Here is a 51,824-nt window from a genome sequence, read left to right as displayed (position 1 = left end):
AGGGGTAACGGGTTATCCCGTGACCCTGGTGAAGCCCAAGGGCTGAGAATTAGATACAAATTCATGAAAATTCAATGAAGCCCAAACCCCTTATCTTATTGATTACTTAATTGTTTCTATTTTAATAATAACCGCAGCATATATTTTGCTAGGATAGTTAATTCCTTGATTTATGTCATTAAATATTGAGATTGATTGCAAAATATATTTCGATGGTATACTATTCATAAATAAAAGTAGCAATAAAATATTACATTCTATCCTAATTTTTGAACAAAGAGTATGTTAGATTATTAACTTTGTTTTTCAATTATTAAATGGTGAAGCGCTTGGAAATAAATTCAAAGAAAAACGTCGTTATAAAAATAGAAATTCCTGAAGAAGATTACAAAATACTATCAAAAATAGCTAAGGCAAAGGGATATTCTTTACCAAATGATTACATAAGGGAACTAATTATTTCATCTGTTGAAAAAGGTAACGCAGAACAAGCCCAAATTAATAAGGAATTAATAGAAACCATATCAAAAAGGATAGAAAGGCTTATGCAGGATTTGTTAAACCCTTTTACTCAAAAAATAGATGATTTATCATCAAGGATAGCAGACCTAGTGGAAAGCATAGAAGAGACTAAAGTAGAAAAGCCACAGCAGTTACAACAAAAAGAGGAAGCTAAGTCTAAAAAGAAAACAGCTATAGACATATTAAAAGAGCAAGGAGTTATTTTCTCAGATGAAGTACAATGGCTAAGGAATCCTGACGCATATTTTAAAAAATTAGAAAGCAGTGGAGCTATAGTTCTTTATTTTGATGATGAAAGAATCGCTTTAGATAAAGATTATTGGGATAGGTTTAAGTCTAAATTAATGACTATTGCTATAAGAGATGCTAAAGAAGTTGAAGATCTTCTTGCATCGGATTTTGGTGAAAACGGAGGTAAACTATTCAACAAGTTAGTCAAAAAAGGAATGGTTTTTTACGATGAGGATATGAAGTCTTGGAGCTTAAGCAGTAGTTCATAAATACATCACATAGAAATCTATTAAGTTAAACTTAAAAATTTTATAGTTTTAAACATAAATGGGCATTAAAATTGAGAATAAGAGAACTCATAGATTTTATGGGAGATTTGACCATAAAAACAGGATATCCTGTCCCAGTTCCTGATGGATTTTCATATAAATGGGCATTAAAATATAATTTTAATAGAGAAGGTAAGGTAGTTCTTTATACAGGTGCTTTATATCAGCTTATACCTTACATAGAATCTCTATCATTATATTTAATGGCCATGGAAAAAAGCGATGAAGGTGGATATATAGCATTGAAATTTGCAAGAAGTATTCCAAGAGATATAATAAATAAACTGGCTCAACCGGATAAAAGGTTAATTTCTTGGTCATACAATGTACTAACTTCTATTGCTAACCTTTTGTTAAAAAGCAAAATAAATTTTTCATATCTTTATGAAAATGATATATATAGTGGTGTATTGCTTTATGACATGGGAGATGAAGAGAAATTTAAAATTCATATAAATAAAGTTTTTAAATTGTTAAAACAATCCAAAGCGGAAAAAATAATAACAGTAGATCCGCATACTACATATATATTGAAAAATGTTTATCCTAAATATATTGATGGATTTGATTTAGAGGTAAATAGTTATTTAGAATTAATAGAAATTAACGATGAAAGTAAATTGAACAAAGATCCTGTTGTGATACATGATTCTTGCATATATGCAAGGGGACTTTCTTTAATTGATGCTCCTAGAAAGCTTTTATCTAAGAAGGGATATGAAATTAAAGAGCCAAGAAGAAATAAGAGTATAACATATTGCTGTGGGGGTCCTATAGAAGCTATATTTCCTTCTTTAAGCAAAGCAATTGCAAAAAATAGAATGGAAGAATTAAGCATGGTTTCAAATAAAGTTATTACTATGTGCCCTATATGTTATATAAATTTAAGCAAAGTATCTAACAATTATAATACAGAAGTTCATGATATTTCAGAAATGCTATGAGGTGTTATCTTTGGATTATCTTGAAAATATAATAGTTGACATTTCTGAAACTTTAAAAAATAAGGATTTTAGAGAAGCATTAGAAAGTAGTGTACCTATGTCAGAAAAAAGGGTTTTAGATTTTTTAAATCTACATAAAGATATTCCAAAGCTTGCAAAAGAAGTTGAAGAAATTAAAAATAAGGTGTTATCAAATATAGATTATTATATAGAAATGACTATGGAATCATTAAAGTCTATAAATGGTAATCCTCATTATGCAGAAACTAAGGATGATGCCTTAGACATATTAGATAAAATTATAGGGGAAAGAAATAAGATAATCCTATCTAAGAGTATGGTCGCTGAAGAGGTAGGAATTAGAGAGCATTTGGAAGAAGTTGGAAAAGAAGTGTGGGAAACTGATTTAGGGCAATTACTAATTCAATTAGAGAAAGGTAAGCCAATGCACGCAATAGCGCCTGCAATTCATATGACAGTTAAAGATGTAATCAATTTAGTTAAAAATAAACTTAATATCGAATTAAAGGGTAATGAAACTCCTCAACAAATAGTTGCCAAAATTAGACCATTTCTAAGAGAAAAATTTGTAAATGCAGATGTAGGAATAAGCGGTGCAAATGCTATATCAGCTGATTCAGGGTCTATTTTTTTGATAGAAAACGAGGGCAATATAAGGCTTGTGACCACTTTGCCTCCATTGCATATAGCTATTGCTGGGATTGAAAAAATTGTTCCAACATTAATAGATGCATTTAAGGTTGTGTTAGTCCAGTCTTCATATGCAGGACTTTACCCGCCAACATATGTCAGCATGGTATCCGGTCCTAGTTCGACAGGTGATATAGGCCATAGAAGAGTTTATGGTGCTCATGGCCCTCCCGAGATGCATTTAATTCTTTTAAATAATGGAAGAAAAGAAGCTATAAAAAGCGATATATTAAGGGACCAACTTAGGTGTATTAGATGCGGTAATTGTCAAATATTTTGTCCAGTTTGGGATATCACAGCTAATAAATGGGGAGGTAAAGTTTATGGGGGACCTATGGGGGTAGGATGGACAGCAATAACTGAAGGTATAAAGAAAGGTGCGGAGCTCTCGGAGCTTTGCTTAGGCTGTATGAGATGCGATGTAGCTTGTCCTGTAGAGATACCGCTATCAAGTTTAATACATAGATTAAAGAATATCTATGTTAAATCCAAATAATTATTAGCTTTAAGAATTGAATAGGTAGTTTTCTATTTCATCTGCCTTTTTTTGTGCTTCCAATACTGCTTCCATTATTGATCTTTTGAGCCCATTTCCTTGCAATACCATAATACCTCTTATTGTGGTCCCAGCTGGAGTTATTACTAGATCCCTTATATAATGTGGAGACCAACCTTTTTCAAGCAGAGTTTTTGCTGTTCCTTGCATCGTATATAACACAGCTTTATAAGCCAAATCCCTAGGTAGGCCAGAAGCAATACCTCCTAAAGCTAATGCATCTATAATCTCTGCCAAAAATGCTGGAGCGCTTCCGCTTAACGCAGTCAAGGCATTCATGTATTTTTCGTCTACCCATTCATAATAACCTATTGAAGAAAATATTTCTTCTACTAGTTTTTTTGATGCAGCATCTATATTAGAATTTGTCGATAATACCGTAAAACTTGATGAAGTCTCAGAATTTATGTTAGGCATAGCTCTAACTATTTTTGCTCCAGTCAACTTTTTAGATAGCCATTTTATTGGAGCTGCAGCAACAACTGATATTATTAACTTCTCCTTTACAAATGGGGAAATCTCATCTGCTAAATTTATTAGCTGAGAAGGTTTTATAGCTAAAATAATTACATCAGAGTTTTTTACAGCATATATGTTGTCTCTTGTTGCATCAATTCCCATTTTTTTAATCTTGTTTAATGATTCATCGCTTCTCGCGGTTGCTATTATTTTCCAATCCTTTCCGGATCCTATTAAAGACCTTATAATAGATGACCCTATAACCCCTGCGCCTAAAATAGCTAGTGATCTATCAACCAAATTTGATTCCCACAATTTTTTAAAATTCAAAGCTTTTAAATTTTTCACAAATTATTTTCGTTATCATAAATTTTATAATCTTCACTTTCTGTTAATACTTCTTGAATTTTTCCATAAAGCAGCCTTAAACTTAGTTCGTTAAAAATAGATATTGGTAATATATGCCCGAAATATCCAGACGCATACAAAGCTTTTGCTAAACTTAATGATAAATCTAAAGTATAACCGTCTATATCTTTTGATTCCCTTAAAAGGGATTCTAAATAACCATCTTCATGTAATCTTGGTATTATTTCATCGATTAATTCTTTATCAAGCAGATCTGATTTACTAACAACATTTATCTGAGGTTTTCTGAATCTTGTATTTACTGAACTTGCAAGGGTTAATATGGAGACTATGTTAGCTGGGTTATCAAAAAATATGGAATCCATTAAAAAAATAACAACTGATTTCTCATTATAAATAATAGAGTTTAAAACTAGTGGACCACCAACTCTATACGCAAATAGCTCTAATTGTCCTGGAGTATCTATTATTGTAAAATCTGGATTTATTTTATCTATTTCCTCCCTTATTTTATCGGAATAATTTATTAGAGAATCTACGGCACTTATAAGAGAACCATTAGGTCCTAAACCCTTATCAAAAAAGTCTTCAATTTTTACGTAGTCTCTTACATCTACATCAGCATCATATGGCAACTTTTCTGCAGCTGGATCAAAATTTACTATGGCGACATTTGCTCCTGTGTTTTCCATAGTAGATTTTAGCTCCCCTGCTAGCGTGCTTTTTCCTGCACCGGCAGTGCCCAACAATATTATAAACATTGTTTCACCCAAAGGGGGACCTCCTGCGCACACATGACCCCGTGACGCGGGGCTAATTCACGCAGGCAATTGGTCCCCTGTGATAAGTTTTCATCAACTGTCTTATATTATTATTAATTTCTGCTATAGACTTAATTAATTTTATCTTAATGCATCATAGCAATTTCTTTATTAGTATATTGTCTATTGGAAAAATATTCTATATTGGTTAAAACAAAATAATATCCTAATTGAAATTAGGGATAGATTTTTATTTAATTCAAATTACGTATAGAGAAGGAGAGAAAAGGGTGCTAATCATGGCGATTGATAGTATATCTAAAATTACTTTAATTGAAGTATTACAAAACATGGCGCAAGACATTCAAAATATATCAGCAACATTGTTAACAAGAATGCATGAAAATACAAAAAGTGAATATATAGAAAAATTTTATAGACAAGACCTAATGTCTGCAAAAGATAGGATTTCTAGAAATAAAGATAGAATATTTGATTACCTAGCGAGCGGTAGATTAGAGTTAGTCTCTTATAAAGAATTTTATATAAATTCTTCTCTTCAAATGGAATGCGCAATTAGTAAATTAGAGGCAGGTATTTATAGATTTTTGCTTTCATACAGTATTGATAAAAGCGATGATAGTGAAGCATATAAAACAATAGAAGGATTAGTTGGAGAAATATATAGTTCCTCACAATCATTAGTTGATCTTTTAAGATCAATATCAACTGGAACTAAAGGTAACTCAGAGAAAAGAAAGATCATAGAAGAAAGGTTTAATAAAATAAGTGAATCAGAAGGAAGAGGCGATATTATCTATAGGGAGGGCTTAGCGAGGGTTTTAGTAAAATATTCAGACAAGCCTTCTAGGCTCATATCATTTAAAGAAACAATTGAATACCTAGAAGATTGTATAGATTGCCTATATAATGCATCAGTTTATATAAAACTTATAGGGTTTAGTGGGCTAGCATAATGCCAATTAAGGCTTATTTTATTAATAATGTTGTGCTGATAAACGATATTGAAGAGTCGAGAAAGGTTTATTTTTCAGGATATTTTGGGAAGCCTATAAATGCTGAAAAAGTCAAGGAAGAAACTGATATTAGTTCTCCTTTAATTTTAAATGCGTTTGAAGCTCTTTATTTGATGGAGAAGGGAATAATAGATTTATATTATGATGATAAAAAAGTGGAAAGCGTAGAGGAAGCTAAGAAAATTCTGAACATAATTGATAGAAGAGAAAGGCAATATATAATTTATAGAGATTTAAGAAATAAAAACTTAAAAGTAAGATCGGGGCTTAAATATGGTTCAGATTTTGTTGCATATAGATTAGGACCAGGATTGGAGCATGCACCATTTATAATACATTATCATGATATAGATGAAAAATTTGACCCAATAGAGTTAGTAAGAGCTGGAAGACTAAGTCACAGTGTTAAGAAGGACTTTATAATATCTTCTCTTAAAGATAGCAATAAAACATTATACATAATATTTAAATGGTTTAAACCGTAATATATAATAGGGTAAACCGGAAAGTCTAGTCATAAATATATGAGGTGTATGTATTGGTATCAAATATATCAGGCCCATCAAGGCAAGGGCATGACCAAAGAGATCAAAATAGAAACGATATTAATTCACAGCAAAACAGGGAAATTAAGCCTAGACCAATTGGGGATAAATGCAATCCTCTTTGCCCATTTTTCAAATGCGGTCAAAAAGCATTAAGGTTTTCAACAGATCATTATAGAGGTAGGCCTATAAAGGTAGCAATGTGTGCTTGGATAGGGGATAAATGCATAGGTGCATCTTGCAGATATGCATATTGTGAAAAGAAGGCGATGTTACCCGACGGTAGATGCGGATTTGCTGTTGAAAATCAGCCAAAGAAAATGAAGTCATTCGAAGAAGAGTTGAGCGAAGAAAATGATATAGATTTGCCTCAAGGGTTTAAGAGTCTTCCAAAGAAGAAGATTTAGGGTCCCATCTTCTATAAAAATTGTTTTGTATATTCAATACATCTAAAATTTTTCCTATCATAAAGTTTATCATGTCATCGATATTACTTTTATTAGAATAAAAACCCGGAGACAAAGGCATTATTATACCGCCGTATCTAGATATTTTTAATAAATTTGTTAGCTCTGCGGTTCCTAAAGGGGTTTCTCTGAAAGCAATTATTAGAGGTCTCTTTAACCTAAGATGAGCTAATGCTGCCCTTGATACCAAATTCATAGGGATACCGTTAGCAATTAATCCAACCGTTTTCATACTAGCTGGACATATTATCATGCATTTTGATATATTGCTTGAACTGGCAAGAGGTGAATTAAAGTTGTCTTCATCATAAATTTCACCAAATTTTCTCAAAATTTTTATGAAATCCTCTTCGCTAATACCTTCTTCTGCTTTCGCAACTTCTATTGAGCCTTTAGAATAAATTATCCCTTTTATATTAATATTCAGTTTATTAATAGCATCAAGTAACTTTATCCCATATATAATCCCGCTCGCGCCTGTTAACGCAACGCTAATATTATCACAGCCCATTAAGTACAACTCCATTTGTGTTTTTATTGTTCCTTTTAAATATATATTTAGGGGGATTAAAAAATGGATAAGTATGAGGGTATAAGTTATTCTAATGTAGGTGTAAAGGTTAGATTAAGCAGAATTTTAAAAAATAATAGAGTGGTTATATTTGCTTTTGATCATGGGTTGGAACATGGACCTAGCGATTTTCAAGAGGACAGATATTTAGCAAAAACAATTTTGGAAAAGGTTACAAGGGCTGGAGTAGATGCTATTATGCTCTTACCTGGTATGGCAAGGCTAACACATGATATATGGGCTAATAGGGTATCATTAATTGTGAAGCTAACAGGTAAAAGTGATATAAGGCCACCAGATAAGCATTATTTGCAATCAGTTTTAGGTACAGTTGAAGGAGCGATATCTTTAGGTGCAGATGCTGTTGCAGCAACAGTTTATTGGGGCAGCGATTATGAGAATGAAATGATATCTAGCTGGTATGAAATAAAAGAGAGCGCTAACTATTATGGAATGCCATTATTGCAGCTTGCATATCCAAGAGGTTCTACAATAAAGAATAGGTATGATCCCCAAATTGTTATGTATGGTGCAAGAGCTGCAGCAGAAACTGGTGCGGATCTTATAAAAACTTATTATACTGGAAATAAAGAGACTTTCTCAAAAGTCGTTGAAATGGCTCAAGGAATTCCAGTAGTGATGAGTGGAGGGGCTGTGAGAGAAAAGCCTATAGAATTTCTAGAGGATGTCTACAATGTTATATTAGCAGGAGGCAGCGGAGTAGCTGTAGGAAGAAATGTATTTAGAAGCAATAACATAGAGGGCATGGTAAAAGCAGTAATGAAAGTAGTTCATGATAATAAAACCCCAGAAGAAGCAGTTAAAGAATTAGAAAAATAATTTATTAATTATTTGAATAACGTGTTTTTAAATGTTTAATAATAGCTATTTAAAAGGGGAAAAATATGTCAAATTCAAAAACGATAGATGTAACATCGGTAGGCCATGCATTAATGGATTTAAGATTTATAGTAGAAAAATTTGCTAGTCCCGATGAAGAGGCAGATATATTAGAGCAGTCAACAGGACCGGGCGGTTCTGCTGTTAATGTAGCTTTAAATGTGAGAAAATTAGGTGGAAATTCTGCAATATTAACTAAAGTAGGTTTAGATACTTTTGGTAGATCAATAGTTGAAGATTTGATGAAATCTAAGGTAGATATCTCAGGACTTAAGATATGCTTTGGAGAAACAGGTTTTTCTATAGTCATGATAGATCAATCAGGGAACATTTCAATATATGGCTTTAAAGGGTGTGCTGAAAAACTAGAACCAAAAGAAATTGACAATGAGGTCATATCAAAGTCAAAAATTATACACATAGCAAGCTTAAGACCTGATACCTCTATTAAGGCAGCAATTGCCGCTAAGGAAAATGAATCATTAGTTTCATGGGATCCAGGAAGAAGACTTAGTATGAGGGGACTTAAGGATTTAAGAGGTTTGATAAAGCTAGTTGATATAATAATGTTGAATGAACAGGAATGCAAGAACTTAACAGGAATTGATAATCCTGAAAAATGCAGCCAAACTCTTAAAACTATCGGGCCTGAGAATGTTATAGTTAAAATGGGTCCTAAAGGAATATATGCAAATACAAATGACTTTGTAGGTTATATGCCTGCATTTAAAGTAAAAGAGATAAGAGATTCAACTGGTAGCGGTGATGCCTTTGCAGCAGCATATTTGTTAAGTTTAACTAAAGGCATGAAAACAGTCGAATCATTAGAATTTGCTCAGGCTGTGGCTGCTTTAAAGGTTACTAAGTTAGGTGCAAATGCAATACCTACTCAAGAGGAAGTCATGGATTTTATTAAAAAGCAAAAAGAGTTAAATGAAAAGGATCAAACAGGTACAAATTCATAAGTTAAATAACCTTCAGGCTCTCTTTTAACTATTTCAAGCTTTACTTTCATTCCTATCCTCAGTTTTTTGGGATCCGTTTCTCTAACCCATGCTAATACTTGAACTCCATTTGAAAGTTTAGCTATTCCTACAGTATAATCATTATAGTGTGAAAAGCTAAATGGTTTTGTAGTAATTATAGTATAGGTTGTTAATTCTCCGTCTTTTGGTAGTTCAATCCACTCAACATTACTATCTAATGAAGATGGGCAATCAACTTGTGGAGGAAATAGTATTTCCCCTGTTTTAACGCATTTTGTAGCAAGTAATTTTCCTTCGGATAGAGATTCAAAGAACTTTCTTGTTTTTTCAACACTTATCATGAACTTAAGTGTTAATTCTCTTTGATCATACCAAATCGCTACATTAGTCTTTGGATCAACTATCATAGGCAATCCTATACTTGATTTCATTGTATTTGCAAAAGATTCCATTTGCTTTAAGGCTTCAATAGCTTCTTCTCTTTGTGATTTAGGCATAATCTTTCACCTCAATCTTTAGGCTTATCTAAGCCCAATATGGTTACATACGCATAATGGCCTGTTCCACCAACATTATGAGCGATTGCTCTTCCATTCTTTATTGTTGCCTGTCTGCCTTTATCGGCTTTATTTAGCAATTGCTTAGATAGCTCTGCTACCATACTAACGCCAGTAGCTCCTATTGGATGCCCTTTTGCCTTTAAGCCGCCGCTAAGGTTAACAGGTATTAGACCTCCTATGTAAGTTTGCCCTTCCTTAACTAGTTTATATCCTTCTCCTCTTTTTACAAATCCTAGATCTTCATATGCCATTATTTCTGCAATTGTAAAACAGTCATGAACTTCTGCTACATCAAAGAATTTTGCTGTATTTTCGCTTTCTAAGCCAGCCTTTTTATAAGCCATTTTTGCAGCTATATTTGCAGCCTCTAATCCTGTGAAGTCATTTCTCTTCGATAAGTTTGCACTCCCTGATGCTGCTCCAACAGAATGTATCCAAACAGGGGAGTCAGTTAATTTCTTAGCAACCTCCTCACTTGCTAATATAACAGCAGCACTTCCATCTGTTATTGGCGAGGCATCAAAGAGTTTAAGGGGCCATGCAATGTATCTGCTGTTCATACAAGTCGGTAAGTCTATCTTTCTTTGGAATTGAGCCTTTGGATTAAAGCTTGCATAATAATGATTCTTTATGGCAACCTGGCATAAATCTTCTTCTGTAGCACCATATTTTGACATATAAGCTGTTGCATATAACGCATAATATCCAGGGAATGTAAGGCCAAAGTTTTCAAATTCCCAGAAATAATTCCCAGCTCTACCAATAAACTCAACTACTGTAGGAGTAAGACTTTCATTCATTTTCTCTACTCCTACTGCCATAGCTATATCTACTTGACCTGATGATACTGCATTGTAAGCGTTGTATACGGCAGAACTTCCGCTTGCACAAGCAGCCTCAACTCTATACAAAGGCTTCCCAGTAAGACCTGCGTATTCTGAAACAACTACAGCTGGTAAGGGCTCCCCGCTCCAACCTCCAACATTTGAAACAGAAACGTACTCAATATCTTTGGCTTCTAAATTAGCGCTTTCAAAAGCTTGTTTTATTGACTCCCAAGCAAGCTCCGCTATATTTACATCATTTCTAACACCAAATTTTGAATGGCCTATACCTACAACTGCTACCTTTCTTCCCACTTTATACACCTCTGTATAAAATAATTAAATGAGCGTTTATATTCTTCATGTTGCTATGTTTAATATTAATCTAAATGAGTTGTTTATAATCTTTTATATTAATTTTTATTTTAAATATTTTATTAACTATATGGCAATAAATGATGTCGATATAGTTATATAAAATGAAATCTTATTTTGCTAAACAAAAATAAACTCAATTAATAGGGATATATAAATATGCTAAATGATTTGTTATGAATTAATACATTAAGATAACATTAATTAATCTTATAAATAAAAATAAAAAATGGGTGAAAAAATGTCTCTAGATGAAATGAAGGATGCATTAGAAAGAATTTATGAGAAGGCCTCTGAGAAGGTACCAGAAATTAAATCTTGGAATAAGGTTTATCAGTTCATTATAGAAGGTGATGGAGAATTTTATGTAGAAATCTCAGGAGGGAAAATAAAAATTTCAAGCGGTAGGCATCAAAATCCAATAGCAACCCTTTCAGCAAAGCCAGAAGTCATGAAAAAAATAATAAGTGGAGAACTTGACTCTATGAAGGCTTTTATGACCAGGCAGTTGAAAATTACAGGAAACGTTTTAGATACAGTAAATTTAAAAAAATTAATTGATACAGGTCTAGGAAAAGAGTAAACCTAAATTTTTTATATTGCTTCTATCTACTCTAAATTTTATAAAACTAGGTTGAACTCTTTTTATTATTGAATTATAAATATTAATTGAATTCATTATACCAGAATTGTAGCCATCTATTAGTAAAAAATGTGCTGGTTTACCTTCTTCTATCAACCTTGGTTCAAGGCCAACAGATTTATAGCCATTAATATATAGTGATTTCATTAATTCCTTAGCTACTTCCTCTCCTCTGATTCTTTTTAGCCTTAAAATTAAAAGAAGCTGGTATGTTTCTCTAAAAACATCTGGCAGGAACCAAGAAGCATTATCGCTCCCTACTGCAAACTTCACATTATATTTTAAAGATAGTTCTATAGGGGGGAATTTCATCCCATGCCACATGTTGCTAGAAGGACAAAATATTAAGTAAATGTTTTTATATGATAATTTTTCGAAATCATCCTCATTTAAATAAAGGCCATGTATTAATGCATTGAAATCTGATTTAATTGCAATCTCAAAGTCATTGCTTTTTCTCGTTTCTTCATCTTCCGCTACATGAGTCATAGAAGGCTTGAATTTCTTTGATAGATCTATAACATAATCTTCTTTATAGTCAACAGGACTTGATATTCCAAGACCATCACAATTATTTGGAAATTCAGGGCCAGGTCTTCCTAATACGATTACATCCATATCCTTTACATATTTTAATGCCTCCTTTGATGCTTTGCATCCTATACCTCCTCCTTCTCTAAAGTCCACTAGTAATCCTATTCCCATATTATAGGCTGTATTATAAAATGAAGATATACCCTCTATTAGTTTTTCGTAACTTAAAGAATTCAAAAGCTTATGTTTTAAGCCATTAGGAAATGCTACCAATTCATGAAGCCCTTCTTTAACTCCATATTCTGGAAAGTTGTTATCTCCGCTGTGTACATGTGCATTAGCCGGTTGAGGAATCGCTATTAGGTTTCCGTTACCAACATAATTATTGCAATTATTGGATTTTCCTATGGATTCAATAATTCCATCTTCGTTTATATTGATACACACATTGTTTATTACATCTAGGTTTTCACCAACAATGGCTAATCCTGATTTAATTTGCATATTGATCCCTAATTTTATGCTCAATTATAATAATTTAAATCTGTTGATTTGAATTTAAAAAGTGAAAAAGATAAAATAAGTATAGAAGCAAGTTAGGGGGAAAAGAATGTCATTTTACGTTGAACAAAGGTGGAAATCAACACTGTTAAATCAAGCATATATAATAGTATATTCAATTTTAGCTGCAATAATAGGAGTTAATTATATGTTGTTTATATTAGTGATAGTGTTTGTTATAATAAGCATGTTTTTACAAAGTTATTTAAGTGGAAGCCCGATAGGGAAAAATACTAAAGCCAATGAGGTACTACAAGGTAAAAGACTTTATCATGAGCCTGAAACAAGAAGCATACAAGTTAAAGATAAGCAGGTTATGCTTGACTTTCAAGAACAATCACGTTTCACTATGTATACAACAATAGGCATGTTCATAGGATTAATATACTTCTTTGTGTTATTTAAATATGTGCCCGATTTATCAAGGTTTTTAGGAAACTATATAGCTGATTATAGGATAGATTTATTCCTAGGTTTCTTAATATACTTCGAAGGTTATTTCGCTATTAACATGCTTAATACCATGTGGGCTGTAAGCAGGATAAAGAAACTACCTATGGTTAATGTTCCATCACAATATACTGTTACAGATAAAGGCATTGTAATAAAAGGTATGTTAACAACAAAAGGGATAGCTTTTCCATTACCAAATGAAACTAATGTGAATCTTAATGAAGAAAGAAGGTTTGTAGAAATAGTAAAAGAAGGCAAAAGAACAATAACTAAGTTAAGGTTCTATTCTAAGAATCCAAAGAGATTATATGAAATAATAAAGAAGTATGGCAAAATGGAACAAACGAATTAATGGAATATATAAGCTTTAATATATTCTTCCCTACAAATAAAACATGAGAATGGTAAAAGGTGTATAAGATGCCAGGAGAAAATAAAGCAGTTAGTCCCATGAAGTATTTAAGAGATGCCATAGATACTCAGGTTTATGTTAGGCTAAAAGATGGAAGCGAGTTTGTAGGCACGCTAAAGATGACAGATTCTACTATGAATCTGATATTAGATGATTCTATAGAAGTTAAAGATGGAAAACAAGTAATTGCCAAAATAGGAAAAATACTCATAAGGGGAAGTATGGTTCAATACATAAGCTTCACTCCAGAGGTTGCCGCAGGAGAAGCATTAAGCAAATAAAAGAATTACCAATTGCTATGAATTAAATAATTCAAAACTATCTTTCAAAAACGGAAAGGTTTTATATCTGTTACTATATATTAATAAAAAGATAAGGTGTGAGAGTTGCCAATTAGAACTGTGCTATTAGGTGCTGGACCAGGCGCAGCATACTTTGCTGCTGGAATTGAAAGGTTAAAGATGGGTGAAATAGATAATTATGGTATCCCCTTTGGAAACTTATTTAAGTCTTATAGGCCTGAAGATATACAAATAGTTGGCGTTTTTGAGGTAGATAATAAAAAAATTGGACTTGATATGCATTCTGTAACAAGCAAATTATTAAACGAAAACAATGTTCCTAATTCATTAAAAGACATTGAGATTCTAAGGGGGTTACATTGCAAGAGCCTAGCAGGTTTGCCTATAGATGCTACTGGACTTGATGACATAATAGGGGATCCTAATATTGCTATAAAAGAGTTTATTTCTTTGCTTGATAAGCTTAAACCAGATGTAATCGTTAATATAATTACTACAGAAAAACAAGTCCAAGTAAATAATGAATCTGAATTTATAAGACTAGCGAGTAGTTGTAATGGAGGAGCTTCATTGACTTATGCATATGCAGCAGCTGAATATAGCAGGCTATATAACAAGGTTTCATTCATTAATTTAACACCTCCTTTATTAGCTAATTCGCCTGGTATAGTATCTTATTATGAAAAAGTTGGAGGCCTAATATTTGGAGACGATGCCGCAACAGGCGCAACACCTCTTACCGCAGATTTATTGGAGCATATGGCTGAAAGGAATAGAAAGGTTTCGTCTGTTGTTCAATTTAATATAGGGGGTAATATGGATTTCTTAAGCTTAACAGAACCTGAAAGGAATAAATCTAAAGAAAATACGAAAGGGAGCATAGTGAATGATATACTTGGTTACGATGCTCCTCATTACATTAAGCCAACAGGTTTCTTAGAGCCCTTAGGGGATAAGAAGTTTATAGCAATGCACATAGAATATAAAAGCTTTGGAGGATATACAGACGAAATAGTCGTTACTGGAAGAATAAATGATAAAGCAAATCTCGGAGGAGTTATGGCATCAGTTATTCCAATAACTAAAGCTTTGATAGATAGAGGTTATAAAGGAACAAGCCCATCAGTAAACAGATTCTTTATGAAAAAGCCGGGTCCTCTTGGGACGAGGAATGTATCAAGAATAATTGCATATAATGAATTAATAAAAGAATTAAAATCTTGGGACATAATTTAATATTAAGCAGAAAACTTAATATAAATTTTAAATACATAAAACTTTATATTACTCTAGAATCTATTAATTTTAATTTGTAAAAGTGATGAAAAATGATAACATTAGATCAATATATGTTATCTATAGTTTCTGGTGTTATTGTTGGTTTTTCTCTTGGCTTAATTGGCGGTGGAGGTTCGATACTTGCTGTTCCTCTTTTGCTTTACTTTGTGGGATTAAGCAATATGCCTAATGCAGCACATATAGCGTTGGGAACAACCGCTTTAGCTGTTGGTTTAAATGCTTTTGCAAATTCTTATATGCATTTGAGAAAAAGGAATGTAGCTGTAAAAATAGGTGGAGTTTTTGCGGGAGTGGGGGTTATTGGATCCTTAATAGGAACTTATTTAGGTCATATAACCCCAGGTAGCAGCCTTTTGCTTTATTTTGCAATAGCTATGATAATATTAGGATTTTATGTGGGATTTGGAAGAAATGCAGTAAAAGCAGGGACTCATGAAGAAATACCAAGAATTAATGAATCTGTTAGCAAATGTAAAAAACTAACATCAAGATCATTAATATTAGTTGGTTTATTTGGTTTTGTTGTAGGTCTTGTTAGCGGATATTTTGGTATAGGAGGAGGATTTCTAATAGTCCCAGCGCTTATGTTTTCAGCTTCTTTATGCATATCAAGGGCAATAGGAACTTCATTAATAAGTGTTGGAACCTTTGGATTAGCAAGTGGTTTATTATATTTACATTATGGTGATACAATAGTTTCAATATCTTTGTTATATTTGATAGGAGGCTTACTAGGAGGTTACATTGGAACTTCTTTAGCAGTAAAAGCTCCCAAAAATACTTTGCAAAAAGCCTATGGTGTAATTATAGTTGTTGTAGGAATATATATGATTTTCAAGGTTTTGCATTTAGGTTTATAAATTATTGTGAAAAATTATAATGATTTTTCTTAGCTTTAATTTTTATAATCTTTAATTATTAATTATTACTTATGTGATAGATATGAAAAGCAGGGCTGCAATATTAAAAGAGTTTCAAAAACCCTTTTCTATAGAAGAGATCAATATTGAACCAAAAGAGAATGAGGTTATTGTAAATATAAAAGCTGTTGGGATATGTGGGAGAGACCTAGTTATATGGAAAGGAGGCTTTAAGAATTTAAAGCCACCGTTGATATTAGGTCATGAGATATTTGGAGAATATAAGGGTAAAAGTGTTGCAGTTTTTCCAGCAAAAGTAGGAAAGAGTTGTTTAGAATTAATGGAAGGGAAAGAGAATCTTTGCAACGATTATTCTATAATAGGTGAAAAAGATTTTGGTGGGTATAGCGAATTAATAGCTGTACCATATTGGAATTTAATAGAATTACCTAATAATGATTACGAAAAATATGCTGCGGCTTCTTGTGGAGTTGCAACAATAATTCATGCGAATAATTTAGCTCACTTAGATAAGGGATCTAAGGTATTAGTCACAGGGGCTAACGGGGGTGTAGGTATACATGCTATTCAATATCTATCTGATTTTTATGAGGTTTATGCCTATGTTAGAAACGAAGAAAAGGCAAAAATATTAAAGGATCTAAATGTTATACCTGTTACATCCTTTGATTTTTATAAGAGAAGTGGAAAAGTAGATGCAGTGTTTGAAATTGTTGGTAGTTTAACTATAAATGAAAGCATGCTTTCTCTGAAAAAACAAGGTAAACTTATTTTAATAGGTAACATATCTGGTGAAACTATAAACTTAATGAGACCAGCATTTATTGTAATGAATGAAATTAGTATTATTGGCTCAGCTGCTTATACAAAGAAGGAATATCAAGAAGCTATAGATGTTATAGGTAGAGGAAAAATAAAGCCATTTTATAAAACATATAGTTTAAATGAAATAAATAATGCATATAATGATATGATAACTGGAAAATTGATTGGAAGGGCTGTATTAAAAATTTAAATCTAACTCTTAAAATATTATAGGGGGTTAAATTGAATAATGTCATAATAATAACAGGCGGAAATAGAGGTATAGGAAAAGCTATAGCAAAGAGATTTTCTAAAGAAGGTTATGAAGTTATAATTACTTTTAATAGCAACCAAGAAAGAGCTGAAGAGACAATAAAAGAACTAAAATCAATTGGAGCTGCCAATGCACATAGTTTTAGAGTTGATGTTTCCAATGAAGAAAGTGTTAGAAATTTTGCAGAAAACGTTAATTCTATAGTAGATCACGTAAATGTTTTGGTAAACAATGCTGGTGTAATTAGTTATACGCCTTTTGAACAGATGACACTTGATGAATGGAATAAAATTATATCCATTGATTTGACTGGGGTATTTTTAGTTACAAGAGATTTGTTAAATTTATTAAAAAAATCTGAATGGGCTTCAATAGTTAATATATCAAGTATCGCAGGTCAGACTGGAAGCGTTTATGGAGGGGTATCTTATTCGGCTGCTAAAGCAGGTGTTATAGGGTTTACTAAAAGGCTCTCTAACGAATTAGCAAAATACGGAATAAGAGTTAATGCTGTTGCTCCAAGCTTTGTTGATACCGATATGGTCGCTGATGTATTAAAAGATGAAAACAGGAAAAAAAGTATTATAGATTTACATCCTTTAAAAATTATTTTGAAGCCAGAAGATGTTGCAGAATCAGTCTTTTTCCTTTCAGACCCAAAGCTTTCTAGGGGAATAACTGGACATATATTAAGCATTAATGCAGGAAGATATACATGAGGTAATTATTTTGCTCGGAAAATTAAGAAAGTACGTTAACGAGATATTACCAAAGACTATTGGAAAATATTTATCAAAAATAGGTTTAACGCCTAATGGAGCTACATTGATAGGCTTTATATTTGCAATAATTGCCCCAATATTGGCGTACTATAGGCTTTATATTACAATTCCTATAATGATTATACTTTCAGGGCTTATGGATGTAGTGGACGGAGCTATTGCAAGGGCTACTAATAAAACAACAAAATTTGGGGCATATTTAGATTCTTTGACTGATAGGATCTCTGATATGCTCTTCTTTTTGGCATTAATTTTTGCCGGCATTAATCCTTACTTATCCATAATTGCTTTAGGATTTTCCGAAGTTGTAAGCTATGCAAGATCAAAAGGTGAATTATTGGGGATTAAGATGGAAGGAGTAGGATTATTGGAAAGAAGTGAAAGGTTAATTCTTTTGTTTATAGCATCAATATTTGCTGTTTTTAATTTAAAGTTAATAGCTAATATAATAGTATTGGTAATAGCAATACTTGGGGCAATAACTATTTATCAAAGGTCATCGAAGGTCAAAAAAGGATTAGAAAATCATTGATTTGATAGTTTAATGTAAAATTGAACATCTAAAAGAAATCATTGTTTTTAGAGATTAGAATTATATAGTAAAATACAGATTTTTAATGTAATAATTAGGAATTTCATAATCTTCTAATTTTTTATTTAAGGTACAAGTTTATCTAACTAAAATTATTAAATGGATTAATTGTATCAGTTTTTTCTATTAAACCGTTTTCATCAAAAACTAATTTACCTCCAATAAAAGCGCTTTTAACAAATCCATAATTTTCTTCTAAGAAATGGCCATAGTAAGGAGCTTTGCTAAATGTATTGGTAAATCTCCACACTTTATCTTTATCAATAGCTATTATATTCCCTCTATATCCTTTTTCTATTAGCCCATAATTCTTTAGGTTCAAAATTATTGAAGGTGAATAAGACATATAGTAAAAGAAACCTTGTATGCTAATTAAATTATATTTTACAAGCCTAAATATAATCCACGGCCAAGTACCTAGCCAAGGAATACCTGAAGGGCATGTTTTAAAGTTTTCTTTTTCTTTTAAAGAATGTGGAGCGTGATCGCTACATAATGCATCAACATATCCATCTAAGAACAATTTTAACAAATTCTGTCTAGTAGTCTCATCTCTAAGGGGCGGATTTACTCTATAATAACATCCTTGATTATGGCTATTATAAAAAAGATGATGAGGTGTTACATCTACAGTATAGCCAAATTTTTTTGCCTCAAATACAGTCGAAGGGCAACTAGCGTGAGTAACATGTATTTTTGCACGATTATTTACTTTATGTAAATAATGTACTGAAGCGCTTTCTAAATTACAACCTCTTAATATACCTCTTGAAATGTTTTCTTCATCGTTAATTCTTTCAGCCTCGGGCATTTCAGGATGTAGTATAATAAGTTTATTCAAATTTAAAACTTCTTTGATTATTTCTATTTTACTTCCTAAATCTTCTGGGTATATCTTAAAGCCTGCAATAGGTAACTTTAATATTTCTTCTATATCACTTGTGTTTTTTGGAATAGATGAATAAACACTATAATCAGTATAGCTTTTTTCTTTTAAAGAATTAAGTTTTAATTTTATAGATTTTGGATTATCAAGTCTTGGCCTTGTATTTGGCATGTCAACCACTAGAGTAATTCCGGATTGAAGGGCAGATTTTGTTCCACTTTCTTCGTCTTCTTTATAAGAAAGATCTAAGCCTCTTAAGTGAACGTGGAGATCTATTAAACCTGGGCCAATAATGTATTTATTAAAATTAAATGATTTTTCAGATTTTGGTATCTTTGATACAGATTCTATAAAACCTTTTTCATTAATATTAACACATCCATCTCCTAAAAAGCCTCTGCTGTCATATAGCATTCCACAAATTGAGCTTATTAGGCTCATTGAGATTCGCCAATAAGCTCCTTAATTACATCATCCTCAGTTAATATTGATCCACAATAATCACATTGAAGTTTGATCTTATCTTTACTTAGCAAAGTGAAGCTACTTGTTATTGGCTCATTAGACTTTCTTGTTATGCATGTCGGGTTATTACATTTTAGTGTACCTTTTATTTTATTAGGTATCTCTACTTTGTATTTCTTAATAACTTCATAATCTTTTATTATGTTTATAGTTGCATTTGGAGAAATTAAACTAATTTTTTCTAGGTCTTCTGAGTTCGGATAGTAATCTTCAAGCTTTACTATATCCTTTTTACCCATAGTAGTACTGGGCACATTCATAACAATAGCTATTCTATATCCTTCGTTGCCTTTTATGTTTAAAATTTTTAATACAACTAAGGCCCGACCAGAATTAATATGGTCAATAACTGTCCCATTTTCTATTTTACTTACAAGGAGTTTTTCATCTTTGCGCGTATCCACATTTAATCACCTCCCAAAACCAAAGATAATAAAGCCATTCTTAGTGGAACTCCTAGACTTGCTTGCAAGAAATATGCTTGATAGTTTGTATTATCAACATCTGGGCTTAGCTCATCAACTCTTGGCAATGGATGCAAAACTTTAGCAGTTTTCTTAGCATGTGTTTCAAGTATTTTTTTATTTATTTTATAACTACCTTTAACTTTCTCATACTCTTGGAGATCTGGGAACCTTTCTTTTTGAATCCTAGTTACGTAAATTATATCTGCTTCAGAAATAGCTTCAATGTTTTCTTCTTCTCTAATCTTTAATCCATGATCTACAGCAAACAGTTTAATTTCTTCCCTCAGCTTAAGCTGTTGAGGTGATATTAATATGATTTCTTTAGGTTTAAACATAGATAATCCATAGATTAGACTAGAAACAGTTCTTGAATACTTTAAATCACCTATTAAAGCAAATGTGAGTCCATCTATTTCGCCGAATAGTGTTTTTGTAGTATATAGATCAAGCATGGCCTGAGTAGGATGATGGGATTTGCCATCTCCACCATTAATAACTGGATTTTGAGCTATACCTGATGCGAACAATGCTGCCCCTTCAAATTTATGCCTTAAAACTATAGCATCTACATAAGAATCAATCATTTTAATTGTATCTGCAAATGTTTCTCCTTTAGCAACACTAGTCCCTTCTTCTCCAGTAAAACCTACTGTATCTGCTCCAAGTCTTTTTGCGGCAGTTTCAAAACTCATACGAGTTCTTGTAGATGGTTCAAAGAATGCAATACCAATTATTTTATTGCTTAATGTTTTCTTAACACTTTTATCTTTTAATTGCTCTCTCATTTCATCAGCTTTTGAAAAAAGCAGTTCAATATCTTCCCTACTAAAATCTAAAATATTCACCACGTCTTTATTATACCAACCCATATTAATCACCATAAAGCTCAAAAATTATGCTATTATAAATACCCACATCAATTAATTTCTGATTAAGCAAACTATTTAAAATATCTTTTAAAGAAAATAAATAATGTAAATCGACTCCTTCCTTTTTTAAATTTTCAATTGCTCCTTCGCCCCTATCAACTATAACTAAGGAAGATTTAACAATACCTTTTTGCATTTTAATTGTGTTTATGGAATTTATTATGCTGCCTCCTGTAGTTGAAACGTCATCAACTATTAAAACGTATTTATTGCTCACATCGGCCCCTTCTACTTTACTATCAGTTCCATGGCCTTTAGGTTGTCTTATGTACGCCATTGGTATCGAGTTTAGATATGCAATTATTGAAGCCCAAGGAATTCCACCTGTTGCAACTCCAGCAATAACATCTAGTTTTTCATGTTTACTTAATTCATTGACCTTTTGACTTAATAGATTACCTATCATTTTAAACCCATCAGCATTTCCAAGCAATTTTCTCATATCAATATATATTGAGCTACTTTTTCCACTTGCTAACAAAAATTTTCCAACTTTTATAGATCCGGTATCATATAAAACCTTAGAAAATATATCAATATTTTTTATTTCTTGCACTCATACATCCCCCTTTTCTGTTCATATATTAGAACTTTTGTAGCTTCTTTTGGATCTGGAGAATTCATAATTGATCTGCCTATTATTTCATAATCTGCACCATAGCAAAGTGCTGATCCTGGTCTAGCTCCTTGAACCCCTACACCGGGAGAAAGAATCTTTATTTCATTTCCAAGTTCTCTTCTAAATACTTTTATAATTTCAGGTCTAGTTGCTGGCAGAACAATTCCCCATGGATTTATGTCTTTTATTAGTTTTATTATATTACCTATTTCCTTATCATAAATTTCTTCAGATCCTTTATGACTCATAGAACCGACTAGTATTAATTTCATATTATTTTCATCAAGATAATTTTTTAATTTATCTAATGCGCCATTTTTGCCAATAAATGAGTGAGCAATTACAGCGTCTGCATAGTTTTTAAAAAGTTCTACCGTCTCTACCATAACTTCTCCAATATCTGCTAACTTTAAATCTATAATTAAGTTATTCCTGCATATTTTCCTTATGTTAGACAAAAGGTTAAGATCGTGTTTTAATAATAATGGCATTCCTAGCTTTACTCCTGCAACCATATTGCAAATATTATTTAAAATACTTATTATATCTTTTCCATCTTCAGTATTTGATCTGTCTATTGCAACAACTAAAGTCAAATGAACCCACTTTATTAATAACTATTTTATCAGTTTAAAAGTTTAAATGTTAGTAAACCAATTTAAAAAAGATTCGTGCAATCTACTTAAATTGGAACCTGAAGGATCTATAAGGCCATTAACGCTTAATATTCCATCAAGTAAGTTATTAGGTAAATGATCAAAAAGCCTATATGAAAGCTCTCCGTATCCTTGTATTAGATATGATCTTGCTATGGCAATATCCTGATCGCATTTCATAATAGGGTTAATTTTGAAGGGTTCAAAAACAGCTATAACCGGTTTTCCATAATAACCTGCTATTATACTTGCATTTTTAGTCCCAACTTTATTAAATAAGCATCCATCAATAGTTATTGTATCCGCTCCAATTAATACAAAACTTGACTTTTCAATAGCATTGCTTATAGATGCATCTGGATATAATTCAACATCTATACCCAAGCTTTTTATTTGTGTTGCAAAAATAGCTCCTTCTCCTCCTGGATAAGATTCAGCAACCAAAACTTTGTTTATTTTATCTTTGTTCTCCTTGATAACATTATAAACGTTGCTGCTATTGCTAAGAGTAAAGACATTAGCGCTTTCTCTAAACAATTCATTACTATATCTAACTATAGAATTTCTTGATAAATTCATATATTCCAAGAATTTTTGTGCAGCAAGATATAATTCTTTTTTTAAATCGCATGAATTTTTAAGTATTAATGATAAATTATATAGGCTTCCCATAGCTGGATTAGCATTAACAATAACTTTTGATATTTCGTTTATATCATTACATGAAACTGCTTTTGCTTTACCTAATTCGTAGACTGCTTTAGCCATAGCTTCAGCGCTCCAAGAAGCTCCTCTAACTTTTTCTCTTGAGACTTCATTCGCTATTTCGATAATTTTCTCCACGTACTCACACCTGCATATATTTAGTAATAAGAAAGATTTATTAATGAGTAATAACTGGATAGGGTATCCAGGGGTGAAAGTGTGAAAACGAGTAATTTGATCATAGCAATTTTGATAATAGTAATCATTGGGTTTGGAGCGCTTGGACTATCTATGGCTTTATTGTATAATGAAATGCAAAAAGAGATAAATAATTTAAATTCTACACTTGCAATTTATAACAACAAGACGCAAGAAACATTTAATGAAAAATTAGCTAGTTTGGCAGTTGAAGTCGGATCTTTAAAAAATAATGTGAATAATATTAATTCGAGCATAAATAGCGAAGTTTTATACTTAGAACAGAAAATTAATTCTCTTGCAGTTCAAAATAACTTTCCTGTTACTATATTGGATGCAACAAATACAACCGTTACAATACCAACATATCCAACTAGGATAGTTTCGTTGGATCCTGCTACTACAGAAATATTATTAGCAATAAATGCTACTAATCAAATAGTTGGCGTAGATAATGATAGTCTTTATTATTTACCTCCCCAATATGAAAATGAATTAACTAGTTTGTATAACAGCGGCAAAATAATTAATATAGGAAGTACATATTCAGAACCAAATATAGAACAAATATTGTCTGCTAGGCCCGATTTAGTTATAGGGACATATGAATGGGAATTTTCTTCAGTTTCTAATATATTAAAAAATTATGGAATACCTGTAATATTATTGCCATCTTATAATTCCTTAGGTGATCTTTATAATGCAATTATCATGGCAGGAAGAGCTACAGGTAATGTCAAACAAGCTGTTAGTTTAGTAGAATCTATGTCGTCAAATATATCTTATTTTAGATATTTGGCAAACAATGTTACGCCTCAAAATGTTTCATACTTGTTATGGATAAATCCTACTTATGTTGCAGGGGGAAATACCTTTCAAAATGATATGATTATGCTATCTGGAAATAATAATGTGTTTTCAAATCTATCTGGTTGGCCGGTTATAAGTCCTGAAGAATTATTAAATGCTAATCCAAGTGTAATTATAATTGATAGTAATGGAGGTTTAATAAATGAAACGGATCTGATTAATTGGCTTCAGAGCTCAATAGGTAATGCTTATATGAATATTTCTGCAATTAAATACAATAGGGTTTATTTAATAAATGGATATTATTCTGATTATTTAAATGAGCCTGGACCATTAGTTGTATATGGAGTCAAATTATTTATGATGATAACACATCCAAGCTTATTTAACATTACAAGTGTTCCCACTAATATTTCTCCAACGAGTTTTCCAATAAACAAATAGGCGAACTTAATGAAAATATCTGTTAATAACATTATTTCAATAATTTTAGTTTTTTTATTGCCTATTTCTTTTTTGATATCTTTATCAACTGGTCCTTATTCAAAAGTAGGTTTTGATCAGGTCATTCAAGCAATTTTTGGAATTAAACTTCAATCAACTTATAGAGATATATTAAATTATAGGCTAACGAGAACATTAGCTGCATTGCTTTTAGGTATAGGATTATCTTCGTCAGGATTAACTCTACAATACACTTTGAAAAATCCGTTAGCAGATCCATATTTATTAGGAATTAGCTCTGGAGCAATTTTTGGAGTAACTATAGCAGCATACTTTGGATATTATTCATATTATCAACTCTATTTTGTTGCATTGATAGGTTCACTAGGAAGTCTTGGTTTCGTCCTACTAATATCTGCGATTTTTAGATCTTCTTCAACAACTATAATTATAGCTGGAATTTCCTTATCTTATTTGTTGAGCGGTTTAACAACGATCTATATGATAAAATTAGGTCCAAGAATACCAAGCGTTTTATTTTGGCTTTTCGGTAGCGTATCTTTTACTACACTTAATACGTTAGAAAGAAGTTCTGTATTAGTTATAATTTCATTGATAATTATGTTTTATAACTGGAAAGCTATAAACACTTTAATGCTAGGTGAAGATTTATCAAGAAGTTTAGGTGTTAAAGTATCTTACATTAGAATAATATCAGTAATAGCTGCTTCTTTATCAACAGCAGCACTAGTTGCAATGGCAGGTCCTGTGGGCTTTATTGGATTAGCAGCGCCTTGGATGGCAAGACTTATCGTTGGTAGTAACTTTGGGAAAGCGTTAGTTATGAGCCTTTTAACTGGCTCTCTTTTAGCTATTTTTAGCGATATATTGGCAAGGCTTGTTATTTATCCAAGTGAAGCACCTTTAACGGCTATAACTAGCATTTTTGGGGCACCTGTTTTAATCTATCTTGCATTAAAATATAGAGGTAGACTCTAATGGAAAGTATTTATGTAAACAATATCTCATACTTCATAAAAGATAAGGAAGTTATTAAGGATATAAATTTTAGCTTAAATGAAGGAGAAATACTAGCAATATTAGGCCCTAATGGAGTTGGTAAAACTACCTTGCTTAAAATAATGGCCGGCTTAATAAAACCAACTTATGGAAGTGTGTTGTTATATGGTAAACCGCCTGAAGAATCGAGAAATATCATTTCATATTTACCAGCTAATCCAAATATAGATCCATATGCTAACGTGGAAGATATACTTTTGGCACAGCTTTATGGTAATGATAAAAAGTTCTTCATTAGCAAAGATGATATAAATAAAGTTAGGAAATGGTATTTTAACTTTTTCGATAAAAACTATTTGAAAACTCCTTTTAGTAATTTAAGTAGTGGAGAACAGAGGTTGGTTTTGCTTTCAGGCTGTTTTGCAAGGGATCCTAAGATAATTTTGTTAGACGAGCCTGTGGCTTTTCTTGATATAACTAATCAGGCAAAAATACTTACATTTATAAAAGATATATCAGTAAAAATGAAAATAACAGTTGTATTTACAATGCACGAAATATATTATGCTAACGTTTCCAATAAGATTTTGTTATTAAAAAATGGTCAAGTTAAATCGTATGGTGATCCAACGAGCGTATTAAAGAAGGAAATAATAGAGGATGTATATAAAATTAAGTTAAAGGAAGTCTCTTTAGACGATAAGAAGATGTTCTTCCCAAACATTTTCTAAAACTGATTCTAATCAGAAAAAGTTTATATTAAAACTTAAAATCTAGTATGAATAAGATATATAAATGAGGCGATATAGTATGGTATCATATAAGAGATATGAGCTTCCTCCATTGCCTTATTCGTATGATGCGTTAGAGCCAGTATTAAGTAAGGACATATTAACATTCCATCATGATAAGCATCATTTAGCTTATGTTAATGGAGCAAATGCTGCTATAGAAAAACTAGAGAAATACCTAAATGGTCAAGAAACTACTTTAGATGTAAGAGCAGTATCAAGAGATTTTGAATTTAACTATGGAGGCCATGTACTTCACACGCTATATTGGTTAAATATGGCTCCTACAGGTAAAGGTGGTGGAACTCCAGGAGGTCAAATAGCTGATGCAATTAATAAGAACTTTGGGTCATTCGAAAAATTCAAGAAGGTTTTTGGCGATGCTGCTAAGTTAGTTGAAGGAGTTGGATGGGCTATATTAGCTTTAGATCCTGTTACGGGAGATCTTAAAATAACACAGGTAGAGAAACATAATAGCGTAATAACAATGAATTTAGTTCCATTGCTTGCCTGTGATGTATTTGAACACGCATATTACCTACAGTATAAAAACGATAGAGGAAGTTATGTAGATAAATGGTGGGATGTAGTAAATTGGGATGATGTAGAGAAAAGGTATCAAAAAGCATTAACATTACCTAAACTAATATTATAAATCCTTTTATTTTTCTTTTATAGTTATATTTATTGGTGCTCTCAATGAAAGTTATTGTTACAGCTTCAACAAAAGGAATTGGGTATGGTATTTCTAAAGTTTTATTGCAATATAATAATGAAGTGGTAATTTCAGGCCATAATGGAGAAAATTTAACGAAAGCCCTAAATAACTTGAAAAATTATGGTAAGGTTTATGGAATAATTGCAGATCTTAGGAATCTAAATGATGTTAAAAATTTAGTCGATAGATCAGTAAACATACTAAAAGGGTTAGATGCGTTAGTTTATGTGGCCCCACCACCAAAACCCGGTAATTTTGAAAGCACTCAACTAGATGCATGGGACGAAGCTGTTAGATCATTACTTTTAAGTGCTATATGGATAACTAAATTTTCATTGCCATACATAAAAGAAAGCAGAGGTTCATTTGTGTATTTAAGTAGCTTCGCAATAAAAGAACCACAAGAAAACCTAATATTGAGCAATGTTGTAAGAATATCATTAGCTGGGCTAACGAAAAGTTTAGCTAAAGAGCTAGGAAAATATGGAGTGAAGGTAAATATGATAATGCCTGGATGGATTGAAACGGAAAGAGTTGAAGAGATTGTAAATTCTAGGGCAAAAAATGAAGGAAGAAACAAAGAAGATATAATAAATGAAATAGAAAGCGGCATACCTTTGAAAAGAATGGCAAAACCGGAAGAAATAGGTGAATTGGTTAATTATTTAATAAGTAAAAACACATATATAAGTGGGGCATCAATCCCCTTTGATGGCGGTTTATTAAATAGTGTTTTTTAGATATTAGATAAATATTTCATTATAGCATTTGCTGCATCCATTCCACTTTTTAGTGCAGGTCCAAGCTGTGATGGGCCATGAACAACGTCTCCTGCAGCAAAAACACCTTTTCTCGTAGTCATCAAATTCTTATCAGTTACAATTGTTCCCCAATCTGTCAATGTAATTCCACAGCAATTATTTGTTAACGGTGCAGTGGGTCTTTCACCAACAGCTTTTGATGCATAGTTAAATTCAGCTTCAAAATCACTGCCTGGTATGGGAACTGGTTTAGGTCTCTTCTCGCCAGGTGCATGGACTAGTTGATTTCTAATCAGTCTTACAATCCTTTTTCCATTAACCTCTTTAAACTCTGTAGGTACTGTTAGTTCCCATATTTCTACGCCTGCGGCTTCTATATTGTTCATTTCCATTACTCCCATTGGTGCTTCTTTTTTACTTCTTCTATATGATAGAACTACTTTTGAAATCTTGTTCTTAAATTCATCATAAGTTATGGGTATATATGCTGCATCTTCAGCAGTATATCCTCCTCCAATAACCAAAATCTTTCCTGATAGGTTAGGAACTATATCCCATGGTCTGTAACCAAACTTTGCTAAATGAGTTGCAACAATAAATTCCATAGAGGGGAAAACCCATGGTAGATCTTCTCCTTTAACGTTCATTTTATTGCTTTCCCATGTACCTGTTGCAATTAATGTTGCATCATGTTCTTTTATTATATCTTCGAGATCTATTGATTGCTTTGGACTTATTATTTTATCCATTATACCATAGCTTATATTGGCGTTTATTTTAGTATTTAGAACAAACTCTACACCTGCATCCATTAATTCCTTAACTCCTTCTCTAACTGGAGGCTTTGGTATTCTAAAAACATGTATTCCAAATATTAACATACCTCCAGGCTCAGGTAGCATATCATAAACTGTAACTTGGTAACCTTTACATCTTAGAATACCTGCAGCACCTAAACCGGCTGTTCCAGCGCCGATAATTGCAACCTTTTTACCTACTCCCGTTGGAACTTGATCCGGTTTGCACCTTAAAAATTTCATGCTTTTTTCACCGCTATAACAAATATAGGCTGGGATTAATAAATTCCTTAAATGAATTATTTAATAGGTGGAAAAATGGCTTGTCAAGAAAAAACGAGCGAGGATTGTAAATCAAAATGGCTTATATGCAAAGAAGGATTACCTAATGAGCTAGAGAATTATCTAAAAAACTTTAGAGTTTTAATGCCTAATGTGCTATTGACCGGTCTTTCTAATGACATGAGCAAGGTTTATTATTTGTTTTACACAAATAGAGGTTCAGGATTTTTTGTTGAGATGGATAATGTTTCTTTTAACTTTTCTGATTGTAGAGAAATTATTAAAGGAGATTTACTGACTAATGTACCCAAGCTAATTAGAAGTGATGAAAATCTAAGACTTGTGGAATATATAATAGATAATATAATGTTTCCTTCGTAGTCTATATATTATCGTTTAAAAACATTCTCTATAGAGAAAGAAGTGTGATTGGAATGAGCGCACAACAATATGACTACAGAGGGAAAGAATGTCCTGAAGGATATGTTTTAGTAACTAGGCTGTTAAGTAAATTAAATCCAGGAGAGACTATTGAAGTTATAATGGATTCTTGGAGATGTGCTACAATGATTGCTTACGAATTTGCTAAGGTTGCATCTATAGAAATGAAAGTTGATAAACTCAATCAAAAAGACATAAAATTCGTTTTTAAGAAAAAAGTTCAGTAAAAATCATTTAATAAAACGTTAAAGTCTCTTATTATGTGTTTTTTATTGACTTTATTATCTTTAATTTCTACGCCTTCTGATATCAATAAAGCCTTTTTAACATTACTTCCGTAAGGTGTGTATCCTCCTATTTTTCCATTACTCATAACAACTCTATGGCATGGAACTATGATAGGGTTCTTGTTATTTTTTAATAATTGAGCTACTTTCCTCTGATGAAGACCTAGGAATTTTCCTAACGCTTTATATGTTGTTACATATCCCATGGGTATTAGCTGTACAATGTCATATATGATTTCTTTATCCATTTCCTTCACAAGATTTTTTTAGCAATTAAAGCTTAAATGCAAAACGCCTGGCCCCGGCTTGAAGCGCCTGCGAGCCCTTTCGGAACTCACTGGCAACTTCAACGCGGCCGGCTTAACTTCCGGGTTCGATACGAGTCCGGGTGTTGCCCGGCAGCTATGGCCGGGCCAGGCAATAATTCAGTATCTCGGTTTACAAATATAAACTTTATGGTTTTAAAGTTTTAAACTATAAAATAAATAAATAATAGGGGAATAAAATGGGATATTGTGAGCTAAAGGCAAAAAAAGGATTAATAAGAGTATCATCAGAACAATATAATGGTAAAATAAAGAACATATCTATAACAGGAGATTTCATGGTTTTTCCTGAAGATGTTATTTGGGAACTTGAGAAAGATTTATTGGGTGTTGAAATAAATGAAAAGTTTATTAATGAAATAGTTACAAAGCACTTATCCAAAGCAAAACTTTTGGGTTCAACAATTAATGATTTTGTAGATGTAATAATATGTTCATTGAAGGGTGAATAAAATGAGTAAGTTAAGGGTTATAATGTTTGAGACTCCTCACGATGGCTATTTTAATATAGCATTTGAAGAAGCGCTGGCAAGAGCTAAAGGATGTAATTTAATTGATGATACTTTGAGATTTTTCAGAAATAAAAACGCAGTGATAATTGGGTATTTCCAAAAGGCTGAGGAAGAAGTTAATTTAGATTATTTAAAGAAAATAGACGCACAGCTAATTAGAAGACCCACAGGAGGGGGAGCAGTTTATCATGATTTAGGAAACTTAAATTATTCTATAGCTGTCTCAAATAATAGATCAAAATATATAAGTCCTGTTGATTATATATTTAGTGAATTGATTAAAGGCCCTATTAACGCGTTAAATTCTTTAGGATTTGATACAAAACTAGAGAACATTAATGATATTGTTGTGAATAATAGAAAGGTAAGCGGGACTGCTGCAAGTACTTCTTGGAATGCTTTATTTTTCCATGGTGCTATGCTTTTAAATACAGATATGGAAAGGCTTTCATCTGTTTTAAAGATATCCCAGAAAAAGCTTATAGATAAGGGTGTTAGCAGCGTAAAATATAGAGTAACAAACTTATTTGAAATTAATAATAATATAAATGTGGAAGATATAATAAAGTCATTTGTTAATTCGTATAAGGAATTGCTAAATTATGATGATGTTTATTATTCTATCCCAAATAGAAAAGAAATAGAATTAGCAAATTTGCTATATGATGAAAAATACAGTAAAGAAGAATGGAATTTTAATAGAGTTAGTCATTCCAAGTTCAAACAATTGGAGGAACAAATAAATAATATATGTAATGAGAGGTAGTTCTTTATGGTAAATGGAGTTGCCTTATCATTTAATAAGGAAGATAATAATGTTATTGTTAACCTAGCTAATGGAAAATCAATTAAATATACTAATGCCCAAATTGAAATTAAACGTAAAAGGATAAACTTGTTAAAACCAATAATATCTATTATATTATTTTCATTTTTATCTATATCAATTATATACTATTTACCACCATGGAAGTATTATGGGTTAAATGCGGGATTACAATTTGCGTTATCTTTATCTCTTTTTGCTATACTAATTGCTTCTTTATATTCAATATATATTTCAGCAGACTCTCTTAGGAAGTTTAACGTATTGGTGATTAAATTGGAAGGAGGAAAAGTTATAGAATATGTTTTAATAGCTAAAGATAAAGATCTAAAAAATAAAGGCTAATAGATGAAGATAATACATCTAATGCTGATCCAGGACTTATATTTTTCCCCCAAATACCTTTTAAATAATTAATTGCATAATTAATGCCATATTTTTCAGATATATATAGACCTATTTTGGCATCATTAATCATCTTCTTATAAAAATGAAAACCGTTCCTTTTTGCAGTTAAAGTATCGCCATATCTTGAAATTATATATAATAACCCTTTGAGAAAAGCCTCATTTAAGTTGTCAAATCTTTTTATATATTCAATAGTCTCTAAAGATATCTGATATCCATTAATCATTTCTCTATTAACTAAATCCCAACTATAAGCACTTAAAACTTCATATAAACTTTTGGGATATGAAGAAAAAATGTCAGGCATTAAACCTTCATATTTTCCTAAATACGAAGGAGATAGTATTTTCAGAATTTCGTAATATAGTTTCCCTTCATATTCTCCAGTTTCTTCAATAACATATTTAGAAGAATTTATTGCAACTTCTTTAATATTTGATGATATTGCAAGACCTATAGACAAAGGTATGTGGAGTAAAAATTCTCCAAAAGCTATGTTTTTCCTATCATAATTTAATAAATAATTCTTATACTCATTTAAAGCCTTAGCTATAATTCCTTTTTCCTTTTTTTCAAATCTTTTGCAAGTATCCTGCATTATTTTTGCAGTTAATGAAGCGTGAATTAGGAAATCAAAATAATTTTTATCGTCGCGGTTAAATGGAGTAATACCACCTGGCTTTGGATAGAGGCTTGGTTCAACATATAAACCCATGGATAAGATTGGTATTAACTTGCAGTTCAAATTTATTACCTTAGATAGTTTAGAAAATCATCTAGGGTTTCAGATCTTATTAAGTTTTTAATGATTTGATTTGGCGATTTAATTTCTTTCTTAAGCTTGTAAAGACTTTCTAGAAATAATTCCTGCGGCATTGAATCAGGCCCACAACGTCTTTTGCTATAAAATAAATCCAATGCTTGGTTTAAATGAAAATCTTTATATAAGATTAAGTATGAAACTACAACAGTACCGGTTCTTCCACAGCCTGCATGGCAATGAATATAAATTTTTTTATTTGATTTTAAATTATTTTCTATCACTTCAACAGCTCTTCCTATATTTTTTATAGGTTCTACATTAAAATCTTCTATTGGCAAAACTATTCTATTACTATCTCCTTTGATTGCGCAACCAGGGTCTAATGTAATTACTATATCAGGGCTTATGTTATGTTTTCTTAAATCTATGCAACCAGGTCCAGCATACAAATTATTAATTATTTCTGCTGGAACTCCTACCATTTTATTCACCAATTATTTCTTTTGCTTTTTTAAACACTTCTACCCATTCTTCCCACTTCATTAAACCTGTGTTTGTGTTCCTAGCACTAGGGTGGTAGCTTGCTACTAATTTTTTGTTATCGGGGAGCTTATAAATAGCTAAGTGCTTGAATTCATATTTAACTTTATAAATGTTCAAAACAGTATCAAAGGCTATCTTCCCTAAAGCTATTATAACTTTTAAGTTTTTCAATAATTTTAGCTCTTTAATGAGATAAGGTAAACAATTATTGATTTCGTCTCTGCTTGGCTTATTTTGAGGGGGAGCGCAATGTATAACTGCTGTTATGTATACGTTTGTTACTCTTAATCCATCATCTCTATTAACGCTTGTAGCCTTATTGGCTAATCCTACTTCATATAGGGCTTTAAATAGCCAATCTCCAGAATGATCTCCCGTAAAAACCCTGCCTGTTCTATTGCCCCCATTGGCTGCTGGTGCTAATCCAACTATTGCAATTTCTGCATTTTCATCTCCAAAGCTCGGTACAGGCTTAGCCCAATAGGTCCAATTTTTAAATCTTTTTGGTGGATTTTTACCTACATCGTTAATGTATTTGATTAATCTTGGGCATTTTCTACAAGCTATTATTTCCTCTTGTATATCTTTTAAACTTTCCAATTTTAACCCTAAGATAAATATGCTTTTAGATCTTTAATTTATTTATTAGTATTTCTATATTATCTTGAGATACGCTATGGATTTCAGTATTAACCATTATATTAGGATCTTTTAGAGCGTGACCTGTTAAAATTAAAACTACTCTATCCTTTTTATCTATGTAACCATTATCTAAGAGTTTTTTATAAGCTGCCATGGTTGATGCAGAAGCTGGTTCAACTCCAATTCCTTCTTCTCTTGCAAGATAAATCTGAGCGTACAATATTTCATCATCGCTTACTTTTAATGCTGTTCCTTTTGAATCCTTGATAGCTTTTATGGCTTTCATGTAGTTAACGGGCTTTCCTATTCTAATAGCTGTTGCTACGGTTTCTGGATTTTCAACAAATTTCATTTCATTCTGATTTTTATTTATAAAATCTGCTATTGGGGAAGCACCTTCTGCTTGGACAGCTATCATTTTAGGCATTTTATCTATAATACCCAAATTTTCTAACTCTTTAAACCCTTTCCATATAGCATAAATATTACCAGCATTACCTGTTGGAACTATAACAAAATCTGGGCTTCCTATGTCTTCATAGATTTCATATGCTATTGTTTTCTGTCCCTCTAATCTCCATGGGTTAAATGAGTTAACAGGATATATATCCTTGTCTTCGTTAAATAATTTTCTTACCCTGCTCATAGCGTTATCGAAACTACCGTCGACCTCAACTATTACTGCTCCATGTAATATTGATTGAAACATCTTTCCTTTAGCTACCTTACCTTTCGGTAAAAATAATAGAGTCTTTAGGCCTGCCCTTGCTGAGTATGCTGATGCTGATGCAGCAGTATTTCCAGTTGATGCTGCCACAACAATTTTATATCCTAATGAATACGCAGAACTAATTGCTACAGTCATTCCTCTATCTTTAAAACTGCCAGTAGGATTAAGCCCTTCAAACTTTAAGTATAAGTTTTCGTAATTCTTTGAATTTATTAGAGGGGTGTTCCCTTCATTTAATGAAACTATTTTTTTGTAATTTCCTGGTATTAATTCTTTATATCTCCATACTCCCCTCCCTTTTAAACTATTTTTATTAATATCTTGAAATTCATTAATTATTTCAAGCAATCCACCACAAATGGGACAGACAATTAATTTTTGGTCTATATTAAAGGATGCCCCACAAGAAAGGCATCTCATATAACCTCGCTTGTCAATAATCTCACCAAAATCTTGTAAATTTACTAAATTTATAAATCTTTCTTTTTCGTTTAAAATCTCAGGTTTGTAATAGCTCAAATTATAACAAACCATAAATTTTTTGATTATAATATTAATATGGGGAATAAAATGAAGATTTGTGATAAGGAAGTTAGCTTAGTAGGTTTAGGTACTTGGGGTTTCGGTGGAGGATATTGGAGTGAAGATTATTCTGAGGATAATAAATATATAGATATATTGTTATTTGCATATGAGAAAGGCATTAATTTATTTGATACCGCTGAAATGTATGGAAATGGACACGCAGAAGAATTAATTGGAAGAGCATTAAAAGACTACCAAGAAAAAGTGTTTATCATTTCTAAAGTATGGCCAAACCATTTATATTATGATAGTCTAGTTAAGTCTGCAATAAAGAGCAGGGAAAGGCTAAAGATAAGGAGCATAGATCTTTATTTAATCCATTGGCCAAATAAAAATGTAAAAATAGAAGAGTCGATAAAAGCTATGGAGTATCTTATAGATAAAGGAATTATAAGGTGCATGGGCGTCAGTAATTTTGATGTTGATCTTTTAAACGAAGCTATAAATTCAACTAAAAAATATGAAATAGTTGCCAATGAAATAGAGTATAATGTTTATAATAAATGGGCCGAAAAAGATTTAATACCTTTTGCAAATAAAAACGGTGTTAAAATAATTGCATACTCTCCTTTAGGAAAAGGAAGAGTGTATTATGATGAGAAATTAAAAGAAATAGGGAAGAAATATGGAAAAACTAGTGTACAGATAGCATTAAACTATTTAATTAGGAATTCTATTCCTATACCCAAATCTGCAAATAAAAATCATATTGAGGAAATAATGGGATCAATTGGTTTTAGTCTAACAGATGATGACTATGAATATATAAAAAAATTGTAAGCTAATATAAAAGATTAAAAAAGTATTTTGTTACATAACAAGAAAAGTTATATAAATTGAAATATTATTTATTTAACTCAAGGGCTCAATTTTTGGTTTGTCTTTTTTTAACCTATTAATGAATATAACACAAGAATTTATTTTGTTTAAAGCATTTACATAAAAACAATGTTTGTTATCATTTATTGTTTATAATTTTGCTGCTGCCTTTTCATAAATTGAATCCAAGAATTTATATTCTGAAATTATGCTCATATTTTCAAGTTGGTATAAAATATTATGTAAAACGCTTGATGAAACTGTTGATCCATCCTTTCTTATAAGGCATTCATAAAGACTGCTCCAATTATTCGCTCCCTCTGATATGCATTTCAAAACATGTCTATATCTTTTAGCAGCTATTTCTGAAACTTTCTTTTTGTTTTCAATTAAATTAATGATTTCATTTAAAGCTATTTTAATGCTAATTTCTTTAACTTCTTCAAAGCTTTTACCTGATACCAAATAGTTTCCAGCTAAAGTTAACCAACCAGGAATCCCATCAAAGAAATCAACAACTTCTTCAATTATATTATCATTAATTTTCCTATTATATTCATTAAAACCCTTTTTTAAGAAATCTATGCTCTCATTTTTTGAAAATCTATTTACTTTTATTTCGTGATAATATCTACCATATAAAGGAGATTTTTCATTTTCTCTTCCAATAAAATCATAAAGTAATCCAACTTCAGATCCAGTTAAAACAAAAGTTAAGCGTCTATCATAGTCATAGGCGTGTGCTATTGATTCTTTAATTTCTTTTGATAGAGGTCCCCTTAGTTTTTGGGCTTCATCTATTGCTATTATAACCCTTTTTTCATTTAGATGATCGAAAAGATCCGATAAAGAGACGTATTTTCTCCCTTTCCATGAAAGCTCAACAGAAATTCCAAAAATCTCAACACCTCTAATTTTTTTTAATATATCTCCTAATTTATCAATGGAAGATGAAAGAGATTCTGAAATAAGCATATACAGATCTTTCAATCCATAGTTTTGCTTTAGTTTTCTAGCATCAATTAATATGAAAGGAACTCTAGTTTCATTTAAAGTAACAAGGAGAAGGGAAGTTTTCCCAATTCTTCTAACTCCAGTAAGAAGGACTAGCGGTCTATGTAAATTTGAAATGGTTTCATTAAGTTCTTTTTCTCTATCAAATAAATCTTTCTTCTCTGTCTTTGGTCTTTCATCAAATAACAATTTCTGCCCCAGAATATATATTCTGCCCCAGAAGTTATAAAATTATGCTTGATTACAATGCATGCTATTATATCAAAAATTCTAATATATGTTTGACATAATAAATTAAATAAATTAAAAATATTTAATAAACTAGATCAAAATAGGTCATTATGAAACTATTTATTCTCTTCTTGATTTCTATAGCTAATAATTTGAAGCGCCGCGGGCGGGATTTGAACCCGCGCGGGGAGTAACCCCATCGGCTTAGCAGGCCGACGCCCTACCGGGCTGGGCGACCGCGGCACGATAATATATTCTCATTCATTGCCCAATTTTTGGGCTCAATGTTTTATGCCACTCATTTTCTCTGAGTTGGCACATTATAGTAATTGATACATAAGGGTTTTTAAGGTTTTCAACAAATATTAATACAATGTTTCTATAAAGATTTAAGTCTAAATTCAATCAGATAAAATGGTGAATATTATGTATGAGGTAAGAACGCTAACAATACATTATGGTAAGCCTTTGCCTAGTGATATAGAGAGTGCTAAGCAAGAGATAGAAAAATTTTTAAGTAATTTCTCAGATGCTGTAGACGAATATAAAAGTAATTATAAAATTAAGCCTACTTATCTTAGAATATCATTTCCAAATCCTCCATTTTTAGATGACTTAGACAGTTTTTCAAAAGAGATAGAATTTTTAACAGAAAAGTATTCAATAAATTTGGGTCAAATAGACTCAAATTATAATAAACTAAGTGAGGCTATAATAACAATTGCAACAAATAAAATGTTTTCATCAATAATTATGGAAGGTAGTGGCTGGGAAGAGGCTTTGAAGATATCAAAATCTTTACACGAACTAGCATCTAATAATCCTGAATTGGGTGCAAACATAGGTGTTAATACTTTGAATGAAAAATATTTTATAACGCCTTATTATCCGCTAGCATCTGCAGTACCAGGTAAAGTTATGATTTCAGCAGCGTTAACTTATCCTAATTATTTAAAGGATTCTTATACTAAAAACGGTTATAATGGTATGATATCATCTGTTATAGAAGCTGGAAAATTAGCTCAAGACATGGCTATCTATATAGCAAACAAACTAAACATAGAATATGCAGGTGTAGACCTTAGCGTTTCTCCATGGATGGAAGAATCTAGTTTAGGTCTAATTGAACAAGTTTCAGGTGTAAGATTACCTAAGTCAGGATTTGCGTATGGTTTAAGGAAAGTTAACGAGGCCCTATTCCAAGCTTCAAAAAATTTAAAGACAGTTGGGTTTAATGAAGTCATGTTACCTATTGCAGAGGATTCAAAATTAAAGGCTAGGGCAAGTGAAGGAGATTTAACGGCAAGGCATCTGGCTATGTTGAGCGGAGTTTGTTTGGCAGGATTAGATTTGGCTGTTGTACCATATGATATTAATGGTGTTGCAGGTTTACTGCTTGATGTATCAGCTTATGCTAGGACTAAATCTAAAACATTAGGTGTAAGGATTATACCAGTTGAGAGTGTAGAGCCGGGGGATAAAGTAGATTTAGGTAGATTTGGGGAGACTCCCGTCATCTCCATATAAAATGCTTGCAGGCGGTGCAGGATTAACTATTTTTGCTTCCGCACTTATACCGCATTCTTTATATGTGCTTAATCCTATTTGTAACAATTCTTCTGAATTTTTATCAAAAAGTACTATTATTGATGGGCCCGCACCACTTATTGCTACACCATATGCTCCATTGCTTATTAGTTTTTCCTTTATTTCATTAAAGCATGGTATAGCCTTTGATCTAGAGCCTGTTACTATAGTATCAATCATAGCTTTTCCAGCTGCTTTAAGATCACCTTTTAATAAAGAAGAAATTAAAATACCGAGCTTCACAGAATCTTGTACATGATCTTTAAACTCAACGTATTTTGGCAATAAAGATCTCATGTATTGTGTTTTGTTATTTAAATAAAAATCAGTTGGTCTAAATATAATAAAGTTGGCCTTTATTTCAAAACTATAAGCATATATCTCGTTATCAATTTTTCCAACTACCGCTAAATTGCCGAGTAATGATGCTGCAACATTATCATAATGTGGAACGCCAGCAGACACTATTTCCCCATAGCCAGCATATTTTATTAATTGCTCCTTGCTTAAATTTAAGTCTAATACATTTGATAATGCAAAAACACTAGCAGCAGCGCTAGCACCACTTCCTCCTAAACCTGAAGATACAGGTATGCCCTTGAAAATCTTTATGAGAATATCATAATTATTAATGCCTAGATCTTTCATCATATATTTAATTGCATAGACGGCGCTGTTATTTTCATTTACATTTGAAGAAAAAGGCCCCTCTATTTTTTCTATTTTAACATCCCCCTTTCCTCTCTTGGCTGATATAGTAACTATATCATAGTAGGCATCGTGAGCTAGTGAAACCACATCGAAACCTGAGCCTAAATTTGCAGAACTAGAATAAGCCTTTACCCACACTTCTTCCATTTCAATCGCCTTTAGATGAAAAGCTTATACTTTAAAAATAAAAATTTTTCCTATGATGTTTTAATAACTGATAATTTTGGAATCAGACAAAATATCAAATAAATTTATTAAATCATCATTGTTAACGTATTTCTTACCATATTCTGCTAATAAGAGTAAATAAACTTCTTTTAATGGCCTATCCTTTGATAAGAAGAATGCCTCTCTAAAATAAACAGTAGTCCCTATGGGATTTTTATTTATTATATCAGCTGCTTTTAGTGCTAAATCAATATTGTGTTTTGCTATAGTCCTTAGCCCCTCAATCATAGGTGGTTTATTCTTTATTATATTATCCCCCTTTGCTTCTATGTTAATATCTATATTATTATTTTGTAAATTAAATAATTCTGGCAAAAGTTTTAATGCTAATTTTGCTGATTCTATATCATCGTTTGATAAATGGTTAAGTAAAATTTGATTCAATAAATCGTTATAGAATGTAGACGTGTCTACATCAATTTTTGCCAAAACGTAGGAACTTAAAGAAGCTATAGATGATGATAATTTGAGCATTTCTCTTGATATCCTATTTAAATCATCTAAATCAGTATGGTATGCATAATCTGGCCATTGATTTAACATAACTGATGGTATTCCATATGCTATTGCAACGTCATGATCACTACCGCCATCGTATGGAGTCAATACCAGTCCATTAAAATTAAGTTTTTTAGAGATTAATTTAGCTGAGTAATACATTGAAGCACTTGACTTGGAGATATTGCTGATGCTATTACTTATAACTTTTAGGGGACCATCTTTATCACTAGGATAAACACCTACCATATCTAAGTTTATTGCTTCAGTAACTAAATTAGAAAGCCAAGAACCAAACACAACAGAGCTTCCAGTATATTCTGGGAACCATATAAACCTAATGGTTTCATTAGGAGGATTCAGTTCGTTTTTTTGTATCATTTCACTTAGGACAAGGGCCGTTTCTATCAATGATGCTGTACCGCTTCCATTATCATTTGCCCCTGGGCTAGGATGGCACATATGGGCCATAAGAATTGGTCCCTTTGAATTCTTATCACCGATCCATGCTAAAACGTATGGAAAGCCTGGATCTTTTTTTATATCAGCATCAAGATATAAAGATATTTCCTTGTTCTCAATACCATTAACTAAGTAGTTGGGTATAGATACTGCAGGTATTGTGAATTTATTCGCTTCTTCCCTACTCAAAAATAATGATTTATATGGAACAGCGTTTGGAGGAGAATTTTTAGAATACAATAATACACCTAAAGCATTATTCTCATATGCTAGTCTATAAACTATATAAGATATTCCATCAGATACGACAAATTTTCCTTTAGCGTTTTTATATTCGTTTGGGTCATTCCAGTTGTTGATTACAACAGCTTTTCCAACAATTTTCCCATCAGAGGGAGGACTATGAGCAACGGGAAGTGTTGGATGTTGTTTACTGTTTAATTCTACATCACCTATTTTGACCCAAGTGAATCTGTGGATCCATCCTGTTGGGGCACCAATCCAATCAGGTACAGAAGTACCTCCAAATTTTAACATTTCAACATTTAAATTTTCAGAAGAGTTTTCAATAAGAGTTTTTTCTATATATTTTGCGGCTTCTAATATTTCAATTCCTCCTTGTATTCTATTAAACTTTGTGTAAGAAGATAAAATTCTATAAACTCTATAATCGTTGGTATATTTTAGAATTTTGTTATATATGTTTCCCATGACTTCAATTTCTTTTATCATAATTCTTCCCAATAGTTTGTTAACAACAAAAGAAATTAAGTTTTTGTAAATTATGAGCTTTTTAAGTCTGAAGATATATTAATAATAGGGTTAGCTGTTGGTACTAGATGGCCTAAGAAACGCAGTTACGAAATTTTTGAAAGGAGGCAGTACATATAAAGACTCTGTCGATGAGTTTATTAGAGATCTTCAAAGAGAATTGATAAAATCAGATGTTAACCTAAAGGTAGTGAAAGAATTAAGCGAAAATATTAGGAAAAAAGCACTAGAAGAAGAACCCCCTTCAGGAATAAGTAGAAAAGAATGGTTTATTAAAGTAGTTTATGATCAGCTAAGCGAACTTTTTGGAGGAGATTTAGATATAGATGTCGAGCCTAAGAAAACCCCATGGATAATATTATTAGTCGGAGTTCAAGGATCTGGAAAAACAACTACAGCAGGTAAGTTGGCATATTATTATACTAAGAAAGGTTACAAAGTTGGTTTAGTTGCTGCAGATACATATAGGCCAGGTGCTTTTGAGCAATTAAAAACCCTTGCAAGTATGAGTAGTTCAATGTTTTATGGAGATCCAGGTAATAAAAACGCCGAAGAGATATCAATTAAGGGTGTCGAAGAGCTCAAATCAAAAAACGCCGAAATTATAATAATAGATACAGCAGGTAGGCATGGATATGGTAATGAAAAAAGCCTCTTAGATGAAATGAAAAATATATCTAATAAAGTTAAACCTGATGAAGTTATATTGGTTTTAGATGCGGCAATAGGCCAAAAAGCCTATGATTTAGCTAAACAATTTCATGATACTACTCCTGTTGGTTCACTTATTGTTACTAAGCTTGATGGAACAGCTAAAGGTGGTGGAGTGTTATCAGCAATAGCAGCTACTGGGGCTAGAGTTAAATTTATTGGAACAGGTGAGAAAATAGAGGAACTAGAGGTTTTTAAACCAACAAAATTCGTTTCAAGGCTTCTTGGTTTAGGGGATATAGACACCCTCTTAGAAAAAATCAAAAGTGCTCAAGAAAGCATTAATATAGAAAAAATACAAGAAGATTTTGCTAAAGGAAAAATCAATATGAGAACACTATACGCTCAAATAAAGAGTTTAAGAAAAATGGGACCGTTTAGTAAAATATTGCAAATGTTACCAACAAGTTCATTACCTATGCAGATAAAAGATGATCAATTAAAGGTGGGAGAAGAAAAAATGACAAAATGGATCCATATTATAGAAAGTATGACTTATGAAGAACTCGATAATCCAGAATTAATTGATAGAAAAAGAATGAAAAGAATAGCATTGGGAAGTGGTACAACAATTGAAGATGTTAAGGATTTGCTTAATTATTATAAGAACTTAAAAACTATAATGAAGAGGATTAGAAGAGATAGAGGTATATTAAGGAAGCTGGGAATAGAAAACGTTGAAGATTAAATCATAGGAGCATTTTTACCTTTATTTATAGTTATTTCGATCGAAGAGACTTTCTTAACGTTTCCCTTATCATCAGTTACTTCTTCTTCGAATATGTTTAGATCCTTTAAAATTAAATCCTTATAATACATGTTTCTAAGGTATTCGACCATATCAACTGCTTTACATATGTTTGAACCTCTTGCTCTAATTTTTATTTCATCAATATTATCGTAATTAAAAAACTTAATAGCAATTAGTGCATAGTTCATTAATGGCTTTTTACCAATATATATTGTGTTTTGTTGCCTTTCAGCCAACTTTATCACCTCAATTAAATAATAATGAAAAATATTAAAAAGTATTTGTTTCTAAATTTCAAGATATAAATTAAAATATAGGTTATAATATATCAATAAAAGTATTAAAATTTACTAAAAATTATTTAAAAATTGATGTTTTATAATGTTATCTTTTTCTTGTTATAATTTCAATTATGACTGAAACTATAGCTAAGGCTAATCCTAATTCTAATCCATTAATCAATGAAATATGACCATAACCTGTAACTTTAAAACTTTCAGTTATTAAAACTGTAGATGAATTTGGGAATGCTAGAACTACTATGCTTTCTTCAGGGTTTAGACTTTTTTTAACTACATAGCTATTTCCTATCTTTTGGGCATTTTTAACTGATCCCTGAAATGCTTGTTCTGCAGTAATTGGGTTGCCTTGTAGTCCTGTAACCAAATAATAAACTCCTGTTTGAAAATCATCATGAGAAATAGTATTAACAGTTTTTAATCCTAAACCTCCTGCTTCCCCTAATAAAGTAAGAGGATTCCCAGTTAAATTTAAATAAAGTGCTTGCGAGACCCCAGTTATGTTTATTTGAGCTATACCTGAGCCTGTTGGAAGCACTGCAGCAAGTATTGCAGGCGTTGATTGCGAATTATACCCTATACTCCATGAAGAAGATGTTTTTACACCATATTGTGTCGCAAATGCAGAGGCTATAATTAATGCTATACCAATTCCAAATAAAATTCTGGGTAAAAGTTTTTTAAACCAAAACATTACACCTCAAACCTCCTTGTAAAATATATAACGTATGTTATAAAGAGAGCAATAAATATAACTGGTACAACGAAAATTTCCCAAGTTGGTGTTCTAATACCATTTAATATATCATAAACAGGATTATATAATCCCATAGAATTTGATATATTCGTTAAGATCTTAATATTATCTATTGATCCAACAAGGGCTAATATAAGGCTTGTTGCTGTATAACCAAAATACCCGGTTATGCTTACCACAGCAGCTGTACCTGCGCTTTTACTTTTATTGGAAGCTAAAATAAATATAGATCCATAGAGTTGGGCCTGAATCAAATATGCAACCCACATAATTAAAAATTCACTTATGTTTTTGCCTACAACAGGATATAGCATAATACCTGCTACTATAGCGGGGATTCCCAATAATATTATGGAAGGTAGCAAAACACGGGTCAAGTAAATTATTAATGATATATTTCTCCTGGATATCGGGTAAGTCAAATACAAAGGCATAACCCCTGTCTGAACTAAGTTAACAAGATCGGATGATGCTCTTAAAGCTAAGTAAAGTGATGTAACAAATAAAACTGCTCCTAATACAGCATTACTTACTGCTGGTGGTGTTGTAACTGGTTCAAGTACAGACAATATGCCGCTTAGCGTTGCAACTAATATAAGCATTATATCAAAGCTAGGAGGTCTCAATGAATCCCAAAGATCAATTAAAGCAAGTTCCCAAGATTTTTTCAATGACATTGTTATCCCTCCAGAATCTCTTCTATTCCTGGCTCTATCAATTCAATTCCATATATTTGCTGTCCTTTCTTTACTATTTCTGAAATTAGATTTAATAACTTAGATGTCTTTTCGGAATCTTCAGTCTTAACATATATATTACCTCCTTCAATATTTAATGAAAATCCATTTTTTTCTAGGAAGTCTTTTATTGCGAATGGATCTTTACACCTAATTCTGGAAATAGAAATATTTTTAACAATATCATCAGGTTCGCCTACCTTTAATATTTTACCTGATTTCATTATGGTTATCTTTGATGAGACTCTTAATACTTCTGGCAATACATGGCTAGATATAATTATTGTGAGATCTCTTTCTTTATTTATTTTAAGAAATAGATCTAATATCTTATTTCTTTCCACAGGATCTAAGTTGCTTGTAGGCTCATCCGCTATTATTATTTCGGGCTCAGCTATTAATGCATGTGCTATAGCCGCTCTTTGTCTCTGACCTGCACTTAATTGAGAGAAAGCTTTGTTTTCACTACCCTTCAATCCTACTAAATCTATAACTTCTTTTATAGTATTAAAGTCTTTATTATATATTTTTGAAACATGAGATAAAAATTCTATTATAGGCATACTAACAGGTAATGACGGCCTTTCAAATATAACGCCAATCTTTTCTCTCGCCGAGGGGTCATAAAATGGATCTTTATTAAAAATTAAAACAGTACCTCTATCTTTTCTTAACAACCCCAAAGATACTTTTATTAGGGTTGATTTGCCTGCTCCATTAGGGCCTACAATAGCCATTATTTCTCCTTTTTTTACTTTTAATGAAACATCATTTAATGCGGTTATTTTTCCATATCTTTTTGTTACGTTTTCAAGTACAATTAGATCTTCCATATTATTCCCCTGCTTTAATTGTCTATTGAAAAATATATATTTTGATAATATATAATTTAGAAACATTTTTCTTTAATTTCGAAAACTAAGCTTTCATAGCCAGATATTTTTGTACCTTTTGAAACTAATAAAAACGCATAATTGTTCTCAAATTCATAGTTTCCTGGAGAATCAATTTTTACAAATTTTCCGCATTTTGGAAGAATCCAAGTAACTATATAATCATATTTTGCCGTTGTTTCTTCATAGATATTTTCATATGTATTTTTCCCAATTATTAGATTAATCGGCATTTCTATGTAAAAATTTACATATGATATTTTTGGTATCTTAAATCCTATTTTAGCATATTTAACAACTGGAAAAACGTAATTTCCATTTATTATAGTTTTCTCTCCGTTGATTTGTTTTTGCATTTCTGTTTTTAATTTTTCTTCTTCATTCTTTTTTTGCGTTTCTTTTCTGACCAAGTTATAATATTCTTTATTCTCATCGAAATAGTCAAATGTTATTACATAACTTATATAATTTTTTGTTACATTAATTGTACCAATTCCATAAATAGGTATTGCCATTATTGAAACCTCTATATATTTTAATTTTTTTATACCTCTATTCTATGGTGATAATTATGAATAATAAATGTAACGCACTTATAACAGCTTCTACTAAAGGCATAGGATATCAAGCTGCTCTTTCATTAGCAGAAAAAGGGTGCAACTTGGTTATAAGTTCAAGGAATAAAGATAATATAGATAAGGCTAAAGAAGAATTAAAAAAGAAGAGAGTTAAGGTCTACGGCGTAAAAGGTGATTTATCTAATAAGGCTGATATAGATAGAATATTTGCTTATGCCATCAAAAAATTAGGGAGTATTGATGTAGTGGTTATGAATTATGGAAATCCAAAATGCGAGCCATGTAATATAATAGATGCTACATATAGTGATTGGGTTTATTCTTTTAATATGTATCTATACTCTACTGCGGAAGCAATGAATTTTTCTTATAAATATAATAAGAAAAAAGCAAATTTTATCATTATTTCTAGTTTTTCAATATATTTTCCTATGGAATCAACAAGTTTATCCGATATCATTAGAATTGGTTTGCTTCCTTTAATAAAAACATATTCTAGACTTTATCCAGATAAGATAAGAGCGAATGCATTACTATTAGGAAGTTTTCGAACAGATGGTTCTGAAAGTTTAATTAGAAAATTGGCTAAAAAAATGAATGTTAATGAAGAGGAATTTTGGAATAGATACGTTAAAGAATTATCTCCATTAAAAAGACTTGGTAGATTTGACGAACTAAAAGATATAATTTCTTTTTTGGCTTTTTCTCCTGAATATTTAACAGGTTCAGTAATATTATTTGATGGAGGTACTCTTAATTGTGTAATTTAATTTCATTTTAAAGAAAATTATAATATTATTGGATGAGCAATTTTACTATTGAAGTTTTAAATTATAACTTTTCATATAGATTTTCCCATATAGAAAAATACATATTTGAATTGATTTATACCCAAAGTATACATATAAGAAAATTAAATCGTTAAATTAAAGTTTAATCTTAATTATTAAGGCATGTATTTTCAAAAACGCTAAATTAAAATATTCTCATCGTATAATTAAATTGGTGTGAAAATTGAAATATAAAAGCTTAGAGTCATTAGTTAAAAACAAAAATGTTTTTATTTTTGGAGCAGGGGGCGGGGGAGATATCGTTGGTGCCTATCATGTTTCTAACAAGGTAAAAAAAGCTGGCGGTAATACAATTGTAGGAAGCGTTGTATGGGAAAGGTTTGCTGTGGACCCATATCCTGGTCCAATACCCTTGGAAATGATGGTTAATGTTGAACCTATAGGATACTCTACAGCAATTGTTAGTTCAGATTCTTATGCTTTAAGATATGGAATGGAAGTTGAACCACAAATTACTAAGTTTGTAAAAACCGTTGGTGAAAAAGCCATTTTTATTGATTTAACTAAAGGTACAGAAGGGGTAATTAGAGGAATAAATGATATAGCAGAAAATTATAATATAGATGTTGTTATAGGGGTTGATGTTGGCGGAGACATATTAAGCCTTGGATGTGAAGAAAATTTATGGAGTCCATTAGCAGATTCTATATCATTAAGCGCTTTGTATCATATAAATTTCGATAAGGCACTAGCTGTATATGGTCCAGGAGGAGATGGAGAACTAGATACAAATACGATTTTAAAATATGTAAGTGATATTAGCAAGCAAAAGGGTTTAATAGAAATAATGGGTATGAGTTATGAAGATTCGGAATTATTGGAAAATTTAATTAAAAATGTTTACACAGAAGCTTCCCTAATTCCTTTATTATCTTTTAAAGGTGAATATGGAAACAAAATGATAAGAAATAATACAAGAGTTGTTAAATTGTCTCCAATTCTTTCAACATCTTATTTATTAGATGTTGATATAGTATACAACAGAAGTGAATTGCCAAAACTAGTTAATGGAACAGGAGGAATTGGTCAAGCTAACCAGGCTCTAAATGATCGTTGCTTATATACGGAATTGGATTTAGAAAACGATTTAATGAAATTGAGAGGTGGACAATCTAAGGAACCATTTGACTTAAACGAAATAAGACAGCAAGGTATTAGCAATTTAATTAAGAGGAATTGTAACCCTATAAAATGTTAAATTTATGCTTCTTGCTCTTCACTTTGCTGTATAACTTTTCTTTTGGTTTTATATTCTGTCAACAAATCTTCGAGACTATCTATTCTCTGTATAAGATAATCCATAGTTTCTTCAATTTGCCTATATTTACCTTCGAGTAATGTCATTTTAACTCTTACATCTTTTTCGACTTTATCTAGTCTGTTGGATATATTGGCTATTATTATGTTGTCCTCATTCTTATTTGAAAAACCTCCCTGTAATCCAGTTTTTATATATAGCTTTATTAGATCAGTTATTTGAATTCCTATTTCATCTGATTTGTTTTTAAGTTCGCTATACATTTGGTCACTTATAGACAGATGTACAGTAGGCAACTTCTGTCTCCTCCTATTAAGAGTAGTACTGAGAGAGGCCTAATATATTCTTCTGCTGTCTGTATTTTTATTGTAAGAGAACTCTTGATAAATGTAGTGCGCATTAAATAAAAGTCTTGCTTGCATAATACCAGATGGGTGTTACTGAATAGGTGAGTGATTAATGAAAGTAGTTTCGTTCAAACTTGAAGATGATTTGCTTGAAATACTAGAGGAATATTCAAAGAAGAGGAATGTAACCAAAAGCGAAATAATAAGAAGGGCGCTTCAGAATTACATAATGGCAGATAAAGACAAACCTTTTGTGACTAAAAGAATAAAAATTTATACATAAAAAATAAAAAAATTAAAATTATTCTTTGGGTAATTTTATTACTACAGGTTCTTTCTCAAATTGCTTTAAGTCAACTCCTGGTAAGGTTGTAGCTTCTGGTGGTAGTGGAACTCTTTCTCCCTTTTCTGGTGGAGCTGATAGAACTTCGGAAGATTTTTTCTTAAAGAATCCAAGTCTATATTTAAACAGTTTGCTACGCAATCCTTGGATAGCACCTGCTGGATCAACAGCTTTTGGACAAACTGCACTGCATGTGGCAGCAAAGTGACATCTGTGACAACCGTGTTCGCTATCTACTATAGCAAATCTCTCTTTATGTCCTTCATCCCTTACGTCATTTATAAATCTGAAAGTGTACATAAGCGCTTGAGGTCCTAGATATTCTGGATCTGCAGCCACAACTGGACATGAAGAATAACAAAGGCCACAGAAGATACAATTACTGAACTGTAATATATCAATAAACTCCTCTGGATTCATCTTTAGATGTCCTTTGGGATTTTCTTGCTCCTCAGTGTCTTTTCTTATTAAATATGGCTTAACGCTTCTATGTTTATTGAAGAAGTCTGAAAATTCAGTCATGAGATCTTTAACTACTGGGAAGTTTGGCAGCGGTTCAACAGTAACAACAGGTCTTGCATTACTTGTAACTTGTGAAACCTGGGTTTGACATGCTAGCATTGGAGTGCCATTTATATTAACTCCACAGCTCCCGCATAACCCCATTCTGCAGCTATATCTTACTGCAAGTGTGTGATCTGCATTTTCCTTTATATCTAATAGAACATCTAGCATTGTCATTCCTTTATGTGTTTCAACTTTATATTCTTGCCACCATATCTTTTTTGTTTCTGGGTTATATCTTCTAACTCTTACCGTTATAACTTTAGGAGGTAATTTTGTTGCAGCCTCAATATCTAATGCCATTATATCTCACCTCAATATGCAGGCAATTTAACTATTGTAAGTGCTGCTATTGCTGCAAATACTATGAAAACTAACCAGAACAGCACGTTTATAATAGTATTATATGTTTTTCCTTGATGCAATTCAAATAACATGCCTCTCACTCCATTTAATCCATGAAATAGAGCAACCCAAGCTAAAAGTAATAGAGCCCATCCAGCTTCTTTGTATTGATTATAAACGAAGGCACTTGTTAAAGTCTGGTCAAATGTAGATACATTGAATAGCCATGGAACTCTTTGCAGTAGATGATAACCTAACAAAAATATAAGAAGTATGGCAGTTATATATTGCCAAATTTGTATATTAGATGCTTTATTCTCCATTTCTATCACCCAAATATCAAAAATGCTGAAAATGCCCATAAAACTAGGGCAACAACAAATTCAATATAAAGCCAAGTCCTTTGGGGAGCATTAAGTGTAGGAGCTTCATATGGTGGTTTTGGCTCAACTGGTTTTCCAATGCCTAGTCCAAAGAATTCTGTTAATAAAAGCCTAAATCCATTTAATGCATGGAAAAGAACGGCTCCTGCAACAATCCATTCCCCTAGTCTTGCCCACCAAGCACTTTCAATACCCATTATATAAGTCCATGCGGCCCAACCTGATAGACCATTAATTGGAGCGTACTGGCTCCATACAGGTGAATCTGTTTCCAAAATGTGAGCAAGCAAAAATGCTATTATTATGAAACCTGTTACTCTATGCAATACAAAAGCTACTCTCTCTGGGTTATTTTTAGCACGAATTAGCCAAGGATTTAAGCTAGCTTTCCAAAAACCTTGTCTGTTCTCCATTTCCAAACTCCTAAATTTTTCATCATCTGACATAATAACACCCCCTAATATTTCCTTTCTACAGGTTTCCACGTATTAATTGTTACAGGCGAATATAATATTGAAAGATCATCAGTTCCATTTCTTATTACTATGGTATGCTTTAACCAATTTTCATCGTCTCTCTTAGGATAGTCGGTCCTAAAGTGTGCACCCCTGCTCTCAGTTCTATTAAGTGCTGCCTTAGCTACCATGAATGCATTATCTAATAAATTCATGGTTTCAAGCGCAGCAACTAAGTCTGTGTTATAAACATATCCTTTATCTTCAATATATGAATTATTTATAAACATTTTTCTTAATTCCAATATTTTTGATAATCCTTCAGACATGCCTTTACTATCCCTAAAAACGTAGAAATTTGACATCATTGTTTTTTGTATTTCATGTTTAATTTTATATGAAGGCTCTCCGCTTTCTCTTTTAAGCAATCCCCAAACCCAATCCTCTTCAGCTTTAGTCCTCTTAGGTTCTGGTCCATCGGGGAAATCAGAGCTTAAAGCATATTGAGCAGCAAGCTCTCCAGTAATTCTACCGCTTGTTAAGCACTCAGCAGTACTATTACTTCCCAACCTATTAGCTCCATGTATTGATGCGGCGCTTGCCTCACCTGCAGTAAACAATCCTTTAATCCACTTACCATTTTCATCTAAAACCCTATAATATGGATCAGCATTAATACCTCCCATATGATAGTGAGCTGCAGGAAATACAGGTATTGGTTCTTCTACAGGATCTATACCATCATATCTTATCGCTATTTCTCTAATTGATGGTAATTTATCATTTATTTTCTCTTCACCTAAATGGTTTTGTAGTAATTATAGTATAGGTTGTTAATTCTCCGTCTTTTGGTAGTTCAATCCACTCAACATTACT

General features: G+C 31.8%; 64 protein-coding genes, 1 tRNA gene and 1 rRNA gene. 32 read left to right on the top strand and 34 right to left on the bottom strand.

From position 1 onward, the window contains the following. Window positions 1-102: 102 nt before the first annotated feature. Window positions 103-228: a hypothetical protein gene (locus ACP5GV_RS04000; protein ID WP_428102378.1), complete on the bottom strand. Its 126-nt coding sequence runs from the start codon at window positions 226-228 to the stop codon at window positions 103-105. Window positions 229-329: 101 nt separating this feature from the next. Between ACP5GV_RS04000 and ACP5GV_RS03995 the strand changes: the two genes are divergently transcribed. From ACP5GV_RS03995 to ACP5GV_RS03985, 3 genes are all read left to right on the top strand, one after another. After that, window positions 330-1,022 (top strand): hypothetical protein, encoded by a 693-nt coding sequence (locus ACP5GV_RS03995; protein ID WP_292319667.1) that lies wholly within the window; start codon window positions 330-332, stop codon window positions 1,020-1,022. A 71-nt stretch (window positions 1,023-1,093) separates the two neighbouring features. Next, on the top strand, window positions 1,094-2,026 hold the full coding sequence (locus ACP5GV_RS03990) for a (Fe-S)-binding protein (protein WP_428102376.1): 933 nt from the start codon (window positions 1,094-1,096) through the stop codon (window positions 2,024-2,026). A 1-nt stretch (window position 2,027) separates the two neighbouring features. Further along, window positions 2,028-3,233: an LUD domain-containing protein gene (locus ACP5GV_RS03985; RefSeq protein ID WP_428102386.1), complete on the top strand. Its 1,206-nt coding sequence runs from the start codon at window positions 2,028-2,030 to the stop codon at window positions 3,231-3,233. A gap of 9 nt (window positions 3,234-3,242) precedes the next feature. Here the strand turns inward: ACP5GV_RS03985 and proC are convergent, their stop codons facing one another. Together proC and ACP5GV_RS03975 are read right to left on the bottom strand one after the other, a co-directional pair. Continuing rightward, window positions 3,243-4,067: a pyrroline-5-carboxylate reductase gene (proC, locus tag ACP5GV_RS03980; protein WP_292319664.1), complete on the bottom strand. Its 825-nt coding sequence runs from the start codon at window positions 4,065-4,067 to the stop codon at window positions 3,243-3,245. Window positions 4,068-4,096: 29 nt separating this feature from the next. After that, window positions 4,097-4,882, bottom strand: coding sequence for an ATP/GTP-binding protein (locus ACP5GV_RS03975; RefSeq protein WP_428068815.1), 786 nt, complete (start codon window positions 4,880-4,882; stop codon window positions 4,097-4,099). 299 nt (window positions 4,883-5,181) lie between these two features. Between ACP5GV_RS03975 and ACP5GV_RS03970 the strand changes: the two genes are divergently transcribed. Genes ACP5GV_RS03970 through ACP5GV_RS03960 form a run of 3 tightly spaced genes read left to right on the top strand, consistent with a single transcriptional unit; the run spans window position 5,182 to window position 6,871 of the window. After that, entirely contained in the window at window positions 5,182-5,859 is a 678-nt protein-coding gene (locus tag ACP5GV_RS03970) for a hypothetical protein (RefSeq protein WP_428102374.1), read from the top strand. Then, a complete protein-coding gene (endA, locus tag ACP5GV_RS03965; RefSeq protein ID WP_428068818.1) occupies window positions 5,859-6,404 on the top strand; it encodes a tRNA-intron lyase in 546 nt (181 codons plus the stop codon). The genes ACP5GV_RS03970 and endA overlap by 1 nt, the downstream gene beginning before the upstream one ends. Window positions 6,405-6,457: 53 nt before the next feature. Beyond that, window positions 6,458-6,871, top strand: coding sequence for a hypothetical protein (locus tag ACP5GV_RS03960; RefSeq protein ID WP_292319660.1), 414 nt, complete (start codon window positions 6,458-6,460; stop codon window positions 6,869-6,871). On the opposite strand, the gene ACP5GV_RS03955 is transcribed toward ACP5GV_RS03960, so the two are convergent. Then, window positions 6,843-7,457, bottom strand: coding sequence for a UbiX family flavin prenyltransferase (locus ACP5GV_RS03955; protein ID WP_428102372.1), 615 nt, complete (start codon window positions 7,455-7,457; stop codon window positions 6,843-6,845). The two genes, ACP5GV_RS03960 and ACP5GV_RS03955, sit on opposite strands and share 29 nt — an antisense overlap. A 48-nt stretch (window positions 7,458-7,505) precedes the next feature. On the opposite strand from ACP5GV_RS03955, the gene ACP5GV_RS03950 reads away from it, so the two are divergent. Both ACP5GV_RS03950 and ACP5GV_RS03945 read left to right on the top strand, forming a co-directional pair. Further along, entirely contained in the window at window positions 7,506-8,342 is an 837-nt protein-coding gene (locus ACP5GV_RS03950) for a class I fructose-bisphosphate aldolase family protein (protein ID WP_428102370.1), read from the top strand. A 65-nt stretch (window positions 8,343-8,407) separates the two neighbouring features. Beyond that, window positions 8,408-9,367 carry a carbohydrate kinase family protein gene (locus tag ACP5GV_RS03945; protein WP_292319657.1) on the top strand — a complete coding sequence of 320 codons (960 nt, stop codon included), beginning with the start codon at window positions 8,408-8,410 and terminating at the stop codon, window positions 9,365-9,367. Here the strand turns inward: ACP5GV_RS03945 and ACP5GV_RS03940 are convergent. Both ACP5GV_RS03940 and ACP5GV_RS03935 read right to left on the bottom strand, forming a co-directional pair. Next, window positions 9,346-9,885, bottom strand: a complete 540-nt coding sequence (locus ACP5GV_RS03940; RefSeq protein WP_292319656.1) for a Zn-ribbon domain-containing OB-fold protein — start codon at window positions 9,883-9,885, stop codon at window positions 9,346-9,348. The genes ACP5GV_RS03945 and ACP5GV_RS03940 overlap by 22 nt on opposite strands. Window positions 9,886-9,896: 11 nt before the next feature. Then, the gene (locus ACP5GV_RS03935; protein WP_428068823.1) at window positions 9,897-11,087 is read right to left on the bottom strand and encodes a thiolase domain-containing protein; all 1,191 of its coding nucleotides are present in this window, start codon (window positions 11,085-11,087) and stop codon (window positions 9,897-9,899) included. A 301-nt stretch (window positions 11,088-11,388) separates the two neighbouring features. Here ACP5GV_RS03935 and ACP5GV_RS03930 point away from each other — a divergent pair, with 301 nt between their 5' ends. Continuing rightward, a complete protein-coding gene (locus ACP5GV_RS03930) occupies window positions 11,389-11,730 on the top strand; it encodes an SCP2 sterol-binding domain-containing protein (RefSeq protein ID WP_428068825.1) in 342 nt (113 codons plus the stop codon). On the opposite strand, the gene ACP5GV_RS03925 is transcribed toward ACP5GV_RS03930, so the two are convergent. Next, entirely contained in the window at window positions 11,716-12,828 is a 1,113-nt protein-coding gene (locus ACP5GV_RS03925; protein ID WP_428102368.1) for an amidohydrolase family protein, read from the bottom strand. The genes ACP5GV_RS03930 and ACP5GV_RS03925 overlap by 15 nt on opposite strands. Window positions 12,829-12,934: 106 nt before the next feature. Between ACP5GV_RS03925 and ACP5GV_RS03920 the strand changes: the two genes are divergently transcribed. The 7 genes from ACP5GV_RS03920 (at window position 12,935) to pgsA (ending at window position 18,624) form a co-directional block, all read left to right on the top strand. Next, window positions 12,935-13,690 carry a DUF2208 domain-containing protein gene (locus ACP5GV_RS03920; protein ID WP_428102366.1) on the top strand — a complete coding sequence of 252 codons (756 nt, stop codon included), beginning with the start codon at window positions 12,935-12,937 and terminating at the stop codon, window positions 13,688-13,690. Window positions 13,691-13,758: 68 nt separating this feature from the next. Beyond that, window positions 13,759-14,031, top strand: coding sequence for a U6 snRNA-associated Sm-like protein LSm6 (locus ACP5GV_RS03915; protein ID WP_292319651.1), 273 nt, complete (start codon window positions 13,759-13,761; stop codon window positions 14,029-14,031). A 105-nt stretch (window positions 14,032-14,136) separates the two neighbouring features. Further along, a complete protein-coding gene (locus ACP5GV_RS03910) occupies window positions 14,137-15,288 on the top strand; it encodes an inositol-3-phosphate synthase (protein ID WP_428068829.1) in 1,152 nt (383 codons plus the stop codon). Window positions 15,289-15,380: 92 nt separating this feature from the next. Next, a complete protein-coding gene (locus ACP5GV_RS03905) occupies window positions 15,381-16,211 on the top strand; it encodes a sulfite exporter TauE/SafE family protein (protein ID WP_428068831.1) in 831 nt (276 codons plus the stop codon). An 82-nt stretch (window positions 16,212-16,293) separates the two neighbouring features. Beyond that, window positions 16,294-17,247 (top strand): alcohol dehydrogenase catalytic domain-containing protein, encoded by a 954-nt coding sequence (locus ACP5GV_RS03900; protein ID WP_428102363.1) that lies wholly within the window; start codon window positions 16,294-16,296, stop codon window positions 17,245-17,247. Window positions 17,248-17,279: 32 nt separating this feature from the next. Beyond that, complete coding sequence (locus ACP5GV_RS03895; protein ID WP_428102361.1) at window positions 17,280-18,029, top strand: SDR family NAD(P)-dependent oxidoreductase; 750 nt, start codon at window positions 17,280-17,282, stop codon at window positions 18,027-18,029. Continuing rightward, window positions 18,010-18,624: an archaetidylinositol phosphate synthase gene (gene pgsA / locus ACP5GV_RS03890; protein WP_428068835.1), complete on the top strand. Its 615-nt coding sequence runs from the start codon at window positions 18,010-18,012 to the stop codon at window positions 18,622-18,624. The genes ACP5GV_RS03895 and pgsA overlap by 20 nt, the downstream gene beginning before the upstream one ends. A 142-nt stretch (window positions 18,625-18,766) precedes the next feature. On the opposite strand, the gene pyrC is transcribed toward pgsA, so the two are convergent. Genes pyrC through ACP5GV_RS03860 form a run of 6 tightly spaced genes read right to left on the bottom strand, consistent with a single transcriptional unit; the run spans window position 18,767 to window position 23,609 of the window. Next, entirely contained in the window at window positions 18,767-20,011 is a 1,245-nt protein-coding gene (gene pyrC, locus ACP5GV_RS03885; RefSeq protein WP_428102359.1) for a dihydroorotase, read from the bottom strand. Further along, entirely contained in the window at window positions 20,008-20,499 is a 492-nt protein-coding gene (gene pyrI, locus ACP5GV_RS03880; RefSeq protein WP_292319644.1) for an aspartate carbamoyltransferase regulatory subunit, read from the bottom strand. The genes pyrC and pyrI overlap by 4 nt, the downstream gene beginning before the upstream one ends. A 2-nt stretch (window positions 20,500-20,501) precedes the next feature. Beyond that, entirely contained in the window at window positions 20,502-21,431 is a 930-nt protein-coding gene (gene pyrB, locus ACP5GV_RS03875) for an aspartate/ornithine carbamoyltransferase family protein (protein ID WP_428068840.1), read from the bottom strand. Window position 21,432: 1 nt separating this feature from the next. Next, window positions 21,433-22,047 carry an orotate phosphoribosyltransferase gene (pyrE, locus tag ACP5GV_RS03870; protein ID WP_428068842.1) on the bottom strand — a complete coding sequence of 205 codons (615 nt, stop codon included), beginning with the start codon at window positions 22,045-22,047 and terminating at the stop codon, window positions 21,433-21,435. Next, window positions 22,035-22,706, bottom strand: a complete 672-nt coding sequence (gene pyrF, locus ACP5GV_RS03865; RefSeq protein ID WP_428068844.1) for an orotidine-5'-phosphate decarboxylase — start codon at window positions 22,704-22,706, stop codon at window positions 22,035-22,037. The genes pyrE and pyrF overlap by 13 nt, the downstream gene beginning before the upstream one ends. A gap of 42 nt (window positions 22,707-22,748) precedes the next feature. Beyond that, entirely contained in the window at window positions 22,749-23,609 is an 861-nt protein-coding gene (locus tag ACP5GV_RS03860; protein WP_292319640.1) for a hypothetical protein, read from the bottom strand. An 81-nt stretch (window positions 23,610-23,690) separates the two neighbouring features. Between ACP5GV_RS03860 and ACP5GV_RS03855 the strand changes: the two genes are divergently transcribed. The 5 genes from ACP5GV_RS03855 to ACP5GV_RS03835 all read left to right on the top strand — a co-directional run bounded on the left by ACP5GV_RS03855 (window position 23,691) and on the right by ACP5GV_RS03835 (window position 28,192). Continuing rightward, window positions 23,691-24,923 (top strand): ABC transporter substrate-binding protein, encoded by a 1,233-nt coding sequence (locus tag ACP5GV_RS03855; protein WP_428068846.1) that lies wholly within the window; start codon window positions 23,691-23,693, stop codon window positions 24,921-24,923. A gap of 9 nt (window positions 24,924-24,932) precedes the next feature. Further along, on the top strand, window positions 24,933-25,922 hold the full coding sequence (locus tag ACP5GV_RS03850) for a FecCD family ABC transporter permease (protein WP_428102357.1): 990 nt from the start codon (window positions 24,933-24,935) through the stop codon (window positions 25,920-25,922). Further along, a complete protein-coding gene (locus tag ACP5GV_RS03845) occupies window positions 25,922-26,674 on the top strand; it encodes an ABC transporter ATP-binding protein (protein WP_428068850.1) in 753 nt (250 codons plus the stop codon). The genes ACP5GV_RS03850 and ACP5GV_RS03845 overlap by 1 nt, the downstream gene beginning before the upstream one ends. A 79-nt stretch (window positions 26,675-26,753) precedes the next feature. Next, on the top strand, window positions 26,754-27,389 hold the full coding sequence (locus tag ACP5GV_RS03840; protein ID WP_292319636.1) for a superoxide dismutase: 636 nt from the start codon (window positions 26,754-26,756) through the stop codon (window positions 27,387-27,389). 44 nt (window positions 27,390-27,433) lie between these two features. Then, a complete protein-coding gene (locus ACP5GV_RS03835; protein WP_428090204.1) occupies window positions 27,434-28,192 on the top strand; it encodes an SDR family oxidoreductase in 759 nt (252 codons plus the stop codon). On the opposite strand, the gene ACP5GV_RS03830 is transcribed toward ACP5GV_RS03835, so the two are convergent. After that, window positions 28,189-29,253, bottom strand: coding sequence for an FAD-dependent oxidoreductase (locus ACP5GV_RS03830; protein ID WP_292319634.1), 1,065 nt, complete (start codon window positions 29,251-29,253; stop codon window positions 28,189-28,191). The genes ACP5GV_RS03835 and ACP5GV_RS03830 overlap by 4 nt on opposite strands. Before the next feature lie 75 nt (window positions 29,254-29,328). Between ACP5GV_RS03830 and ACP5GV_RS03825 the strand changes: the two genes are divergently transcribed. Both ACP5GV_RS03825 and ACP5GV_RS03820 read left to right on the top strand, forming a co-directional pair. Next, a complete protein-coding gene (locus ACP5GV_RS03825) occupies window positions 29,329-29,673 on the top strand; it encodes a hypothetical protein (RefSeq protein WP_428068852.1) in 345 nt (114 codons plus the stop codon). A 53-nt stretch (window positions 29,674-29,726) separates the two neighbouring features. Continuing rightward, window positions 29,727-29,960, top strand: coding sequence for a sulfurtransferase TusA family protein (locus ACP5GV_RS03820; protein WP_428068854.1), 234 nt, complete (start codon window positions 29,727-29,729; stop codon window positions 29,958-29,960). Here ACP5GV_RS03820 and ACP5GV_RS03815 read toward each other — a convergent pair. After that, entirely contained in the window at window positions 29,954-30,268 is a 315-nt protein-coding gene (locus tag ACP5GV_RS03815) for an MGMT family protein (RefSeq protein ID WP_428068856.1), read from the bottom strand. The genes ACP5GV_RS03820 and ACP5GV_RS03815 overlap by 7 nt on opposite strands. 48 nt (window positions 30,269-30,316) lie before the next feature. Then, window positions 30,317-30,436: ribosomal RNA gene (gene rrf, locus ACP5GV_RS03810) — 5S ribosomal RNA — on the bottom strand. A gap of 89 nt (window positions 30,437-30,525) precedes the next feature. On the opposite strand from rrf, the gene ACP5GV_RS03805 reads away from it, so the two are divergent. The 3 genes from ACP5GV_RS03805 to ACP5GV_RS03795 are packed head-to-tail and all read left to right on the top strand — an operon-like array spanning window position 30,526 to window position 32,029. Beyond that, entirely contained in the window at window positions 30,526-30,798 is a 273-nt protein-coding gene (locus ACP5GV_RS03805) for a lipoate protein ligase C-terminal domain-containing protein (protein WP_292319631.1), read from the top strand. A gap of 1 nt (window position 30,799) precedes the next feature. Next, complete coding sequence (locus ACP5GV_RS03800; protein ID WP_428102355.1) at window positions 30,800-31,624, top strand: lipoate--protein ligase family protein; 825 nt, start codon at window positions 30,800-30,802, stop codon at window positions 31,622-31,624. 6 nt (window positions 31,625-31,630) lie between these two features. Beyond that, complete coding sequence (locus ACP5GV_RS03795) at window positions 31,631-32,029, top strand: hypothetical protein (protein WP_428090212.1); 399 nt, start codon at window positions 31,631-31,633, stop codon at window positions 32,027-32,029. Here the strand turns inward: ACP5GV_RS03795 and ACP5GV_RS03790 are convergent. From ACP5GV_RS03790 to thrC, 4 genes are read right to left on the bottom strand one after another with little or no spacing between them, the layout of a single operon-like run. Further along, on the bottom strand, window positions 31,998-32,837 hold the full coding sequence (locus tag ACP5GV_RS03790; protein WP_428068860.1) for a triphosphoribosyl-dephospho-CoA synthase: 840 nt from the start codon (window positions 32,835-32,837) through the stop codon (window positions 31,998-32,000). The genes ACP5GV_RS03795 and ACP5GV_RS03790 overlap by 32 nt on opposite strands. Window positions 32,838-32,842: 5 nt before the next feature. After that, on the bottom strand, window positions 32,843-33,337 hold the full coding sequence (locus ACP5GV_RS03785; protein ID WP_428068862.1) for a protein-tyrosine phosphatase family protein: 495 nt from the start codon (window positions 33,335-33,337) through the stop codon (window positions 32,843-32,845). Between the two features lies 1 nt (window position 33,338). Then, window positions 33,339-33,998 (bottom strand): uracil-DNA glycosylase, encoded by a 660-nt coding sequence (locus tag ACP5GV_RS03780; protein ID WP_428068864.1) that lies wholly within the window; start codon window positions 33,996-33,998, stop codon window positions 33,339-33,341. Between the two features lie 25 nt (window positions 33,999-34,023). After that, window positions 34,024-35,190, bottom strand: a complete 1,167-nt coding sequence (gene thrC, locus ACP5GV_RS03775) for a threonine synthase (RefSeq protein ID WP_428102383.1) — start codon at window positions 35,188-35,190, stop codon at window positions 34,024-34,026. A gap of 150 nt (window positions 35,191-35,340) precedes the next feature. On the opposite strand from thrC, the gene ACP5GV_RS03770 reads away from it, so the two are divergent. Then, window positions 35,341-36,135, top strand: coding sequence for an aldo/keto reductase (locus ACP5GV_RS03770; RefSeq protein WP_428102353.1), 795 nt, complete (start codon window positions 35,341-35,343; stop codon window positions 36,133-36,135). Between the two features lie 189 nt (window positions 36,136-36,324). Here ACP5GV_RS03770 and ACP5GV_RS03765 read toward each other — a convergent pair whose 3' ends face one another. Continuing rightward, window positions 36,325-37,377 carry an AAA family ATPase gene (locus tag ACP5GV_RS03765; RefSeq protein WP_428102351.1) on the bottom strand — a complete coding sequence of 351 codons (1,053 nt, stop codon included), beginning with the start codon at window positions 37,375-37,377 and terminating at the stop codon, window positions 36,325-36,327. Window positions 37,378-37,577: 200 nt separating this feature from the next. After that, a tRNA-Ser gene (locus tag ACP5GV_RS03760) sits at window positions 37,578-37,662 on the bottom strand. A 183-nt stretch (window positions 37,663-37,845) separates the two neighbouring features. Here ACP5GV_RS03760 and ACP5GV_RS03755 point away from each other — a divergent pair. Next, the gene (locus ACP5GV_RS03755) at window positions 37,846-38,946 is read left to right on the top strand and encodes a DUF711 family protein (protein WP_428069878.1); all 1,101 of its coding nucleotides are present in this window, start codon (window positions 37,846-37,848) and stop codon (window positions 38,944-38,946) included. On the opposite strand, the gene ACP5GV_RS03750 is transcribed toward ACP5GV_RS03755, so the two are convergent. Then, window positions 38,908-39,864 carry a homoserine kinase gene (locus ACP5GV_RS03750; protein WP_428102349.1) on the bottom strand — a complete coding sequence of 319 codons (957 nt, stop codon included), beginning with the start codon at window positions 39,862-39,864 and terminating at the stop codon, window positions 38,908-38,910. The genes ACP5GV_RS03755 and ACP5GV_RS03750 overlap by 39 nt on opposite strands. A 60-nt stretch (window positions 39,865-39,924) precedes the next feature. Beyond that, the gene (locus tag ACP5GV_RS03745) at window positions 39,925-41,637 is read right to left on the bottom strand and encodes a DUF4910 domain-containing protein (RefSeq protein ID WP_428069874.1); all 1,713 of its coding nucleotides are present in this window, start codon (window positions 41,635-41,637) and stop codon (window positions 39,925-39,927) included. Window positions 41,638-41,734: 97 nt separating this feature from the next. Between ACP5GV_RS03745 and ACP5GV_RS03740 the strand changes: the two genes are divergently transcribed. Beyond that, window positions 41,735-43,075, top strand: a complete 1,341-nt coding sequence (locus ACP5GV_RS03740; RefSeq protein WP_428069872.1) for a signal recognition particle protein Srp54 — start codon at window positions 41,735-41,737, stop codon at window positions 43,073-43,075. On the opposite strand, the gene albA is transcribed toward ACP5GV_RS03740, so the two are convergent. From albA to ACP5GV_RS03715, 5 genes are all read right to left on the bottom strand, one after another. Continuing rightward, window positions 43,072-43,374 (bottom strand): DNA/RNA-binding protein AlbA, encoded by a 303-nt coding sequence (gene albA, locus ACP5GV_RS03735; RefSeq protein WP_428069870.1) that lies wholly within the window; start codon window positions 43,372-43,374, stop codon window positions 43,072-43,074. The two genes, ACP5GV_RS03740 and albA, sit on opposite strands and share 4 nt — an antisense overlap. 148 nt (window positions 43,375-43,522) lie before the next feature. After that, the gene (locus ACP5GV_RS03730) at window positions 43,523-44,131 is read right to left on the bottom strand and encodes a hypothetical protein (protein WP_428102347.1); all 609 of its coding nucleotides are present in this window, start codon (window positions 44,129-44,131) and stop codon (window positions 43,523-43,525) included. Further along, window positions 44,131-44,871: a hypothetical protein gene (locus tag ACP5GV_RS03725; RefSeq protein WP_428102345.1), complete on the bottom strand. Its 741-nt coding sequence runs from the start codon at window positions 44,869-44,871 to the stop codon at window positions 44,131-44,133. Before ACP5GV_RS03725 ends, ACP5GV_RS03730 begins: the two co-directional genes overlap by 1 nt. Window positions 44,872-44,873: 2 nt before the next feature. Further along, a complete protein-coding gene (locus tag ACP5GV_RS03720; RefSeq protein WP_428069866.1) occupies window positions 44,874-45,764 on the bottom strand; it encodes an ABC transporter ATP-binding protein in 891 nt (296 codons plus the stop codon). Between the two features lie 56 nt (window positions 45,765-45,820). Beyond that, entirely contained in the window at window positions 45,821-46,339 is a 519-nt protein-coding gene (locus ACP5GV_RS03715) for a hypothetical protein (RefSeq protein WP_428069864.1), read from the bottom strand. A 56-nt stretch (window positions 46,340-46,395) separates the two neighbouring features. Here ACP5GV_RS03715 and ACP5GV_RS03710 point away from each other — a divergent pair, with 56 nt between their 5' ends. Then, window positions 46,396-47,172, top strand: a complete 777-nt coding sequence (locus ACP5GV_RS03710; RefSeq protein ID WP_428102343.1) for an SDR family oxidoreductase — start codon at window positions 46,396-46,398, stop codon at window positions 47,170-47,172. A gap of 244 nt (window positions 47,173-47,416) precedes the next feature. After that, complete coding sequence (locus ACP5GV_RS03705; RefSeq protein ID WP_428069860.1) at window positions 47,417-48,451, top strand: DUF1152 domain-containing protein; 1,035 nt, start codon at window positions 47,417-47,419, stop codon at window positions 48,449-48,451. 2 nt (window positions 48,452-48,453) lie between these two features. Here ACP5GV_RS03705 and ACP5GV_RS03700 read toward each other — a convergent pair whose 3' ends face one another. Then, entirely contained in the window at window positions 48,454-48,807 is a 354-nt protein-coding gene (locus ACP5GV_RS03700; protein WP_292319678.1) for a hypothetical protein, read from the bottom strand. A gap of 163 nt (window positions 48,808-48,970) precedes the next feature. On the opposite strand from ACP5GV_RS03700, the gene ACP5GV_RS03695 reads away from it, so the two are divergent. Further along, the gene (locus ACP5GV_RS03695) at window positions 48,971-49,141 is read left to right on the top strand and encodes a ribbon-helix-helix protein, CopG family (RefSeq protein WP_292319677.1); all 171 of its coding nucleotides are present in this window, start codon (window positions 48,971-48,973) and stop codon (window positions 49,139-49,141) included. An 18-nt stretch (window positions 49,142-49,159) separates the two neighbouring features. Here the strand turns inward: ACP5GV_RS03695 and ACP5GV_RS03690 are convergent, their stop codons facing one another. The 4 genes from ACP5GV_RS03690 to ACP5GV_RS03675 are packed head-to-tail and all read right to left on the bottom strand — an operon-like array spanning window position 49,160 to window position 51,700. Continuing rightward, complete coding sequence (locus ACP5GV_RS03690; protein WP_428069858.1) at window positions 49,160-50,068, bottom strand: succinate dehydrogenase/fumarate reductase iron-sulfur subunit; 909 nt, start codon at window positions 50,066-50,068, stop codon at window positions 49,160-49,162. Window positions 50,069-50,079: 11 nt separating this feature from the next. After that, the gene (locus tag ACP5GV_RS03685) at window positions 50,080-50,433 is read right to left on the bottom strand and encodes a succinate:quinone oxidoreductase (RefSeq protein ID WP_292319675.1); all 354 of its coding nucleotides are present in this window, start codon (window positions 50,431-50,433) and stop codon (window positions 50,080-50,082) included. 5 nt (window positions 50,434-50,438) lie between these two features. After that, a complete protein-coding gene (locus ACP5GV_RS03680; protein WP_292319674.1) occupies window positions 50,439-50,939 on the bottom strand; it encodes a succinate dehydrogenase in 501 nt (166 codons plus the stop codon). Window positions 50,940-50,950: 11 nt separating this feature from the next. Beyond that, window positions 50,951-51,700 (bottom strand): FAD-binding protein, encoded by a 750-nt coding sequence (locus ACP5GV_RS03675; RefSeq protein ID WP_428102381.1) that lies wholly within the window; start codon window positions 51,698-51,700, stop codon window positions 50,951-50,953. Window positions 51,701-51,824 lie beyond the last annotated feature (124 nt).

The organism is Caldisphaera sp. (assembly GCF_049974385.1).
Lineage (GTDB): Archaea > Thermoproteota > Thermoprotei_A > Sulfolobales > Acidilobaceae > Caldisphaera.
The sequence above is the reverse complement of the archived record's forward strand: the minus strand, read 5'-3'. Positions and strand labels throughout refer to the sequence as shown.

What these genes read in the sequence shown, in the direction of transcription:
- thrC (WP_428102383.1), bottom strand. Translation starts at nt 35,190, where the DNA reads ATGAGATGCCTTTCTTGTGGGGCATCCTTTAATATAGACCAAAAATTA.
- ACP5GV_RS03945 (WP_292319657.1), top strand. Translation starts at nt 8,408, where the DNA reads ATGTCAAATTCAAAAACGATAGATGTAACATCGGTAGGCCATGCATTA.
- ACP5GV_RS03795 (WP_428090212.1), top strand. Translation starts at nt 31,631, where the DNA reads ATGGTAAATGGAGTTGCCTTATCATTTAATAAGGAAGATAATAATGTT.
- ACP5GV_RS03845 (WP_428068850.1), top strand. Translation starts at nt 25,922, where the DNA reads ATGGAAAGTATTTATGTAAACAATATCTCATACTTCATAAAAGATAAG.
- ACP5GV_RS03815 (WP_428068856.1), bottom strand. Translation starts at nt 30,268, where the DNA reads ATGGATAAAGAAATCATATATGACATTGTACAGCTAATACCCATGGGA.
- ACP5GV_RS03930 (WP_428068825.1), top strand. Translation starts at nt 11,389, where the DNA reads ATGTCTCTAGATGAAATGAAGGATGCATTAGAAAGAATTTATGAGAAG.
- ACP5GV_RS03745 (WP_428069874.1), bottom strand. Translation starts at nt 41,637, where the DNA reads ATGATAAAAGAAATTGAAGTCATGGGAAACATATATAACAAAATTCTA.
- ACP5GV_RS03830 (WP_292319634.1), bottom strand. Translation starts at nt 29,253, where the DNA reads ATGAAATTTTTAAGGTGCAAACCGGATCAAGTTCCAACGGGAGTAGGT.
- ACP5GV_RS03770 (WP_428102353.1), top strand. Translation starts at nt 35,341, where the DNA reads ATGAAGATTTGTGATAAGGAAGTTAGCTTAGTAGGTTTAGGTACTTGG.
- ACP5GV_RS03900 (WP_428102363.1), top strand. Translation starts at nt 16,294, where the DNA reads ATGAAAAGCAGGGCTGCAATATTAAAAGAGTTTCAAAAACCCTTTTCT.
- endA (WP_428068818.1), top strand. Translation starts at nt 5,859, where the DNA reads ATGCCAATTAAGGCTTATTTTATTAATAATGTTGTGCTGATAAACGAT.
- ACP5GV_RS03925 (WP_428102368.1), bottom strand. Translation starts at nt 12,828, where the DNA reads ATGCAAATTAAATCAGGATTAGCCATTGTTGGTGAAAACCTAGATGTA.
- ACP5GV_RS03920 (WP_428102366.1), top strand. Translation starts at nt 12,935, where the DNA reads ATGTCATTTTACGTTGAACAAAGGTGGAAATCAACACTGTTAAATCAA.
- ACP5GV_RS03905 (WP_428068831.1), top strand. Translation starts at nt 15,381, where the DNA reads ATGATAACATTAGATCAATATATGTTATCTATAGTTTCTGGTGTTATT.
- ACP5GV_RS03785 (WP_428068862.1), bottom strand. Translation starts at nt 33,337, where the DNA reads ATGGTAGGAGTTCCAGCAGAAATAATTAATAATTTGTATGCTGGACCT.
- ACP5GV_RS03680 (WP_292319674.1), bottom strand. Translation starts at nt 50,939, where the DNA reads ATGTCAGATGATGAAAAATTTAGGAGTTTGGAAATGGAGAACAGACAA.
- ACP5GV_RS03800 (WP_428102355.1), top strand. Translation starts at nt 30,800, where the DNA reads ATGAGTAAGTTAAGGGTTATAATGTTTGAGACTCCTCACGATGGCTAT.
- ACP5GV_RS03940 (WP_292319656.1), bottom strand. Translation starts at nt 9,885, where the DNA reads ATGCCTAAATCACAAAGAGAAGAAGCTATTGAAGCCTTAAAGCAAATG.
- ACP5GV_RS03955 (WP_428102372.1), bottom strand. Translation starts at nt 7,457, where the DNA reads ATGGAGTTGTACTTAATGGGCTGTGATAATATTAGCGTTGCGTTAACA.
- ACP5GV_RS03970 (WP_428102374.1), top strand. Translation starts at nt 5,182, where the DNA reads ATGGCGATTGATAGTATATCTAAAATTACTTTAATTGAAGTATTACAA.
- ACP5GV_RS03950 (WP_428102370.1), top strand. Translation starts at nt 7,506, where the DNA reads ATGGATAAGTATGAGGGTATAAGTTATTCTAATGTAGGTGTAAAGGTT.
- pgsA (WP_428068835.1), top strand. Translation starts at nt 18,010, where the DNA reads ATGCAGGAAGATATACATGAGGTAATTATTTTGCTCGGAAAATTAAGA.
- ACP5GV_RS03915 (WP_292319651.1), top strand. Translation starts at nt 13,759, where the DNA reads ATGCCAGGAGAAAATAAAGCAGTTAGTCCCATGAAGTATTTAAGAGAT.
- ACP5GV_RS03820 (WP_428068854.1), top strand. Translation starts at nt 29,727, where the DNA reads ATGAGCGCACAACAATATGACTACAGAGGGAAAGAATGTCCTGAAGGA.
- ACP5GV_RS03840 (WP_292319636.1), top strand. Translation starts at nt 26,754, where the DNA reads ATGGTATCATATAAGAGATATGAGCTTCCTCCATTGCCTTATTCGTAT.
- ACP5GV_RS03710 (WP_428102343.1), top strand. Translation starts at nt 46,396, where the DNA reads ATGAATAATAAATGTAACGCACTTATAACAGCTTCTACTAAAGGCATA.
- ACP5GV_RS03730 (WP_428102347.1), bottom strand. Translation starts at nt 44,131, where the DNA reads ATGTTTTGGTTTAAAAAACTTTTACCCAGAATTTTATTTGGAATTGGT.
- ACP5GV_RS03720 (WP_428069866.1), bottom strand. Translation starts at nt 45,764, where the DNA reads ATGGAAGATCTAATTGTACTTGAAAACGTAACAAAAAGATATGGAAAA.
- ACP5GV_RS03805 (WP_292319631.1), top strand. Translation starts at nt 30,526, where the DNA reads ATGGGATATTGTGAGCTAAAGGCAAAAAAAGGATTAATAAGAGTATCA.
- ACP5GV_RS03690 (WP_428069858.1), bottom strand. Translation starts at nt 50,068, where the DNA reads ATGGCATTAGATATTGAGGCTGCAACAAAATTACCTCCTAAAGTTATA.
- ACP5GV_RS04000 (WP_428102378.1), bottom strand. Translation starts at nt 228, where the DNA reads ATGAATAGTATACCATCGAAATATATTTTGCAATCAATCTCAATATTT.
- ACP5GV_RS03835 (WP_428090204.1), top strand. Translation starts at nt 27,434, where the DNA reads ATGAAAGTTATTGTTACAGCTTCAACAAAAGGAATTGGGTATGGTATT.
- ACP5GV_RS03825 (WP_428068852.1), top strand. Translation starts at nt 29,329, where the DNA reads ATGGCTTGTCAAGAAAAAACGAGCGAGGATTGTAAATCAAAATGGCTT.
- ACP5GV_RS03755 (WP_428069878.1), top strand. Translation starts at nt 37,846, where the DNA reads ATGTATGAGGTAAGAACGCTAACAATACATTATGGTAAGCCTTTGCCT.
- ACP5GV_RS03725 (WP_428102345.1), bottom strand. Translation starts at nt 44,871, where the DNA reads ATGTCATTGAAAAAATCTTGGGAACTTGCTTTAATTGATCTTTGGGAT.
- ACP5GV_RS03975 (WP_428068815.1), bottom strand. Translation starts at nt 4,882, where the DNA reads ATGTTTATAATATTGTTGGGCACTGCCGGTGCAGGAAAAAGCACGCTA.
- pyrB (WP_428068840.1), bottom strand. Translation starts at nt 21,431, where the DNA reads ATGGGTTGGTATAATAAAGACGTGGTGAATATTTTAGATTTTAGTAGG.
- ACP5GV_RS03715 (WP_428069864.1), bottom strand. Translation starts at nt 46,339, where the DNA reads ATGGCAATACCTATTTATGGAATTGGTACAATTAATGTAACAAAAAAT.
- ACP5GV_RS03695 (WP_292319677.1), top strand. Translation starts at nt 48,971, where the DNA reads ATGAAAGTAGTTTCGTTCAAACTTGAAGATGATTTGCTTGAAATACTA.
- ACP5GV_RS03750 (WP_428102349.1), bottom strand. Translation starts at nt 39,864, where the DNA reads ATGGAAGAAGTGTGGGTAAAGGCTTATTCTAGTTCTGCAAATTTAGGC.
- pyrC (WP_428102359.1), bottom strand. Translation starts at nt 20,011, where the DNA reads ATGAGCCTAATAAGCTCAATTTGTGGAATGCTATATGACAGCAGAGGC.
- ACP5GV_RS03685 (WP_292319675.1), bottom strand. Translation starts at nt 50,433, where the DNA reads ATGGAGAATAAAGCATCTAATATACAAATTTGGCAATATATAACTGCC.
- ACP5GV_RS03850 (WP_428102357.1), top strand. Translation starts at nt 24,933, where the DNA reads ATGAAAATATCTGTTAATAACATTATTTCAATAATTTTAGTTTTTTTA.